The sequence below is a fragment of the Streptococcus porci DSM 23759 genome (assembly GCF_000423765.1).
In the GTDB taxonomy this organism is placed as follows: Bacteria; Bacillota; Bacilli; order Lactobacillales; family Streptococcaceae; genus Streptococcus; species Streptococcus porci.
In genome coordinates, this window is the sequence record NZ_AUIP01000011.1 from 51,085 (window position 1) to 102,340 (window position 51,256).

Here is a 51,256-nt window from a genome sequence, read left to right on the forward strand (position 1 = left end):
TCTTCGATAGACTTACCCAAAGTCTTCCGATTCGTCTTCGTGACTTTCTTAGAACGTTTTCTGATACTAACCATCTTAGGCAGATCGATTGGTTTAATAGCTAGCAGCCCCTCTTTGATATAACGATAAATCGTTTTGGTAGAGGGTATGACTTCTTCAGGATGGGTTGCTTTATAAGTCTGAACAAAACTATCTACGCTATGGAGACGGACGTTAGCCTTCAAGGCATCTCCTAATTGTTCAATGAACCTAGTGGAGCAGTCATTCAACTTGAGATAAGAACACTTTTGACGATTGGTTTCATAGACACCTTGTCCACTATCAGCGAAATAGGCGCTGAAATGGAGGAGGAAGACTATAGCAGGATTTTGGAGAGTGCAAAAGCCTACAATGCCACCCATCCTATCAACTGGAATGTCACAGATAAGGATAGAGAAGAGTATAATAAAGAACTGAATTTCAATAATGATGGCACCATGGGATATATTGAAATTCCTAAAATTAATGTAAAGCTTTCTATATTTCATGGCACAGATGAGTCGGTTTTACAGACTTCGATTGGACATTTGGAGGGGACTTCACTGCCTGTAGGAGGTTTAGGGACTCACAGCGTTTTGTCTGGGCACCGAGGTCTCCCTTCCGCTCGGCTTTTTTCTGATTTAGATCAGCTAAGAGAAGGGGATATCTTTACCATTCATGTCCTCAACGAGACCTTGACCTATGAGGTAGATCAAATCCGTGTCGTCCTACCAACGGACCTTTCTACCTTGACCATAGATTCAAAACAAGATTACCTGACCTTGGTGACTTGTACTCCTTATGGAATCAATACTCATCGCCTTTTGGTCAGGGGCATCGTATTGAAAATGTTGATGGTAATGCTTCCAATATCTCTGATGCGGCACAAATCAAACCTATTTTTACCGCACCATTTATTGCTGTTCCAATCTGCATCGTTCTTATTGCTTATATCCTAGTGGTGACTAGCCCTTCTTATCAGGAAAAACATAAAAATCTGGGTCAACGTTACCTAAAGGAACGTGGTTTGCCATTTTTAAGCAAAGAGGAAAAATCATATCAGGAAATCCTGAACGCTATCAAGACAATCCTTAAGAAATAATATAAGAGTCTGGGACAACCACGATGATTGCTACGCAATCACCTGTGGGAAAATGAAAACAAAGTAAGAAGCCCTCATTAGGAGCAGCATCCTAGTGAGGGCTTTTTCCTGGGAACAATGAACGTGGCGGTAAGTCCTGTTTTTCTCTTTACGTCATCTGACAGAACTGGTCAATAAAGAGAAATTATAGTTATTTGAATTAGCTTTGATACATCGACACTTTCGGCTTGCCGTACTCTAGTATTGCCTACACTTCAGCTCCTTGTCTGAAAGTTAATTCATTCGACTATAGCTACCTTGTCTTCAGTCAAAAACTCTCAAGTTTTCTTGAGAGTTTTAATGTTTATTTATGATGTGATACTATCGATAATATCAACCAGTTTATAGAGGTTAGGTTCGTTGATTTGATAAGGGGCTTGCTGGCGGACAACTGGCTTAGCACAGAATGCTACACCAATCCCGGCCTTATGTATCATGGGGAGGTCGTTTGCGCCATCTCCCATGGCAATGGTCTGATTTAAGTTAAGCTTGTTTTCAGCCGCCCATTTTTCTAGGCAAGCGACTTTAGTTTCTTTGGTGACGATAGGACCAGCTGTTCGCCCAGTTAGTCTTCCATTGGACACTTCTAGTCGATTGGCGCATGCGTAATCTAGGTTTAATTCATCAACCAACTTATCCACAATCTCATGAAAACCACCTGAGACCACCCCAATCTTATAGCCTCGTTTATGAAGTTCGGTAACTAATTCTTTAGCGCCGTCTGTGAAATGGATGGTTTTTCTAATGTTCTCGAAGATGGTGGTTGGCAGGTCTTTGAGAAGGCTGACGCGCTGTTCCAATGCCTGGGAAAAATCGAGTTCTCCACGCATGGCACGATCGGTAATCTCTGAAATTACCTGTCCCTGCCCTGCTTTCTCCCCTAAAAGGTCAATGACTTCTTCGCGAATCAAGGTGGAGTCTACATCCATAACCAAGAGTCCTTTTACTGTCATTTTTTGCCCTCGATTAAGCGTACTCTGACGATGTTGTCGTCAGCTTCAAATAATTTGACGAGACTGTCAATCTTGCTAGGGTCGCTTTCCTCTAAGTCAAGGAGAGTATAGGCGTAGTCACCTTTGGATCTGTTGATAATGTTGGCGATGTTTATCCCTAGTTCAGACACAGCTGTGGAAATCTTAGCTACCATATTTGGCACATTTTTATTAATGAGGGTGATGCGATAAGGGGCATCAAGGGTCTGGTGGACGTTAGGGAAGTTTACGGAGTTAGTGATTTCGCCTGTCTCCATAAAACGACGGATGGTTTGCCCAGCCATAATAGCACAATTCAGCTCTGCTTCTTCAGTAGAGCCACCCACATGTGGAAAAACGGTAATGCCCTTTTTATTGAGAAGCTCCTCGGTACCAAAATCGGTAATGTAGTTCCTAATGACTCCTGTCTCGATAGCATCAAACAGGGCGGAGTTATCCACAAGCTCAGCGCGGGCAAAGTTGATGAGGGTTGTTCCTTTTTTCATTTGGGCAAAAGCTGCGCTGTCAAAGGTGTTTTTAGTCTCGGCGTTTAGCGGGACATGTACGGTGATGTAATCAGCATTGGCGAAGATTTCTTTCAAATCGTTGACACGTTTAACGTGGCTGGAAATGCTCCAGGCAGTCTCAATAGAGACGTAAGGGTCGTATCCTAGCACTTTCATACCAAGCCTACGAGCGTCGTTTGCGATACGAGCTCCAATAGCTCCAAGCCCAATGACACCTAAGGTCTTGCCAGAGATTTCTGTACCGGCAAATTGAGCTTTTCCAGCTTCGATTTGTTTAGGGACATCATCTCCTGTCAAGGTGTTTGCCCAAGCTGTTGCCGATAAATAATCGCGAGCCGATAGCAGGATTGAGGTGATGACAGCCTCTTTTACGGCGTTAGCGTTAGCTCCGGGTGTGTTGAAAACGACAATCCCGGCCGCTGTCGCCTCGGGAATGGGGATATTGTTAGTCCCCGCACCTGCCCGAGCGATAGCTTTTAGATTGCTAGGGAAGCTTTCACCGTGCAGGTTCTGACTGCGGATGATATAGGCGTCTGGATTATCAGATTTGTCACCGTCGATTTGGCATTTATTGCCTAGTTCTTTGAGTCCGATTTGGTTAATGTTGTTGTAGGTTTTGACTGAAAAAACACTCATTTGTTTTCCTCCTCAAATTTTGCCATAAAGTCAATCAAATCAAGGACGCCTTGGCGTGGGAAGGCGTTGTAAAGGCTAGCGCGCATGCCACCCACAGAGCGGTGACCTTTGATATTTTTGAAGCCGGCAGCATCAGCTTTAGAATTGAATTTTTTGTCCAGCTCCTTACTTGGTGTGACAAAGGGGATGTTTGCCACAGAGCGGTCTTTAGGATTTTTGACTGGACTGGTGTAAAAGTCTGATTTCTCAATAAAGTCGTAAAGGAGCCCTGCTTTTTCACGGTTGAGTTCCTCCATTTTTTTAACGCCGCCGAGAGATTTGACGTGTTCAAAGACCAGTTTAGCCATGTAGATACCGAAAGTCGGAGGAGTGTTGTAGAGGGAGTCGTTGTCAGCTTGAATGCGATAATCTAACATAGAAGATAGGGCGGGTTCATCGTTGAGTAAATCTTCGCGAATGATAACGATAGTCACCCCCGCTGGGCCGATATTTTTCTGAGCGCCGGCATAGATGACCCCGAAATCCGCCACATTATAGTTGACGGCAAGGATATTTGAGGACATATCCGCCACGATTGGTACGCCGTTTGTCTCAGGGAGTTCGTAAATGGCAGTCCCTTCGATGGTATTGTTAGTCGTGATGTGGACGTAAGCGGCTTCTGGATCAATAGCAGAGCTGTCAATGCTTGGGATGTGGTCGTAGACAGTATTCTCAGATGAAGCTAGCAGGATTGGCTCAAATGGCAGAGTTTTTGACAATTTGACAGCCTCGGTATAGGCTTTTTTTCCCCAAGAACCAGCGACCACGTAGTAGGCTTTTTTATTAAGTGCCAAATTCAAGGGAAGCATTGAAAATTGAGTTGAAGCTCCGCCTTGCAAAAAGAGCACCTTATAATTATCAGGAATAGCCATCAGTTCACGTAGAAGACTTTCGGCGGACTTGATAATATCATCGAATTCTTTGGAGCGGTGGGACAGCTCCATAACGCTCATGCCGGAGTTGGAATAGTCCAAAAATTCAGCTTGAGCCTTCTTCAAGACTTCCTGTGGCAAAACTGCGGGTCCCGCAGAGAAATTATAGATTGTCATCGGTTTACCTCCAAATAAAAATTAGTTCATTATATCACAATTTTCTGAATTTTGGCAATGATTTGTGTGATTAAATAGTAATTAAGAGGAAAAGTTAAGATGGAAATTAAAAATACCGAACGTTTGGGAACTCCGACTCGCTATATTGATTAAAATAAGCTACAATGGAATTAACCGTTTTCAGATACTTCTGAGATCAAAAGATATATCGTTTTAGAAAGGTTGGTTATTACTAAAGCGGGTAGGAAGTTAAGCACTAAAAATTTTAATTTTGATTTTATTGCTGTCTTCTGGATACGCTTGATGATTCATAATATGCGAAAATTTTTACAGACAAGTCTATACGAAGTTTCTTTTTATGTTGAAATTTTGATTTCTCTTATCCTGATTTTGGTGCTTTTGGCACTTACGGGACGGCTCTTTGTGGAATTAACTTCCGTTTTTACTACCAGTGCTACTATTGGAGACTACCTGCAAAACTTTCTCAATCAGGCCATGTCCATTGCCATTGGGGTTGAGTTGATTAAAATGCTCAGCAAACATACTTCTGGAACAATTATTGAGGTCCTCTTGTTTGCGGTAGCTAGGGAGTTGGTAACTTCACATGCCACCCCACTCAACACTCTTTACAGTGTTCTTGCTATTGCAGTGCTATTTGCCACTAGAAAATACCTTTTTACCAGCTTTGACGACACTAGCAGTATCATCGTTCGTGGCAGTCAGAAAGTTCGTATGGTCAATGTGCTAGCGCGGATAAACCTAAAGCCACATGAACGAGGCGAGCTATTACGTGACTTTATGGAACGTTGCTTAGAAGCAGAAGAAAAGACAGCAACCATCGGTGCGTCGGTATATTTTAAGGATGTGGCACTACGAGTTGACAGTATGAAAGCAGGGCGAATCACTCGAGTACAAATAATTAAGTCTTTAGGGTGATAGAAACTTGAAAATTCTTTCACAAAAGAGTATCATAGTAAGAGATTATCTATGATTAGAGAATTAGAGGAGACAACAATGACACATATTACTTTTGATTATTCAAAAATTCTGGGAACTTTTGCTGAACAGCATGAAATTGATTATCTGCAAGGGCAAGTCACAGTAGCAGATAGCATGCTTCGTCAAGGGACAGGTCCAGGATCAGATTTCCTAGGTTGGCTTGACCTTCCAGAAAACTATGACAAGGAAGAATTTGCACGCATTTTAGCTGCAGCAGAGAAGATTAAATCTGATTCAGAAGTGCTTGTGGTTATTGGTATTGGAGGTTCATATCTCGGTGCCAAAGCGGCAATTGACTTCTTGAACAATCACTTTGCAAATCTTCAAACAGCTGAAGAACGCAAAGCACCACAAATTCTTTATGCAGGAAACTCCATTTCATCAACTTACCTTGCAGATCTTGTTGAGTATGTTGCGGATAAAGAATTCTCAGTAAACGTGATTTCAAAATCAGGGACAACTACTGAGCCTGCTATTGCTTTCCGCGTCTTTAAAGAACTTTTGGTTAAAAAATACGGTCAAGAAGAAGCAAACAAACGTATCTATGCAACGACCGATAAAGTCAAAGGTGCTGTTAAAGTTGAAGCTGACGCTAACAACTGGGAAACGTTTGTTGTTCCAGATAACGTTGGCGGACGTTTCTCAGTTCTTACTGCTGTAGGTCTTCTTCCTATCGCTGCTTCAGGTGCCAACATCACTGAATTGATGGAAGGTGCCAATGCTGCACGTAAAGACTTGTCATCAGATAAAATCTCAGAAAACATTGCCTACCAATACGCTGTAGTTCGTAACATTCTTTACCGCAAAGGTTATGTGACTGAAATCTTGGCAAACTATGAGCCATCACTTCAATACTTCGGTGAATGGTGGAAACAATTGGCTGGTGAATCAGAAGGTAAAGACCAAAAAGGTATCTACCCAACCTCAGCCAACTTCTCTACTGACCTTCACTCACTTGGACAATTCATCCAAGAAGGTTACCGCAATATCTTTGAAACAGTTGTTCGTGTTGATAAACCACGTAAAAATGTGATTATTCCTGAACTTACTGAAGACCTTGATGGACTTGGTTACCTCCAAGGTAAAGATGTTGACTTCGTCAATAAAAAAGCAACTGACGGTGTTCTTCTAGCTCACACTGACGGTGGTGTACCAAACATGTTCCTGACACTTCCAGAGCAAGATGCTTTCACGCTTGGGTACGCTATCTACTTCTTCGAATTGGCAATCGGTCTTTCAGGATACCTTAATGCTGTCAACCCATTTGACCAACCTGGTGTTGAAGCTTATAAGAAAAACATGTTTGCTCTTCTTGGGAAACCAGGATTTGAAGAACTTAGCGCAGAGCTTAATGCACGTCTATAATAACAACCAGTCTCTCCTTATCTAAGGAGAGATTTTTTGATGCCATTTTACGAAAAAACGTTCAAAAACACTTGACAATATATATATATATATACAATGGTTTTGTAAAATTTATGTATTTAAGGAGATAGAAATGAAGAAGGTTTCTTTAATAGGTCTTGCACTCTTATCGGTAGCAACATTGGTAGCTTGTTCAGGTGGTTCTACCAGTTCAAGCCAGCCTAAAAAAGTAGAAGAAACAACAGTGGCAACAGAAACGACCAAAGCTGAGGAAAAGACCTTTGCTGTTGGCGAAAAAATTATTTTTGAAGGTGTTGCAGAAGTCACTATTACCAAAGTTGAGTGGACAGATGAACGCAATCAATTTGAATCTACTTTTGTTAAAAACACCCCTGAAAAAGTTCTGAAAGTTACTTATGATGTTAATAATTTATCAGATAAGGATTATGTACTCGGTGGTGGTATGGATCTTTATGTTGCGGGCAAGAAGATGGAGACTTATCCAAATAGCAATACAATAGATACCGTATCAGCTGGACGTTCATTCGAAGGAGCTATTGAGCATTTTGGAGTGATAGGTTCTGGAGATATGGAGTTGGAGATTGAACCATCCTTTACGTTTGGAAATACCAAACCTGCTATTGTTAAACTTGACATCAAATAATGCCTAGACCTCAAAACGAGGTCTTTTTGATTTCCAAATTTTCTGAACATTTGATATAATAGACAAACATACGAGAAATAATTTGGAAGGAAGGGTGTTTGTAGGGAGATAGAATCCGAACTCAAAATGATGACTTCATTTGTTTGATTGCGGATTGCTCATTTCCTTTTACTTTTAGAGCACTCTAGGTATGGAAAACATGACTGCACAAAAAATGTCTGCACAGGAAATTATTGCTTTTATCGGAAACGCTGTTAAAAAGACCAATGTTAAGGTGACTTTTGAGGGAGAATTGGCGGGAGCTGTCCCTGCTGAGGTGACTAAACTTGGCAATGTCCTCTTTGGTGATTGGAAAGATATCGAGCCACTTCTTGCCAACTTAACTGAAAATAAAGATTATGTTGTCGAGCAAGATGGCCGCAATTCGGCTGTGCCATTGCTTGACAAGCGTAACCTCAACGCTCGTATCGAGCCGGGTGCTATTATCCGTGATCAAGTGACCATTGGTGATAATGCTGTTATCATGATGGGAGCTGTCATCAACATCGGTGCTGAAATTGGCGAGGGAACAATGATTGACATGGGTGCCATCCTTGGTGGCCGTGCAACAGTTGGTAAAAATAGCCACATCGGAGCGGGTGCGGTTCTTGCTGGAGTGATTGAACCAGCCTCAGCTGAGCCAGTACGTGTCGGTGACAATGTCTTGGTCGGTGCCAATGCTGTTGTTATCGAAGGCGTTCAAATCGGTTCTGGTTCAGTTGTAGCAGCTGGAGCTATCGTCACTCAAGATGTACCAGAAAATGTTGTTGTTGCTGGTGTTCCGGCTCGTATTATCAAAGAAATTGACGAGCAAACACAGCAAAAAACAGCACTTGAAGATGCTCTTAGAAATTTGTAAGACGATTAAGGTTGAGGTAGCTCAGCCTTTTCATCTAAGGAGACAATATGTTAGATTTAATTCAAACGAGACGTGATTTACACCAAATTCCTGAGATTGGTTTGGAAGAATATAAGACTCAAGCCTATTTATTGGAAAAAATTGCCGAGTTGACGGCTGGGAAAGCCTTCATTGAGCAAAGAACTTGGAAAACAGGGATTTTAGTTTTCTTACATGGATCAGCTCCGACCAAAACGATTGGGTGGCGGACGGATATTGACGGACTTCCCATCACTGAGGAAACCGGGCTTGATTTTGCTAGTACCCATGAAGGACGCATGCACGCCTGTGGCCACGATTTTCATATGACCATTGCCTTGGGGCTTTTGGAAAAAATGGCGGAGCGACAGCCTAAAGAAAACCTGCTCTTTCTTTTTCAGCCTGCCGAAGAAAATTTTGGTGGAGCTAAGCTCATGTATGAGGATGATGCTTTCAAAGATTGGTTGCCAGATGAATTTTATGGCCTTCACGTTCGACCTGATTTTAAGGTGGGAGATATTGCTACAAACCGTTCGACTCTTTTTGCGGGCACTTGTGAGGCTTACATCACGTTTAAAGGAAAAGGTGGACATGCGGCTTTTCCTCACCTGTCCAATGATGCATTGGTTGCAGCTGCTTATTTTGTTACCCAAGTTCAGACAGTGGTCAGCCGAAATGTTGACCCTATTGAGGGCGGTGTCGTGACCTTTGGTGCACTTCATGCAGGTGTAACGAGTAATATCATTTCTGAAACAGCCAGTCTTCGAGGCACCATCCGTGCCCTGACTCAGGACACGAGCTTGCTCATGCAGGATCGCGTCAAGACTATCGCTCAAGGTGTTGGGGCTAGTTTCAATATGGAAGTCGAGATGGAGTTCCGTCAGGGGGCTTGGCTACCGGTGGAAAATCAACCTGATTTGGCAGATGAGTTAATGGTTTTCTTTGGCAATAGCAAAGCTGTTAATCTAATTGATTGCCCGCCAGCTATGACGGGAGAAGATTTTGGTTATCTGCTCCAAAAAGTTCCTGGCGTTATGTTCTGGCTGGGAATTGATACCCCATATCCTTTGCATCATGCCAAAATGAGTCCAGATGAAAATGCTCTGCCTTTTGCTGTGGAAGAAATTTCAGCCTTTCTAGCATATAAGGTTCGGTAAAATAATTGACGACAAACAAATAACCTCCCGGCTCACACAGGTCAGGAGGTTTTAGATTTAAAAGACCCCATAGAAGGAACTAGGCTTGTTCATTGTGGCGTAATTTTTTAGTCAGAATGAGTGCGCTTGGAACGAGAATGATAACACTGCCTAACCAAGCGGCAGGACTTGCACTAGCGACTCCATAAAATCCAAAATAAATCATACCGATAATGGCAACCCCACCTCGCATAATCAATTCCATAATCCCAGCTAAGGTAGGAATAAAGCCTTTTCCAAGTCCTTGAACAAAGCTGCGGAGGATGAAAAGTACAGCTAAAATCCAATAGCAGGCACCATTGATAGTGTAATAAATGAGTGCTAATTCAAAGACATCTTTACTTCCATTAGACAGAAATAGTCCTGAGAAAAAGTCACTAAAGGTCACTAAGATAATCGCAAATACAATAGACCAGATGATGTTGATGATGAGTGATTGTTTTAAACCTTCCAAGATTCGGCGATACTGCCTAGCACCGTAATTTTGAGCGGTAAAGGTTGAAACAGCAAGCCCTAAATTCATCATTGGTAACATGGCAAGCTGATCGGTTTTTCCAGCTATAGCTTGAGCAGCGATAGCATTGGTTCCAAGTTTATTGAGAACGACTTGAAGGGTGATAGCTCCTAGAGCGATGATACTTGCTTGAAAGGCCATTGGAAAACCTAAGCGTGCATGTACTTTTAAATTGTTCTTATCCAGGTGCCAATCAGTTTTCTTAATATGAAGCTGGGGCACCGCTTTTTTAATATGAAGCAAGAGAAAGAGAACAGAGAAGGCTTGTGCAATAATGGTCGCAAGCCCTGCTCCAAAAACTCCCATGTGGAAGTTCAAAATAAAGGAGAAATCGAGGATGATGTTGATAATACAGGCAATAATCAAGGCGTATAGGGGTGTTTTTGAATCTCCTAAACTGCGTAAAATGCTTGATAGAAAGTTGAATAGGATCGTAAAAATCATGCCACCAAAGATGGCTGTCAGAAAGCTTTGAGAATGCTGTATCAGATTTTCAGGTGTTTGCATGAGGACAAGGAGTTGGCGCAAACCCAGTAAGGATAGAGTGCTGAGTATCAAACCAGTCAAGAGTGAGTAAAAAAGACCGTGAACAAAGCTCTGACGAATCCCAACTTCATCTTTAGCTCCAAACTTTTGAGCCGTTACAATGGCTAGACCGCTAGTTAGACCTTGAGCAAACCCCAAAATCAAAAAGGTGAGACTTCCTGTAGCCCCAACACTGGCAAAGGCATCTTTTCCAAGAGTATGTCCAACAATCATGCTATCGGCAAAATTATAGGCTAGCTGAAAAAAACTCCCAATTAGTAGTGGAATGGTAAATAATAAAATAACCTTAATAGGCTTTCCTTTAGTTAAATCTTGCATATCAGAGAGACATTTGTATCTTACGCTTAAACCGTTATCGTAAGCCTTTCTATAAAAAAATCGCTTCGGTCAGTATTCTACGTTTTTATGATAAGAATTGCAAGGGATAAGGAGCTCAAAAATATTTTATACAGGTCATTCAATTTTAAAGGCTAACAAGCTCTTGCAGTGTTTATTAGTTACCCGATAAAAGACTTTTTAAAAATGGTATTAAATATAAAAAGAAAACATGGGATTGAGACAAAAATTAGAAGACGGCTACTCCTTTTTATCGTATCTATTACCCAACTATTATTAGTTGAACTTGTATAAATGATTTTGTGGATAATATCAGTAAATATACCTATTTACAAAAAAGAGCAACTGTCTGAACTGTTCTACTAATGAAAGCTTTTTTGAACCTTCATTTTGATTTAGAAAAATAAAGCCAAGGTGCAATAATAGCAATGATTTCTATTGTCGTAATCTCCTTCATAAGTAGCAGGTGCTGTTGATTAATATATTTAATTTCTATGTTGTTATTATAAACTAAAAAACTGATAAATAAAGTATTTTGGATTGTAGAGGATGGTATTGGCAATGACTTTTCCATGAAAAAATCTGTAAATCATGGTATCATGTGAACATGGAAAAAAATCAACTTCGCAAAGAAATCTTAGACATTTTGAAATCTCAGGATAGGAAGATGAAGTCTGTTTATGATAAGGTGCTGAGTGAGCGCTTGGTCAGCTTGTCTATGTATCAAGAGGCAAAGACCATCGCCCTTTATCTAGCCTTTGATTTTGAATTTGATACCTCCTTGATTATCGAGCAGGCCTTGACCTATGGTAAAAGGATTGTTGTTCCTAAAACCTATCCGCAAGGTCGTATGATCTTTGTGGACTATGAACCAAATGGGCTAGAAAAAACGTTTTTTGGCCTTTTGGAGCCTCAGTCGGATGTGGAAGTTCCCAAGTCAGAGATTGATTTGATTGTAGTGCCTGGCGTGGTTTTTGACGAGTCGGGCTATCGCATAGGCTACGGGGGAGGCTACTACGATCGTTATTTGGCTGATTATCAAGGTCAAACAATCAGTCTAATTTATCCTAGCCAGCTCCGCCATTTTCAGCCAAGTGCTTATGATATTCCCGTGAAAGGATTACTTTATGAAAAAGATACGAGAGATTTTTAAGCAAAGTCCTGTGACCGCCACGCTTTTGACGGTGACCATAGTTTATTTTTTGGTGATTCAGCTGCTCTTTTGGGGGCGTTCGACGACTGCTTTGGCTATTTTTGAGGCTGGTGGTGTCAATGGTCATTATTTACGCTTTTATCCAGCAGAGCTATGGCGTGTAATCTCCCCTATCTTCATCCATATCGGCTGGGAGCACTTGATTATGAATGCTGTATCCCTTTATTTTGTGGGAGCAATGGCAGAGCAGTGGTGGGGCTCTTGGCGCTTTTTAATCCTTTACCTGTTTTCGGGTGTGATGGGAAATGTTTTTGTTGTCTTCTTTACGCCAGATGTGGTCTCAGCAGGGGCTTCGACCTCTATCTTTGGACTTTTTACTGCTATCTCAGTTATCGGCTACTTTGGTAGCAATCCCTACTTAAAACAAGTGGGACAAAGCTATCAGCTTTTACTGGTCATGAATCTGATATTTAACTTTTTTATGCCAAGTATCAGCCTTTCCGGTCATCTTGGTGGAGCAATAGGAGGAGGACTTCTTGCGGTTGTATTACTCACCCGTTTTGATAAATCCATTTTCAGTAAATCGCAGAGATTTTTAGCTCTCTTAGTTTATCTAGCTCTTTTGATTGCTCTGCTCGGCATTTCCTTCGTTAGACCAATATAAAAATGACCTTCACTCGGTAGTGGAGGCCATTTTCTTTTTAGAATGTTAAGACAGAGTACTTTTTCTTACCGCGGCGGATAACAGTAAGTTCGTCGTCTATTTTGTCTGAATCTGATAGTGTATAGTCTAGGTCTTGAATGCGGTCTCCATTGATGTAAATGGCACCGTTAGTCACATCCTCACGCGCCTGACGTTTTGAGGATACGACCCCTGCGGTCACTAGGAGTTCAACAAGCTTGAGGTCGTCATCAGCTTGTACAGCATAGTTTGGGACATTGCTGAGACCTTGTTTAAGATCTTTTGCTGAGAGAGCCTTGATGTTTCCAGCAAAGAGTTGTTCAGTAATGTTGAGAGCTTGCTGGTATGCCTCCTCACCATGAACTAGGGATACGACTTCACGCGCCAAAATCTTTTGTGCTAAACGCTCATGGCGGGCGTTGTCAAATCTTTTCTCAATGTCAGCAATCTCATCCAGCGATAAGAATGTGAAGATTTTGAGGAAACGCACAGCATCCTCATCCATGACGTTGAGCCAGAATTGGTACATTTCGTAGGGAGAAGTTTTGTCAGCATCAAGCCAAACAGCATTGCCTTCAGACTTACCAAATTTTTTACCGGTTGAGTCAGTAATGAGTGGAACAGTGATGACATGTCCGGTTTTATCAGCCTTGCGACGAAGGAGTTCTGTACCTGCGGTCATATTACCCCACTGGTCGGAACCTCCGATTTGTAGAGTTACACCGTATTGGCGATTGAGTTCGTAGAAATCAAATCCTTGCATGATTTGGTAGGCAAATTCGGTGTATGAGATACCAGTTTCGATACGTTTTTTCACGGACTCTTTGCTCATCATGTAGTTGACAGTGAAGTATTTACCCACGTCGCGCAAGAAGTCGATGAAGCTGATGGAACCAAACCAGTCATAGTTGTTGGTCATAACGGCCTTATTGTCACCATTTTCAAAGTCAAGGAAGTTTGATAGCTGTCCTTGGATTTTTGTCACCCAGCCATCAACCGTGTCTTTGGTTTGAAGGCTGCGCTCTGCATCTTTGAAAGATGGATCACCAATCAGACCGGTTGCCCCACCCACAAGAGGATAAGGTTTGTGCCCTGCTTTTTGCAAATGCCGGCATACCAAAATCGGTACCAAGTGTCCCAAGTGAAGACTGTCAGCCGTTGGGTCGTAACCAGAATAATAGGATACTTGCCCTTCTGTTAATGCTTTTACTAGGGCTTCTTCGTCGGTCGTTTGAAAGACCAGGCCACGTGCTTTGAGTTCTTCAAAAATATTCATGAGCTTTCTCCTTTTTTATGATACAAAGACTTTAAGGGTGTAATCTAGAGCCTCTGCTCGTTTTTAGTGACACAGTATCACTGATAAATGTCAGACTATTATACCAAAAAACAAAGAAAATAGGCAAGTTTTATAGAATTTTGCTATAATAGACAATGAGGTATTTTATGAACGATTGGAAAAAGAAGTTTGCCAATATCTGGCAAAGTTTACAAGATAAAAAATGGTTTAAAAAATCTTCAAAGTCAGCGAAACGTTCTAATAACTATAGTCTGAAAGACTATGGGCTTGTTTTTTTGAGAACGCTCAAATTTTTGGTTGATTTTGCCTATTTGATTTTTGCTCTATTAGCTTTGCTGGGTGCTGGGATTGGTCTGGGTTATTTGGCTAGTCAGATCGATGCTGTTGAAGTTCCAACTGCTGAGACCTTGACGGCTCAGGTCAGCAATTTGACGAAAATCTCTCAGTTGACTTATGCAGATGGACAGTTGATTTCAAAGATTGATACAGATTTGTTGAGAACGCCGGTAGAGAGCTCTGCGATTTCCGAAAATGTTAAAAACGCTATTGTGGCGACAGAGGATGAGAATTTTAAGTCCCATAAAGGGGTTGTGCCTAAGGCGATTTTTCGTGCGACTTTAGGTTCAGTTCTTGGGATTGGTGAGTCAAGTGGTGGTTCTACCTTGACTCAGCAGCTTATTAAGCAGCAGATTCTAGGAGATGATCCAACTTTTAAGCGTAAGGCTACTGAAATCATTTATGCCTTGGAACTTGAGCGTAATATGGACAAGGATACTATCCTGACCAATTACCTTAATGTGTCACCTTTCGGGCGTAATCATAAGGGGCAAAACATAGCAGGGATTGAAGAAGCAGCTCAGGGAATTTTTGGGGTGTCTGCTAAGGATTTGACTATCCCGCAAGCGGCTTTTCTAGCTGGTCTGCCACAGAGTCCGATTGTATATTCACCTTATTTGCCGACGGGTGCTTTTAAAACGGATGAGGATATGGCCTGGGGATTGAATCGTCAGAAAAATGTTCTTTATAATATGTACCGCGCAGGATTTTTGACAAAGGAAGATTATGAGAATTATCGGGCCTATGATTTGAAACAAGACTTCAGACAGCCAGAGGCGAGAACTTCGGATAGCCATGACTACCTTTACTATGCTGTCCTCAAAGAAGCGAAGGAAGTGATGTACGACTATCTGGTTAAGCGCGACAAGGTATCTGAACAGGATCTCAAAAATGATGCGACGAAGGAAGCTTATCAAGAACTCGCTTACCAAGAGTTGACTCAGGGTGGATACACTGTTAAGAGCACCATCAAGCCGAATATCTACAATGCCATGCAGTCGGCAGCCGCAAATTACGGTTATTTGCTTGACGATGGCACGGGTGAGGTGCAGATGGGAAATGTCTTACTCGACAATCGTACGGGAGCCATTCTAGGTTTTGTTGGTGGTCGTAATTATGCAACAAACCAAAACAACCACGCTCTAGATTCCCTCCGTTCACCAGGGTCAAGTATCAAGCCTCTGCTTCCGTATGCCATTGCGATTGACCAAGGCTTGATGGGTAGCGCTAGCGTGCTGTCCAACTATCCGACCACCTTCTCAAGTGGTGAACAGATTACCCACGGTAATGAGTTAGGAACGACCATGATTACTTTCAAGGAAGCCTTAGATGCCTCTTGGAATATCCCTGCCTTCTGGACCTATCAGATGTTGCGCGATCACGGTGTTGATGTCGAGTCCTACATGAAGAAGATGGGTTATGATATTGCTGAGTACGGCATCGAAAGCTTACCTTTGGGTGGTGGAATTGAGACTTCTGTTCTTCAGCAGACTAATGGTTATCAAACTCTGGCAAATGGCGGAGCTTATTTGAAACATTACATTGTTGAGTCGATAACAGCCAGCGATGGGACTGTCATTTACCAGCATGAAAGCAAACCAGACCAAGTCTTTTCGCCAGCTGCAGCTAGCATAATGAATATGATGTTACGTGGGCCAATCAATTCAGGCAAAACGACTACTTTCCAGTGGCGTCTAAGTAATTTGAACGGAAGTCTTGCAAATGCAGACTGGATAGGTAAGACAGGAACAACAAATACCACAGGGGATGTCTGGCTCATGTTAGCGACACCAAGTGTGACTTTGGGCTCTTGGGCGGGTCATGATGATAATCGTTCTATGGATGGATTGACTGGATATAATAACAATGCTAATTATGTGGCTAATTTAGTCAATGCTATTCATCAGGCGGATTCATCTGTTTTTGCAGTCAATGAGCGTTTTGAATTGGATTCGAGCGTGATTGCCTCTACTGTTCTGACATCGACTGGTCTGAGACCAGGAACAGTTCTAGTGAATGGACGCAGCATCAATGTTGGTGGTGCCACAACGACCAGCTATTGGGCTAAAAATGGAGCGCCAACGATGACTTACCGCTTTGCCATTGGTGGTACAGATAGCGACTATGCTAAAGCTTGGAGTAGCTTTATGCCTAAGGAACCTAGCAAGCAAAAATCGACTACCTCAAACCGAAGTAGCAGTAATGGTAACACTAATAGCAGATCAAGCACTACCACTACTTCAGAAAACACTTCAAGAGAATAAAAAACTTGTCTTTTTCGAGAAAATATGATAAAATGATATAAATTATTTGTCGTCTGTTTTCTTGAAATCTTGTCCAAGAAGACTTACAGCAGTTAAATCCAGCTTTTATAGTCAGATTTAGCTGCTCTTTTTGTGCCTATTTTTAGGAATCTTAGCTCTTGTCATCAAGATTTAAAGGTTCTGAAAATTACAAGAAGGACAGAGATGTTGCTGGTGTAAACTAGCAAGAACTGTGGCTTTAGCCACGTGTCAGATCATAAAAAGGAGAACAATCACTTGGCAGGACATGACGTTCAGTACGGGAAACATCGCACCCGTCGTAGTTTTTCAAGAATCAAAGAAGTTCTTGATTTACCAAATTTGATTGAAATTCAAACCGACTCATTTCAAGAGTTTTTGGACAATAGCTTGCGCGAGGTTTTTGAGGACGTACTTCCAGTATCAAACTTCACAGATACGATGGAGCTTGAGTTTGTTGGCTACGAATTAAAAGAACCTAAATACACTTTGGAAGAAGCGCGTGCGCATGATGCACACTATTCGGTGCCACTTTTTGTCACTTTCCGCTTGGTTAATAAAGAGACTGGCGAAATCAAAACGCAAGAAGTCTTCTTCGGAGATCTTCCATACATGACTGAGATGGGGACCTTTATCATCAACGGTGCAGAGCGCATCATCGTATCTCAGCTTGTGCGTTCACCAGGTGTCTATTTCAACGATAAAGTTGATAAAAACGGAAAAGTTGGTTACGGTTCAACGGTTATTCCTAATCGTGGAGCTTGGCTTGAACTTGAAACAGATTCAAAAGACCTTGCTTACACTCGCATTGACCGCACACGTAAGATTCCATTTACAACCCTTGTACGCGCTCTTGGTTTCTCTGGTGATGATGAAATCATTGACATCTTTGGTGATGGGGACTTGGTTCGTAATACCATTGAAAAGGACATTCACAAAAATCCAGCAGACTCACGTACTGATGAAGCTCTCAAAGAAATTTACGAGCGTCTTCGTCCAGGTGAACCAAAAACTGCCGATAGCTCACGTAGCCTTTTAGCGGCTCGTTTCTTTGATCCAAAACGTTACGATTTGGCTGCTGTCGGACGCTACAAAATTAATAAAAAGCTTAATGTTAAGACACGTCTTCTTAACCAAACTATTGCTGAAAACTTGGTAGACCCTGAAACAGGGGAAATCTTGGTTGAGGCTGGTACCGTTATGACGCGAGATGTCATTGATTCCATCGCTGAATATCTTGACGGTGATCTTAACAAGTTTGTTTATACCCCAAATGATTATGCTGTTGTGACAGAGCCAGTTGTCCTTCAAAAATTCAAAATCGTGGCACCGACTGATCCAGATCGCGTGGTTACTATCGTTGGTAATGCTAATCCTGGTGATAAGGTTCGTGCTCTGACAACAGCAGATATCTTGGCTGAAATGAGCTATTTCCTCAACCTTGCAGAAGGTCTTGGAAAAGTGGATGACATTGACCACCTCGGAAACCGCCGTATCCGTGCTGTTGGCGAATTGCTAGCCAACCAATTCCGTATCGGTCTTGCTCGTATGGAACGTAACGTTCGTGAGCGTATGTCTGTACAAGACAATGAAGTCTTGACACCGCAACAAATCATCAACATCCGCCCTGTCACAGCTGCGATTAAAGAATTCTTTGGTTCATCTCAGTTGTCACAGTTCATGGACCAACACAACCCACTGTCTGAGTTATCTCACAAACGCCGTCTATCTGCCCTTGGCCCTGGTGGTTTGACTCGTGACCGTGCTGGATATGAAGTGCGTGACGTTCACTACACTCACTATGGTCGTATGTGTCCGATTGAAACGCCTGAGGGACCAAACATCGGGTTGATTAACAACTTGTCATCTTATGGTCACCTTAATAAATATGGTTTCATTCAAACGCCATACCGCAAGGTTGACCGTGCGACAGGTGTTGTTACAAACGAAATTGTTTGGTTGACTGCTGATGAAGAGGATGAGTACACAGTTGCTCAGGCTAACTCACCATTGACCGAAGATGGTAAATTTGCCAATGAAATCGTTATGGGTCGTCATCAAGGGGTCAACCAAGAATATCCTGCCCACCTTGCAGATTTCATGGATGTTTCTCCGAAACAGGTAGTTGCCGTTGCGACAGCATGTATTCCTTTCTTGGAAAACGATGACTCCAACCGTGCTCTTATGGGTGCCAACATGCAACGTCAGGCTGTTCCATTGATTGACCCGAAAGCTCCTTATGTTGGTACTGGTATGGAGTACCAGGCTGCCCACGACTCAGGTGCTGCGGTTATCGCCCAGCACGATGGTAAAGTTATCTACTCTGACGCTGACAAGGTTGAAGTACGTCGTGAAGATGGTTCACTTGACGTCTATCATATTCAAAAATTCCGTCGTTCAAACTCAGGTACTGCTTATAACCAACGTACCCTTGTTAAAGTTGGCGATATTGTTGAAAAAGGTGACTTTATTGCAGATGGTCCTTCTATGGAAAGTGGGGAAATGGCGCTTGGGCAAAACCCAATCGTTGCCTACATGACATGGGAAGGTTACAACTTCGAGGATGCGGTTATCATGTCTGAGCGTCTAGTGAAAGAAGATGTCTACACCTCTGTTCACCTTGAAGAATACGAATCAGAAACCCGCGACACTAAGTTAGGCCCTGAAGAAATTACTCGCGAAATTCCAAACGTTGGTGAAGAAGCCCTCAAAGACCTTGACGAGATGGGGATTATCCGTATCGGTGCTGAGGTTAAAGAAGGTGACATCCTTGTTGGTAAAGTAACGCCTAAGGGTGAAAAAGATCTTTCTGCTGAAGAGCGTCTCTTGCATGCCATCTTTGGTGATAAGTCGCGTGAAGTACGTGATACATCGCTTCGTGTCCCACACGGTGGAGATGGTATCGTTCGTGACGTAAAAATCTTTACCCGAGCTAACGGCGATGAATTGCAATCAGGTGTCAACATGCTGGTTCGTGTTTACATCGCCCAAAAACGTAAGATCAAGGTCGGAGATAAGATGGCCGGTCGTCACGGTAACAAGGGTGTCGTGTCACGCATTGTACCAGTTGAGGATATGCCATATCTTCCAGACGGAACACCAGTTGACATCATGCTTAACCCACTTGGGGTGCCATCACGTATGAACATCGGTCAGGTTATGGAACTTCACTTGGGTATGGCAGCTCGTAACTTGGGTATCCATATTGCGACACCAGTTTTCGATGGTGCAAGTTCAGAAGACCTCTGGTCAACCGTTAAAGAAGCAGGTATGGATTCAGATGCCAAAACCATTCTTTACGATGGACGTACAGGTGAGCCATTTGACAACCGTGTATCTGTCGGTGTCATGTACATGATCAAGCTTCACCACATGGTTGATGATAAACTTCACGCCCGCTCAGTCGGACCATACTCACTCGTTACCCAACAGCCGCTCGGAGGTAAGGCTCAGTTTGGTGGTCAGCGTTTCGGTGAGATGGAGGTTTGGGCCCTTGAAGCCTACGGTGCTTCAAACGTCCTTCAAGAAATCTTGACTTACAAGTCCGATGATGTAAACGGACGTCTTAAGGCGTACGAAGCTATTACTAAAGGCAAACCAATTCCAAAACCAGGTGTCCCAGAATCCTTCCGCGTTCTCGTTAAAGAATTGCAGTCACTTGGTCTTGACATGCGTGTCTTGGATGATGAAAACAATGAAGTTGAACTTCGTGATCTTGATGAAGGTGAAGATGATGACGTGATGCATGTCGATGATCTTGAAAAACTTCGTCAAAAACAAGCTGAAGAAGAAGCGCGTTTGGCGGCAGAAGTTGCTGCAGAAAACGGTGAAAAATCAGCTAACGAAGATGCCGAATAGGGCATAATCACATTTTTAAAGAGAGGAAGAGCTTGTGAATAGAAATCTATTCGCAGCTCCTACGACCTCTACTTCTGTCTAATTGAACTTAGCTCTGCTTTGTTCAAGATAAAAAAGAAAGGTAATACTAGTGGTTGACGTAAATCGTTTTAAATCTATGCAAATCACATTAGCTTCACCAAGTAAGGTCCGTTCGTGGTCTTATGGTGAAGTTAAAAAACCTGAAACAATCAACTACCGTACGCTGAAACCAGAACGCGAAGGACTTTTTGATGAAGTCATCTTTGGTCCTACAAAAGACTGGGAATGTGCCTGCGGAAAATACAAACGTATCCGTTATAAAGGGATTGTCTGCGACCGTTGCGGTGTCGAGGTAACACGTGCTAAGGTGCGTCGTGAACGTATGGGTCACATCGAACTTAAAGCTCCAATCTCCCACATTTGGTACTTTAAAGGCATCCCATCACGTATGGGGCTAACTTTGGATATGAGTCCACGTGCTCTTGAGGAAGTCATCTATTTCGCAGCTTATGTGGTTATTGATCCTATGGACACACCACTTGAGCCCAAATCACTTTTGACTGAGCGCGAATACCGTGAAAAACTTCAAGAGTATGGCTACGGTTCTTTCGTTGCCAAAATGGGTGCAGAAGCGATTCAAGATCTTCTCAAACGCGTTGATTTGCCAAAAGAAATCGCAGAGCTGAAAGAAGAATTGAAGTCTGCAACTGGACAAAAACGTGTCAAGGCAGTTCGTCGTTTGGATGTTCTTGACGCCTTCTATAAATCTGGCAACAAGCCAGAATGGATGATTCTTAACATCCTTCCAGTTATTCCGCCAGATCTTCGTCCTATGGTTCAGTTGGATGGTGGCCGTTTTGCAGCTTCTGACCTTAATGACCTTTACCGTCGTGTTATCAACCGTAACAACCGTTTGGCTCGCCTTTTAGAGCTAAACGCTCCAGGAATTATCGTTCAAAACGAGAAACGGATGCTTCAAGAAGCGGTGGATGCCCTTATTGATAATGGTCGCCGTGGTCGTCCGATTACTGGACCAGGTAGCCGCCCGCTTAAATCTCTCAGTCACATGCTGAAAGGTAAGCAAGGACGTTTCCGTCAAAACCTGCTCGGTAAACGTGTAGACTTCTCCGGACGTTCCGTTATCGCCGTTGGTCCAACATTGAAAATGTACCAATGTGGTGTCCCACGGGAAATGGCTATTGAGCTCTTCAAGCCATTCGTTATGCGTGAAATCGTTGCTCGCGAGATGGCAGGTAACGTCAAAGCGGCTAAGCGCATGGTTGAGCGTGGAGACGAGCGTATTTGGGACCTTCTTGAAGAAGTCATCAAAGAACACCCAGTTCTCCTTAACCGCGCACCGACTCTTCACCGCTTGGGTATTCAAGCCTTTGAACCAGTTCTTATCGATGGTAAAGCTCTTCGTCTTCACCCACTTGTCTGTGAGGCCTACAATGCAGACTTTGACGGGGACCAAATGGCTATCCACGTCCCACTTTCTGAAGAAGCACAGGCTGAAGCTCGTCTTCTCATGCTTGCGGCTGAACACATCCTTAACCCTAAAGACGGTAAACCAGTCGTAACGCCTTCTCAGGACATGGTTCTTGGTAACTACTACTTGACCATGGAAGATGCTGGTCGTGAAGGTGAAGGTATGGTCTTCAAAGACCGTGATGAAGCTGTGATGGCTTACCGAAATGGTTACGTTCACTTGCACTCACGCGTTGGTATCGCTGTTGATAGCATGCCGAACAAACCTTGGAAGCCAAACCAACTTCACAAAATCATGGTGACAACTGTTGGTAAAATCCTCTTTAACGATGTGATTCCAGCAGAAATTCCTTACCTTCAAGAGCCTAACAATGCCAACTTGACAGAAGGGACACCTGACAAATACTTCCTTGAGCCAGGGCAAAATATCCAAGAAGTCATTAATTCATTGGAAATCAATGTTCCATTCAAGAAGAAAAATCTCGGAAACATTATCGCTGAAACCTTCAAACGTCTTCGTACAACCGAAACCTCAGCCTTCCTTGACCGTCTCAAAGACCTGGGTTACTACCATTCAACCCTTGCTGGCTTGACTGTGGGTATTGCCGATATCCCTGTTATTGATAACAAGGCTGAAATTATTGAAGCGGCCCATGAAAAAGTTGAACAAATTAACAAGGCTTTCCGTCGAGGTCTCATGACTGATGATGACCGCTATGTTGCTGTTACAACAACATGGCGTGAAGCTAAAGAAGCCCTTGAAAAACGCTTGATTGAAACACAAGATCCTAAGAACCCAATCGTTATGATGATGGACTCAGGAGCTCGTGGTAACATCTCTAACTTCTCACAACTTGCCGGTATGCGTGGTTTGATGGCAGCTCCTAATGGACGCATCATGGAACTTCCTATCCTATCTAATTTCCGTGAAGGTTTGAGCGTTTTGGAAATGTTCTTCTCAACCCACGGTGCGCGTAAAGGGATGACCGATACAGCCCTTAAGACAGCCGATTCAGGTTACCTTACCCGTCGTTTGGTTGATGTTGCCCAGGACGTTATCATCCGCGAAGATGATTGTGGAACTGACCGTGGGCTTCTTATCCGTGCCATTACTGATGGTAAAGAAGTGACTGAAACGCTTGAAGAACGTCTGATTGGTCGCTACACGAAGAAATCTGTTAAAGACCCAGAAACTGGAAAAGTGATTGTTGGTCCAGATACTTTGATTACAGAAGATATGGCAGCAACTATTGTCAAAGCTGGTGTTGAAGAAGTGACTATCCGTTCAGTCTTCACATGTAACACTCGTCATGGTGTCTGCCGTCACTGTTATGGTATCAACTTAGCAACAGGTGATGCGGTTGAGGTTGGTGAAGCAGTCGGAACCATCGCTGCTCAATCTATCGGTGAGCCTGGTACACAGCTTACCATGCGTACCTTCCACACGGGTGGTGTAGCCTCAAATACCGACATTACACAAGGTCTTCCACGTATCCAAGAAATCTTTGAAGCACGTAACCCTAAAGGGGAAGCTGTGATCACTGAAGTTAAGGGAACTGTCATCGAAATCGAAGAGGATGCTTCAACCCGTACCAAAAAAGTTTACGTTCAAGGAGAGACTGGTATGGGTGAATACGTGGTACCATTCACATCTCGCATGAAGGTTGAAGTTGGTGACGAAATCGCACGTGGTGCTGCTCTGACAGAAGGGTCAATTCAACCCAAACGCCTGCTTGAAGTACGTGACACCTTGTCAGTTGAGACCTACCTACTTGCTGAGGTACAAAAAGTTTACCGTAGCCAAGGGGTAGAAATCGGAGACAAACACGTTGAAGTAATGGTTCGCCAAATGCTTCGCAAAGTACGTGTTATGGATCCAGGAGACACAGACCTGCTCCCAGGTACTCTCATGGACATCGCTGACTTTACAGATGCCAACAAAGATATCGTTATCGCTGGTGGCATTCCTGCAACATCACGCCCAGTTCTTATGGGGATTACAAAAGCTTCGCTTGAAACCAACTCATTCTTGTCAGCAGCATCCTTCCAGGAAACAACTCGTGTCCTGACAGATGCCGCTATCCGTGGTAAGAAAGATCACCTTCTTGGTCTTAAAGAAAATGTTATCATTGGTAAGATCATTCCAGCTGGTACTGGTATGGCTCGTTACCGAAACATCGAACCACAAGCCATCAATGAAGTTGAAATCATTGAAGAACCTCAAACAGTTGAAGATCTCGTCACAACTGAAGAAGACTAAAACACGAAACAGTTCCGCAAGGAACTGTTTTTGTAAACCGAACGAAGAAATCCCTTTTGAGCATATTCTTTCACATTAGAGATAAAATGGTTTATAATAAGCGAGCGATTAGAGAAAAGGTGGAAAGGAAAGAGAGTATGCATTCTGTTCAGATTAGTTAGTCGTTGAAACTGAACTACAAGTATCAGAAAAGAGATTCGCTTTCTTAACGCTCTCGGTATCTTAATTATGTATCAGGTTATAAACATGTTTGGGGATTTTGAACCTTGGTGGTTTTTGGAAGATTGGAAGAATGACATCACGGAAACACGGGAGTTCAAAACTTTTGAAGAAGCTAAAGAGGATTATCTAGCCAAATGGCAGAGCATGAAAACGCAATTTTCTCATTTTGAAAGCCGTTCGGCCTATTTGGCGGCCTTCTGGGATGAAAAAGAATTGCGCTGGTGCGAAGAATGCGTAGAAGACCTGCAACAATACCATTCAATTTTATTACTCAGAGATTATGAACTCATCTCTGAAGATTATCATAATCCTGAGTTGCATTTGTCCAATGCGGTTCTTCGCCAGCCCTCAAGTTGTCGCTTGTCCATCTAAAAACACAGCCCACTCTGATGAGATGGGCTGTTTGTCTTAAAATAGGAAATGGGATATGAAGTTATTAAAGATTTGGAAATCGAGCAAATACTACAAAAATATCTCCTTTTCTGTTATAATAAGGTCAGTATTAGTCAAAAAATATAACGTTACAAAGTGACTAGAGACTAAGGAGAGGAGGAGCTATGGCATTAAAAAACACATCTGATTATATAGAAGAGCACATCAAGCAATTACTTGCTCAGACTGGCGTGGCTGAGATTCAACGTTCACAATTAGCTGAGGTGTTTCAAGTAGTTCCTAGTCAGATTAACTATGTGATTAAGACCCGATTTACAGAGAGTCGTGGCTATGTAGTAGAAAGCAAACGTGGTGGCGGAGGTTACATTCGCATCGTTAAGATTGCTTTCTCCGATCAGCACCATTTTTTAGGTGACTTACTCAGTAAACATTGCCAGAATCCTAGTGAGCAGGTATTTGCTGACTTGATGCAGCTCCTATATGATCAAGGGGTCATTACAGAACGAGAAGGTAACATGTTGCTGGTTGTGTCCAGCGATGAAATTTTAGGGGCGGATGCTAATCAAATTCGAGCAAGGCAACTCCGCAAAATTCTTCAAAGATTAGATAGAAAAGGTTAAGTATGGTTGAGTATTCGATAAAAATGCAGGAGGTTTTCCGTCTTGGACAGGAACAGGCTGCACGTTATGAGAGTTCCTATTTGGAAACCTGGCACCTGCTTTTAGCAATGGTATCGCTCCATGATTCAGTGGCGGGATTGACATTTTCTGAGTATGAGGATGAGGTGCCTTTAGAGGAGTATGAAGCAGCAGCTATTCTGGCTATGGGAAAAGCTCCGCAGGATAAGGTGACAAGAACAAATCTTTTGTGCCCATCATCTAAGGCATTGACAGAAGTTTTGGACTATGCGTCAGCTATTGCTAAAGTGATGGGAAACGATGAAGTCGGAACGGAACATGTCCTTTTTGCCATGTTGGTCAATGTTGATCTTCTGGCTACTCGAATTTTGGAATTGGCTGGTTTCAAAGTTAAAGATGACGGGAATTCCCTGCGTCTGATTGATTTGAGAAAGACCTTGGAGCGCCATGCCGGCATCACCAAGGAAAACTTGAAAGCCCTCCATGAGCTCAGAAAGCCGAAGAAATCTAAATCTGGCGGTAACTTTTCAGATATGATGAAACCACCTTCAACGGCAGGTGAGCTATCGGATTTTACCCGTGATTTGACGGCAATGGCAGAGCAGGGACTGTTGGATCCTGTTATCGGACGTGATAAGGAAGTTACTCGTATGATTCAGGTTCTCAGCCGTAAAACAAAAAATAATCCAGTCCTTGTCGGAGATGCAGGTGTTGGTAAAACTGCTCTGGCCTATGGTCTTGCCCAGCGCATTGCAACAGGTGAAATCCCTTATGAACTTCAAGGTATGAGGGTCTTGGAGCTGGACATGATGTCAGTTGTTGCAGGGACCCGCTTTCGTGGTGACTTTGAAGAACGTATGAATCAAATTATTGAGGATATTGAAGCAGATGGCAAAATTATTCTCTTCATCGATGAGCTTCACACCATTATGGGAACAGGAAGTGGTGTTGATGGGACTCTTGATGCAGCTAATATTTTAAAACCCGCTCTTTCACGTGGAACTCTCCACATGGTTGGAGCGACAACTCAGTCGGAGTATCAAAAACATCTAGAAAAAGATGCCGCACTTTCGCGTCGATTTGCTAAAATTATCATTGAAGAACCAAGTGTTACCGATGCGATTGACATTTTGAAGGGACTTCGTCCAAGCTATGAAATCTTTCATAATGTGACGATTTCAGATGCTGCTGTTACAACAGCGGTAAAAGTTGCGCACCGTTACCTGACTGGCAAACAGCTTCCAGATTCGGCTATTGATTTGCTGGATGAAGCTAGCGCCACTGTTCAAGTCATGACCAAAAAGGAGACTGTAGAAGCCTTAACGCCACTTGATCGAGCCCTTCTAGCAGGAGATTTAAAACTGGTTGGCAAACTATTGAAGTCAAGTAAGAAAGAAAAACAAAGTTCAGCTATTCCAGTTACAGAGGATCATATCCTAACAACTCTTAGTCGCCTTTCAGGTATTCCAGTTGAAAAATTGGGACAAACGGATAGTCAGAAATATTTGACCTTAGAAAAAGAGCTTCACAAGCGTGTTGTTGGACAAGATGCAGCGGTATCAGCTATCAGCCGTGCCATTCGTCGTAACCAATCAGGTATCCGCACAGGCAAACGTCCAATTGGCTCTTTCATGTTTTTAGGACCGACAGGTGTTGGTAAGACTGAACTTGCTAAGGCACTGGCAGAAGTCCTCTTTGATGATGAGTCAGCTCTCATTCGCTTTGACATGTCTGAGTATATGGAAAAATTCGCGGCAAGTCGCCTCAATGGTGCTCCTCCAGGCTATGTTGGTTATGATGAGGGGGGTGAGTTGACGGAGAAGGTTCGTAACAAACCTTATTCAGTTCTTCTCTTTGACGAAGTGGAAAAGGCTCATCCAGATATTTTCAATGTTCTTTTACAAGTTTTGGATGATGGTGTCCTCACGGATTCACGTGGTCGTAAGGTTGATTTTTCAAATACCATTATCATCATGACCTCAAATCTAGGAGCGACAGCTTTACGTGATGATAAGACCGTTGGTTTTGGTGCGCCAGCTTTGTCCCAAGACCATAAAGCGATGGAGAAGCGCATCCTAGAAGAACTCAAGAAATCTTATCGTCCAGAGTTTATCAACCGTATTGATGAGAAGGTGGTCTTTCACAGTCTTGATCAGAAACATATGCAGGAAATTGTTAAGATTATGGTGCAGCCTGTAATCAAGGCATTGGCGGAAAAAGGCGTGGATTTGAAAATCCAGCCCGCTGCTCTTAAGCATCTTGCTCAAGATGGATACGATGTGGAAATGGGTGCCCGTCCACTACGTAGAACTCTGCAAACCCAAGTCGAAGACAAGCTGTCAGAATTAATTCTCGCAGGAGATTTGTCAGCGGGTCAAACCCTAAAAATCGGCCTGTCTAAAGGGAAATTAAAGTTTGAGATAGTCTAAAAAAACCTCACGTCTATTTGGCGTGAGGCTTTCTTCTTTAATTTCGAGTGAATGGGTGTTTATCTGCATCCTCAGATTGTCCAATGAGAATACGGTCTGCCTGAGTAGTGTCTCCAAAGTGAGGATTTGGAATGCCAGCAGGAATGACGATAAAAGCAGCTCCCCCAACGAGTTGGTTTGGATCCCCAATACCTGCTGAGAAAATATTATCGTGCGTTTCTCCGTAAACAATTTTATGGGGAACTGTACGCTCAGTGCTTGTGACTTGTCCATCTGCAGCAATAGTGATGGTTTCACCAAGGTCGTTTGACCAAGAGCCGGCGATGCTACTGAAGTCGTTATTGACTAGAGCTGTGATATCGATGCTTGAATTTGCTTGAGGAGCGGTCTGTTCATCAGTCTGGTTTTCAGTTACTAGACTAGCAACAGAAGTGGTTTCTGCTTGAAGGGATGTTGTCTCAGTCTCAGAGAGACTGGTTGTTGATTCTGATGTATTAGCTTTTGCTTTGGCGACCTTACTGCTCTTCACACTGGTGTTGCTACTGGTGTCTTTATTTTCTTTTTTGCCACAAGCTCCTAAAAGAAAGAGAGAGCTAAGGAGAACGACAGCTGTTATTTTTTGGTTTGTTTTCATAATAGGCAACCTCTTTGTTTTATTGTTTCTATTTGGTTACATTATATTACAAAAATATTTCAAAGTCAACAGTATAATTCATTTTGTGTACTGAAAAACAACTACCTTATAGATAGTTGTTAAGATGTTATCTCAATACATCAAAATGTTCTTGAACTTCCTCGAAAGTTTCGGCTTTAGCAACAGCAGAGCGAACTTTAGCAGCGCCAGAAGTACCACGGAGATAGTAAGGAGCTAGGCCACGGAATTCACGGACAGCAATTTTTTCTCCCTTGAGATCAACCAAGCGACGCAGGTGTTCTTCTGCAATGTCCAGCTTTTTGACAAAGGGAAGATCAGGTAATTCTTCGCCAGTTTCAAAGAAATGATTAATCTGGGTAAAGAGGTAGGGGTTGTTAAGAGCTGCGCGGCCAATCATAACGGCATCTACACCGACTTCTTCAATCATGTACTTGGCGTCATGGACGCTACGCACATCACCATTTCCGATGAATGGAATTTTTGTAATTGCTTTTGACACACGGGCTAGGGTCTCGTGGTCGCAGTGCCCTGTGTACATTTGCTCACGGGTACGCCCGTGCATGGCAAGGGCAGAAACACCGCCAGACTCAGCAGCTAGGGCATTTTCAACGGCTAGATTACTATCAGACCAGCCCGTGCGCATCTTAACGGTTAGGGGAATATCAAGGACTGAAGTTACTTCCTTGACGATATGGTAGATCTTGTCTGGATCCTTGAGCCATTTAGCGCCAGCTTCGTTTTTGACCACCTTGTTGACAGGGCAACCCATGTTGATATCTACGATATCAGCCTTGGTGTTACTTTGGATGAAATCAGCAGCACGTTTCAGGCCTTCAGCATCGCCTCCGAAGAGCTGGATAGACATTGGGTGCTCGTTTTCATCAATGTGGAGCATGTGGAGGGTCTTTTCATTATTGTAAAGAAGTCCTTTTTCAGAAATCATTTCCATGACCACAAGGCCAGCACCAAATTCCTTGGCAATGGTTCGAAAGGCAGAGTTGGTGACACCAGCCATAGGTGCTAAAACTGTACGGTGTGGAATTTCAACAGTCCCAATCATGAAGGAAGAGCTGAGCTTAGTCATTGATCAAGCCCTCCAAATCATGCTCGGTAAAGGTATAGGTCTTGCCACAGAACTGACAAGTAATTTCAGCACCGTGGTCTTCTTCTGCCATAGCTTTCAGCTCTGCTTTTCCAAGAGTAATCAAAGCACCTTCAAAACGTTCACGTGAGCAATCACAGGCAAATCCAATCTCTTCTTCAGAGAGAATCTTGTAGCTGTCCTCACCGTAGATGGCAGACAATAGAGCATTGATATGATTGTCTGACTCTAGTAGAGTTGAAATAGCAGGCATTTCTTGGAGACGCTTTTCATAACGAGCGATTTCTTCTTCAGAAGCTCCAGGCAAGACCTGAACCATAAAGCCACCCGCAACCTTGACCTTATCCTCTGCATCTAAGAGAACGTTGAGGCCGACGGCTGATGGGGTTTGCTCTGATTCGGTCAAATAGTAGGCAAAGTCTTCACCGATTTCTCCAGAAATAAGAGGAGTTGTGGAAGTATATGGGTTTCCAGTTCCATAATCAATAATGGTAACAAAGTGGCCATTTCCCATAAAAGGACCAACTAAAACTTCGCCAGTAGCTGTCTTTTTAATATCGACACCAGTGTTTTGAATATAGCCTTTGACATGTCCTTTGGTATCGGCAACTGAAATGATGTGACCAAATGAGCTGTCGCCAATGACTTTAACCGTGATTTTGCTGTCCCCTTTTTGGTTGGCAGCTAAGATTTGATTGGCAATAAGAGTCCGACCGAGTGCAACCGTAGAGGATGATAGGGTCTTGTGTTTTTCTTGAGCGGTTCTAACTGTTTCTGTGCTGTCAAGCACGTAGGCCCGGAAAGAACCTGATGTTGAAATTGATTTTATAAGTTTATCCATAGTGTTTCCATTATAACATAAAGGGAAGAAAAACGAGGTCTGCTTGAGCCTCGTTTTTCTCTTTTAAGCGTTTACTTCATCAGGTGTGACATCGTGAATATCACGTTGCACCTGTTTTCCTTCATTGAGGAGGGCTTGGACAATTTTTTCATCGCGGAGTTTGACAGAATCGTTGATGGTCTCCGCAGATTTGATAATGGCGCTTTCTAGTTGAGCACGTTGTTTGCGTCCATTTTCGATAGCGGCGATAATGCCATTGTTTTGAGTGACAAGGCTTTCCGCCAGAGCTGTGACAGATTGGATAGAGATTGTTGGACTCTGAGCTGCCCGTTCGATAGCTGGTATCGCTTCTTTACTTGTTGCAGCCAGAAGTTCCAGCGCAGCATTATTGGCCTTGACAATCGCATCCGCAGTTGCTCCAGATTTGATGGATTGTTGGAGCATACCGAGTTGGGCGATGGACAGTTTCATGGTTGGGATGGTGTTGCGGCGTAGCATACCTAATTTTTGGCGCATGTCTGAAGAAACTTTGACGAGGTTGCGCATCTGTGGTGTTGTTGCCCAAGCCACATAGAGGCGACTGACATACTCGGTGTGTTGTTGCTCAAGGGTATTGATAACCTCGGTCATACGAGCCAAATCGTTGCTCTTGACTTGATAATCTGGTGTGGTGCTATCAAGCTGAGCGATTTCTTTTTGGAGAAGGCTGGCGCGGTTTGTTGACTCGGTCTGAGTGGCTTCGATAAAGGCGATGACACCAACCAAGTTTTCGATAGATTTGGTATTATCTTCAATTAATTTTTCAGCGGAAACGATATTGCGAGCAAGGGTATCTTCTTGTTTGACGACGGTCACAGCCATGCCGTCCAATTTGTCTTCAATGGATTTGGCATCAAAGTAGAAGTCTTGAAGTGTTGTTTTGCTCTGCTTGAGCCACTTGCTGAAGAAGTTCTCCTTTTTCTCCAAATCAGCTGGCTTGGCATCTTTGTACTTAGCGACAAAGCCATTGAGTTCACGGTTAGCGTTCAAGAGGAGTTCGTCAACTTGTGGGATTTCTAATTTTTTCTGTTCGAGCAAAATGTGGTTGACAGTGGTGTTGACTCCTTCGACAGCAGATGTTCCGAAATCAAGCAGGGCGTTTTGGTCAGTTACAAAACTATCGACCAGTGCTGGTGCTTTGGCTTGGATAGCGTCTTGTTGTTCGGGCGTCAGCTTTTCTAAAAAAGCCATTTGTCCTGTTGTACCTGTTGATGTTTCGATGATTTGTGTTGTTTTGTCGCTTTTAGTCAGAGCGTTGTTAGCGATAGCGTCAATGTCAATGTTAAATGTATCTGTCATGGGAAGTCCTTTCTGTTGTGGGGCTAGTAGATATCAGAGGCATCTGAAAGTGGGTCGGCGTTCGTTTTTTGCTCCATCATGCGCAGGCTGATTTCAAAATCGCTGAGCTGACTTTCATTAAGTTCACGGAGAGTTTCGTCAAGATCTTTATCAAATTTTTCCAGTGCCGATTTAGCTTGCTCCAGTCGTTGGTCGGAGTTATAGTAATTCTTAGGGTTTTCTCTGATTTTTAGATAGCCATCTAGAATATCCTCAAAGCGTTTCATGTTGATGTCGTGGAGGGCACGGAGCTCGGCTGCATTTTCAGCACTCTGGAGTTTTTCGAGAATTTCCATGTGGTCACGCTGGATATTTTGATAGGTTCCTGCGATCTCAGGTGCGCGTGTCAAGATGTCTTTTTCTTGGTCTGAAAGGGGTGAGGAAGTTGCTGATATATTAAGGGCTTGCAACTGTGTTTTGATATTATTTTCTTCGTTGCTAGCTCTTTTCATGACTCGTTTATAAATGTCGCGATCCATGTTATTTTTTAAAGCGTCAGCTTCATTTTTAATAGTAGAAAGTTGCGGTAAAACCTGACGTGCTAATATGCTGTATTGGGTAACATTTTTATCATCCAAGTAACTTTCGAGTAATTTAATCTGGCGGTCGCACTGGGAAATCAATTCTTTCAAATCCTGTAAACGTAGTGCGGTGTTCTTCTTTTCCAAAGCCGACTTATGAGTGGTTAAATAGTAGACACCATAACCGGCACCTAGAAAAAGTAATAATGGAATCAGATATTCGGAAAATAGAGCGATAACAAACAAGATACCGATGATTTTTCCAAAGCTAAAGGGCTTTTTAGAGTATCTTTGAGACATAGATGATCCTTTCTTTACGGGAATAGCTCTCCATCATTTTATCTCAACATCAATAGAAATAGCAAGTGTTTGTATAGATTTTTAAAAAGAAAGTGATGATTGGACAAGAAATTTGAACAGATTTTTTATGCTATAATAATAGACAAAGGGAGATACTGATGACCAAAAATAGACCAAGTGGTGATAACTTTCAACAGTTAGAAAGAGATCTGGAAAAATACCTAGAGCGTCAACAAATTGAGGAAAAAGAGGGGAAACCATGGTGGATTTATGCTCTAGCTTTAGGTCTTGTAATGGTTTCAGGCTTACTAGTTTACCGCTACTTCTGGGGAAGTACAGAAAGGGTAAATTATACTGATTTTGATAGCTTCGCTCAATATTTACAGTCAGACGAGATAGAAAGTAAGGCCTTTTCTTGGACTTATGAAGACTATGAAACCTTGGACTGGAACACCTCAGGCATGTCCAAAACGACACTTCAAGATGTTATCAAAACGTATGGAAAACCTGCGAAAATAGAGTCTAGCACTTTAGCTGGAGAGCGAGATTCTATTTATGTAACCTATCAAGCAGTAGGGGAAGCAGAAAATACCTATAGCTCTGTCACACTCTTGTTTGCTGACTATGATAGTAGTTTTACCTTGAATTCTAAGACCAGTATTGGGTTATCGGGTGTACCCTATGAAGAAGAAGTGGGAGAGGCGAAGCATGATTGGAAAACTGAAGATTTTCAGTCCTTAGTTGTCGGAGATTCGACAGGTAAGGGAGGCGCTTCACTAAAAAATGTTTTGGCAACCTATGGGCCCGCCCATCACATCTGGGGAGTCGCTGTTAATAATGATTTAACACTTGGTGTACAATATCTTAGCAGTTCCTATGGTGACAACATTACCCTTTATTTCAAAAAGGATGCCTCAGGCGACTTTTTGCTTTATCAAAAATCAGGAACAGTAACCGACTAGGAGTAATGATGACAAAAAACCAGATACAGTTGAAATTGAAGATGCTCTGAATGAAGCCTCGGGGAAGGTTCAGAGGGCTTCAATAAATACGAAAATGCTGAAAAAGTTTGCCCTATTCTCCCCCCCTCATCCTGCTGGTTGCAACAGGCCTTTATCTCTCTTTTACTCCTAAAGGAAGCAGTGATGAAGCGGAGATAAAACCTCACGAGGAAACTGCTAAAGAGGCCTCCTACCTTTCTGAGTTAAAAAATGTAACAGAAGTGAAAGATTTTAATTGGACAGTTGATAGCTACGATGCTATCGTCGTCTCCGATATAGAGTCTCAATCGCCAAGTTTAAAGGATATTTCAGAAAAGTATGGTCGGGCAGATACCTACAAAGAATTGGAAAAAGTGAGCGATGGAAGGTCAGTAGTAGTCGCTACTTACTATAGTGAGGATTATGTTCAAAATGTGACTTTCAGATTTATTTACTCAGATGGTATCTATCGTCTTTATAGCAAAAATTTTGCCTTTTTGCCAGATGACACCTATCCCGTAGCTACAGATGAGAATTTCAATTTTAATTGGAATCAAGAAAAAGTGGATACCTTGGCTCTAGGACAAAAGCCAGATGAAATTGTCGCTGACTATGGACTTCCAACTGACGCCAGTCAAGTGGCTTTTGATTCTTTTCGTCAACTCATTTTTGTATATCAAGAAGATAACGACCCAACTTCAACGGTCAATTCTGTCCAATTAAATTTTACGCAGGACGAGTTTGGAGAATTTGTTTTAACCAGTAAAGAAGGAGTATTCAGAGATTAATGGCAAAAAAGATAATTAAAGAAGAGGAAAGTTTTCAAGAGCTTGAATATCTTGTTCAGGAAGAATTTGAACGTCAGTATCAAGAGTCATTAAAAAAGAGAAGGGCTTCTCTTTTTAGTCTTTTAGGTTTATTAGCAGTTGTTTTGACGGGGATAGCTGTTTGGGTGGTCGCCAACCGTCCTATGGAAAAAGTGGCTAACTATAAGCCTGACAAGCAGTTGAGAACAACAACTGAGACAACGGAATCAGAGAACACCAATGCTTTTACACGCAGTCTTGTGACAGATAAAGAAAATTTTTCTTTTAACTGGAGGATGGCTGATTATGATAAGCTGGAAACTGGCACACAGGTGGATGCCTCAGGGGATAGCTTAACCGATATTATAAAGGCTCACGGCAAAGGTTCTTCAGCTCGATTATCTAGGTTTGGAGAGGAGTACTTGAGCCTTGATTACGCTTCAGGGGACTTTCAATTATACGATGACCAAAGAAGATTGAGCCTTCAGTTCTATAAAAATGGAGACGAATACTATCTCTCATCTAAGACAATCTATAATCTACCAGATGAACAGTTTCCTACTGAGGAGGTAGGAAGTAGTGCATTCAAGTGGACAGAAGAAAAATTCGCACAAATTACTGTAGGTGATGTTAATCATGGAAAAGGAGGTGCTACATATGAAGAAGTGATTGCCCTTGGAGGTCTTCCACACGAAGCTTATATCAATGCTTGGGGAGATGCGATGACAAAGAACTCAAAGGAGCTGTTAATTTTTTACCAAAAAGGTTCAGCTAGTCGCTTTACGACATTGGATATTAGCTTCAAAGAACAAGAAGACGGTACCTATCGTGTCTATGCCAAAAATGCCACATTTAACAAGAATCTTTTAGAAGATTGAGGCTAGTAATAAGTGATTGATAGAAAGAAAAGTGACTTTCAAAATCGAAAGTCATTTTTTTATTTAAACTGTAAGATAGTCTATAAAGCATATTTAAAAACGCAAAAACCCTTGTTATACTACGTATACCAAGGGTTGACTTACCAGTCAACCCTTAACCTTGATAGTATAGAAATTGGAGATTATTATGATACAAAGACTTTCGATTATTATACCTTGCTACAATGAAGAAAGTGCGATTAGACCGTTTATGGAAGCAATGCGGAAAGAGGAGTTAAAACTAGTTTCAAAACTAAAGTTTGAATACTATTTTATTGATGATGGATCTAAAGATGAGACTTTATCCGAATTACGACAAATTTCAATTGAAAAAGAAAATATAAATTATATATCATTATCAAGAAATTTTGGGAAGGAAGCGGCTCTATTGGCTGGATTAGAAGCCTGTACTGGAGATTTTGTAGCAGTTATGGATGTCGACTTGCAAGACCCTCCTGAACTGATTTCTCAGATGTTCGAAAAAATTCAAGAAGGATTTGATGTAGTCGGGACTCGTCGTGCAAATCGTAAAGGAGAGCCATTAATTCGCTCTATATTTGCAAAGGGATTTTATTGGTTAATAAATAAGATATCCGAAACTGAGATTGTTGACGGGGTTAGAGATTTTAGATTGATGACCCGTCAAGTTGTTGAAAGTATTTTGGAATTACAAGAAGTAAATAGATTCTCGAAAGGGCTATTTTCTTGGGTTGGTTATAGGGTGACCTATATTAGCTTTGAAAATAGAGAGAGGACGAAAGGTACGAGCTCTTGGTCATTTTGGACATTATTAAAATATTCATTTGAAGGAATTATAAACTTTTCAGATGTCTTGCTAGGAGTGGCAACTTGGAGCGGAGTCTGTTCTTTTCAGATGTCAATGATAGGTGCATTATTCATAATCGTTAGAAAGTTAACGGTTGGAGGTAGTATAGAGGGATGGGCAAGTCTAGTGACAATTATTTTATTTATTGGAGGGATTCAGCTTCTTTCAATAGGTGTTTTAGGGAAATATGTCTCGAAAATTTTTCTTGAAACTAAGAAAAGACCTCATTATATTGTAAAGGAGAAAAGTAATGCTAGAAATCACTAATTTTATAAATTACATTAGAAATAATATTTTCAAAGTTTTACTTATTTTAGGACTTTATCAAATCGTTGAAATTTTTCTTGGGACAATAAACTATCCGTACATTGATGATATTAGTCGTAGGGTGAATGGAGCAACAAACTTTGGTCTTCACTATGCGAGATATTTAAGTGAGGTAGGATCTTGGATTGTTCAAGGAAGTCGCCATCTCACAGATTTAGGTTTGACAACATATATAATGTCTGGAATAATTCTCACTTTAACAAGTGTTTTAGTAACTTATCTCTTTTCTGATGGGGTTAGAATGACTTGGACATCTGCAATTGCCTCCGTATTTATCGGGCTCAATCCATGGTGTTTAGAGCTATTAAGCTTTAGGTTTGATTCCCCGTATATGGTGATTTCAATATTTTTATCGATATTACCATTTTTATGGTTTAGAACAAACAATTTTTTATTTGTCTTCAGTTCAGTAATTTGTATTTTTTTGATGTTTAACTCATATCAAGGCTCGTCAGGTATTTATATGTTTCTAGTTGTCCTTTTCTGGTTGCAGTTAGTTTTAGAAAGAGTCTCGATTCAAAAGTGGTTTATTTTTCTTTTAAATAGCGTGTTTAGTTTCGGAATAGCTACTATTTTTTACTTATTTGAGATGAAGTTCAATCCACAACTTGAAGAGAGGGGAGATTTAACAAAACTTGCTGAATTGTCGGATTTACCTATGACGATTTGGAACAACTTAATTACCTACTTTACAGTCTATCGAGAAGGTCTACCAAGTTTATGGAAATATTTATTGATAATAATCATTGGAATCATGGTTACTAAAATAGTTTTTCAAAGTAATAAGCTTAAACTTTTAAACATGGTTGTTGTTTTGGTGGGTTTAGTCATTTCGGCTATCTTATCACTTGGTATTTATATTGCTTGTGTGGCTCCGGTTGCTGATGTCAGACCGCGTTATGCATATGGCTTAGCAATACTTTTAGCTTTTATAATGATTATACTATCCCAAAAATTATCAAAAAATTTTTTGAGTAACTTAGGAAGAGTTGCAATTGTATTGTTGGTTTATTATAGTTATACATTTTCTTTGGGGTATATAAGTGCTTTAGATAATCAGAAAACAGACTTTGAGGCTCAAAGTATTGTATTGGCAAGTAGCTTAAATCATTATGTTTTAAAAGAAGGGCAGAAAGTATATATAAATCATTTTTTTGATGATTCGACTGCATTTTTAAATGCTAAACAAAATTATAATATCCTTGCAAAATTAGTACCAAGTAACAAGAGTCTCTATTGGCCCAATCTAATGTGGTATAATGAATTAACTCATTCTAAAATTGAATTCATTCAAAAAGATTTTACTAATTTGAATGTCAATGAACTTATTCTACTTGAAAAGACTTCTAGATTTACTATTTATTCACATGGTGAAGATTTATTTGTAATTATGAAATAATTGAATGAATTAAATTTATATTTTGAAAACATGTCAAATGGAATTAATTATTTTATTAGTGATTTATCAAAATAATTCTAAATCACGCAACGATAAGCTGGGTTCTGTATATACAGACTTATTTAGTATAATAGCGTTCAATCTCAGTTTCTGCAATATCTAGTAATCTTGCTTCTTCGCAGAGGATTAGCATTTGTTTTCCTTGCTCAATTAATGAAGAATTACATTGACAGATACCTAACCTTACTTTTGCAAAAGCTACCCCGTCGTATCTTTTCATTTCTTTGCAGAGTTCCAATAATTTTAGCAGAATTGTTTCGCATTGAGACTGATAACCTTCTTTTAGGTAGATTGTTGCTAAGTTTTCTAGTATGGTTTTTTGATCATTCTTGATATTGCGATAGTTTTTATATTTTTCTAAATTTTTAAAAATATACGATGATAGTTTTTCAAGAGTTTCTACTGGAAAGTAATGTAAAATAGCATTCAATAGTCTAATATCGCTAATATACCATTCATCTCTTTCTTGAAGGGGCAACCATATTTTATGAACAAGATCTTGATATCGAAGATTGTCTCGTTGGATACCGTTAGTTCTAATAAACAAAAACAACTCCAAAACATCTTTAAGGTTTTTGATAGGGACATCATCATTCAATTCCAGATAGGTACTACATCTCGTAATCAACACTTTTAATTGTTCGGTTGTGGGAGTTACTAATAAGTTATTGGCTTCAATCAAAAGGCTCTGCCTCTCAGAGGGATGATAAAGATTGCAGATATACATAAACTCATCGACTGTCATATCAATTTGATCTAGTAAAAACATCATATGAGTTATATTTGGAATAGCTTTAGAGTTTTCTATTTTTGAGAGGGCAACACGAGATATTTCTTCTCCGCATATTTCCTGTTGGCTAAGATTTTTCGATTTTCTAATTTCTTTATATGTTTGTCCAAAATTCCATTTCATCATCAATACCCAAATTATTCGTAACTAAAGTTTACAAAAAAAGTAACCACTTAAATTAATTGATATAATTTTATCACAAATAGAGATTAAAAGGAGAAGAGAGTGAAAAAACATCTTTACTTAATTATCTCAATGCTAACAAACCCGAACACAACAGTTATCTATAAGAATGCGAGGTAGAATATGCTCAGAAAGCTCACGACTATTCTAGGAACTTGCTTAATTGTTATAGTGGGATTATGCTATTTCTTTTTATACAATTCTACGGAAAGCAAAATCAAACTCAATGATAAAGCTAATGTCTATTTCCTCACCTCCGAAGGAATATATACTTTGGTTACCGAAGATAATAAAATAAACCTTTTAGAAAAGAGTGAGCAAAAACTTGCTGAGTTTGTCTATTATTACTATCCTAGAGCTAGTTTCGATAATCGTTATTTATTATTTTCTAAAGGGTGGGATATTCCAAGTTATCCTATGGGAATCGTCAGTATTGATTTTCAAACTGGAAAAATTCATACAGAAAAAACTGAAAATATTGCTGATGGTGGAAGTGGATCCTCTGCTAATTTCTTCTATACATGGACGAATTTCACTACCGAAAGTCGCTTGACTCAATTTGATAAAAACGGACGTGAAATTCAAAGTAAAATTTTCAATGAGACACTTATCCTTGTTCCGGGGCAGTCTGATTTAGAATCAAATTTGCAGCTGATTGCTACCAAAGATTTAGGTGAAGAAAAGTATGAAGATTATCTCATTACGATTAACGAAAACGATTTATCTATTATTTCTGAAGAGCCTGTTTATCATGTCGATGATAAGCACTATCGTTTTGTTAATAGTGCAACTATTGATAATACGCTTTATGCTCCCCTGCATTCAATCAGAGATAATATAACAAAAGAATTGACTTTGGATAGTCGCCTTCTTATCAAAGACTTAACAACTGGACAATCGGAGTTCCTAGAATTGCCTGAGCCTTTTCCTATGAGAATGACTTATCATAAACACTATATTTTTATAGAGCATAATGCCATTGAATTGGGTAAAGCAGTGGTTACAGTTTTTAATATAGATACACAAGAAATACAGATAATTGATTTAAGCCAGTTAGGAATAGTTGAGGATGTCAACTCGACGTTTGTCGATTTCTTCGCTTTGGATAAGACAGGAAATTTACTCTTTACTGTAAAAAATAAGTTAGTGTATTATAACCTCGAAACGCAGTCAGTACTTGATGTCTTTGATTTTAAAAAAGACGAAACTCCCTATTATATTTGGGCTGTGAATTAAAAAATAGAGTGATAAAACCCAGCTTATCGTCGTGATAAGCTGGGTTCTTTTATAGGTCTAATTTTAAATCCTGGTCACTAAAGAGTCCTTTTTTCTGGAAAAGCTCTGCGATGAACCATGTGAGGACAGCAGGAAGGATAAATGAGATGAGGATTAGACCTGTCCAATCCATGGCGGTAATGGCAGATTTGTCCCCAGAAGCCATGTCAGCAACCCATCCTGAGTAGACACCGAGTTGTCCCACAAGTCCGCTAGTACCCATGCCAGAGGAAATGGCTGCGCCATTCATTTCGAGCTTGAAAATGAGGGTGGCGATTGGTCCTATGATAGCTGATGTGATGATGGTTGGTAGCCAGATGATAGGTTTTTTGACGATATTGCCCATTTGAAGCATACTGGTGCCTAACCCTTGCGCCACTAGCCCACCGATTCCGTTTGCACGGTAGCTCATGACTGCAAACCCGACCATTTGGGCGCAACAGCCTGCCAGAGCGGCCCCACCAGCCAATCCAGTCAAGCCCAGCGCAGCACAAATCGCTGCGGAGCTGATAGGCAAGGTGAGGGCAATTCCCATGATAACTGCGACAAGCATGCCCATGAATAGCGGCTGCAACTCGGTCGCCCACATGATAAGACTACCAAGTGAGATGGCAGCACGTCCAATGTGACCTGCGACAGCCATTGCCACCAAAACACCAGAAAAAATCGCGACAGCAGGGGTGACGAGAATATCTAGCTTGGTCTCTTTACTGACAAGTTTCCCCAGTTCGCAAGAAACTAAAGCGACTAGATAAACGGCTAAGGGACCGCCAGCCCCACCTAGACTGTCCGCGGCTTGCCCAACGGCGAGTAGGGAAAAGAGCACCAATGGTGGAGCTTGCAAGGCGTAGCCGATAGCGACAGCCATGGCAGGTCCTTTGATGCTAGAGGCGAAGGTTCCGATTTCGGTAAAAAGGCTGAGCCCGCTTTGCTGACCGATAGTTGAGAAGATAGTCCCAATTAGAAGCGAGGCAAAAAGTCCCTGTGCCATAGCAGCTAGCGCTTCAATGGCGTAACGTTGCCCTGTGATGATAATATTTTTACGAATAAGAAAGGTTTTGAAAGAGGCCTTCATGGCAAACTCCTTTTGTTTTTTGTGATATATTACACAAATTATATTTTATATAAAAAATGGTGAAAAGCCAAGAGTTTAAAACGAAAGTTCGGAATTTATACTAAAGTTTTGAAAATAATTGACAAGTATCGCTAAAATCCGAATTTATGCTTGTAAAAAATTCTAAATTTTTGCTATAATAAATTGTAATGTAGACTTGCAGGTGAGATTCCTGCCATAGGTTTATCAGAAAGTAAGGAAGATAATTATGACTTCAGTAGTAGTTGTTGGTACCCAGTGGGGAGATGAAGGTAAGGGGAAGATTACAGATTTCCTTTCAGCAGATGCAGAAGTGATTGCACGTTACCAAGGTGGTGACAATGCAGGGCACACGATTGTAATTGATGGTAAGAAGTTTAAACTTCACTTGATTCCGTCAGGGATTTTCTTCCCAGAAAAAATTTCCGTCATCGGTAATGGCGTGGTTGTCAATCCAAAATCTTTGGTTAAAGAGATTAATTATCTCCACGAAGAAGGTGTGACTACTGATAACTTGCGCATTTCTGACCGTGCTCATGTCATCTTGCCTTACCATATCAAACTTGATCAGCTGCAAGAAGATGCTAAGGGTGATAACAAGATTGGTACAACCATCAAAGGTATTGGTCCAGCTTATATGGACAAAGCTGCGCGTGTCGGTATCCGTATTGCCGACCTTCTGGACAAAGAGATTTTTGCTGAGCGCTTGAAAATCAACTTGGCAGAGAAAAACCGTCTCTTTGAAAAAATGTACGACAGCACACCACTTAATTTCGATGACATTTTTGAAGAATACTACGCATACGGTCAACAAATCAAGCAATATGTGACGGATACTTCTGTTATCCTCAACGATGCCCTTGATAATGGCAAACGTGTTCTTTTTGAAGGAGCACAAGGTGTTATGCTTGATATTGACCAAGGGACTTACCCATTTGTAACCTCATCAAATCCAGTAGCTGGTGGTGTGACTATTGGTTCAGGTGTAGGTCCATCTAAAATTAACAAGGTTGTAGGTGTATGTAAAGCCTATACTAGTCGTGTCGGTGACGGACCATTCCCAACAGAGCTTCACGATGAAATCGGTGAACGTATCCGTGAAGTTGGTCATGAGTACGGGACAACAACAGGTCGTCCGCGTCGTGTGGGGTGGTTTGACTCTGTAGTCATGCGCCACAGTCGCCGTGTGTCTGGTATTACAAATCTTTCCCTTAACTCAATTGACGTCCTCTCAGGTCTTGATACGGTTAAAATCTGTGTCGCTTATGATCTTGATGGAGAGCGTATTGATCACTACCCAGCAAGTCTCGAGCAACTCAAACGTTGTAAGCCAATCTACGAAGAACTTCCAGGTTGGTCTGAAGACATCACAGGAGTCCGTAGCCTAGATGAACTCCCTGAAAATGCCCGTAATTATGTCCGCCGTGTCGGAGAATTGGTCGGTGTCCGTATCTCTACCTTCTCAGTAGGTCCAGGACGTGAGCAGACAAACATTTTAGAATCTGTTTGGGCAAATATTTAAACGACAACCTAGAAGCACTTCCTCGGAAGTGCTTCTAGGTTGTTTTTACTCTTTTAAAATCAAAGTGACAGAATCATCGAAAGACCGAACAGTCGACAAAAAAGTTGACTGTTTTTCTTGTAAAATCATGTCAGAAGCTCAGCTATTTCCCTAAAAATGTGATAAAATATAGGGGATACTGAGTTTTATGCAAAGACGGGTTCATGACCTATCACGAGTCAGTCTTTGTAGAAAACAGAGTATCAAATTCAAAATTAGGAGTTTTTCATGTCAAAACAAGTTTTTGAAACAGTTTTTGCTGGCAAGAAATTGGTCGTAGAAGTCGGCCAGGTAGCAAAACAAGCAAATGGCGCAGTAGTGGTCCGCTATGGTGACTCAACAGTCCTTACTGCTGCGGTCATGTCTAAGAAAATGTCAACAGGTGACTTTTTCCCACTTCAAGTCAATTATGAAGAGAAGATGTATGCAGCTGGGAAGTTCCCAGGTGGTTGGATGAAGCGTGAAGGGCGTCCTTCAACAGATGCGACCCTGACTGCCCGTCTCATCGACCGCCCAATTCGCCCAATGTTTGCAGAGGGTTTCCGCAACGAGGTTCAGGTCATCAATACTGTCCTGTCCTATGATGAAAATGCTAGCGCTCCAATGGCAGCCATGTTTGGGTCATCACTTGCTCTTTCCATCTCAGACATTCCTTTCAACGGCCCAATTGCAGGGGTGCAAGTTGGCTATGTGGACGGGGAATTTATCATCAACCCTGACAAGGCGCAGGCAGCCAAATCAGCTTTGGAACTAACCGTAGCAGGTACCAAAGAAGCCATCAACATGGTAGAATCTGGTGCTAAGGAATTGTCTGAAGACATCATGTTGGAAGCTCTGCTCATTGGTCACAAAGCTATACAAGAGCTCATTGCTCTCCAAGAAGAAATTGTCGTAGCTGTCGGTAAAGAAAAAGCAGACGTTGAATTGCTCCAGGTAGATGCCGACCTTCAAACTGAAATTATTGCTAAATACAACGCGGATCTTCAAAAAGCCGTCCAAGTTGAGGAAAAGAAAGCGCGTGAAGTGGCAACTGAGGCGGTCAAGGAACGTGTCACGGCTGAATATGAAGAACGCTACGCAGAAGATGAAAGCTATGCTACCATCATGCGTGACGTGGCTGAGATTCTCGAACAAATGGAGCACGCAGAAGTTCGCCGTCTTATTACAGAAGATAAGATCCGTCCTGACGGCCGTAAGGTAGATGAAATTCGTCCACTGGACGCCGAAATTGACTTCTTGCCACAAGTTCACGGTTCAGGTCTTTTCACGCGCGGACAAACTCAGGCTCTATCTGTCTTGACTCTAGCACCGATGGGAGATACTCAAATCATTGATGGACTTGATGAGGAGTATAAAAAACGATTCTTGCACCACTATAATTTCCCACAATATTCTGTGGGTGAAACGGGACGTTATGGAGCAGCAGGTCGTCGCGAAATCGGTCATGGTGCTTTAGGAGAACGCGCCCTTGAACAAGTTCTTCCAAGCTTAGAAGAATTTCCATACGCTATCCGCCTAGTAGCAGAGGTTCTTGAATCAAATGGGTCTTCCTCACAGGCTTCTATCTGTGCAGGAACTCTTGCCCTTATGGCGGGTGGTGTGCCAATCAAAGCACCAGTAGCAGGTATTGCTATGGGCCTTATCTCAGATGGGACTAATTATACGGTCTTGACGGATATCCAAGGTTTGGAAGATCACTTCGGTGACATGGACTTCAAGGTTGCTGGTACGCGTGAAGGAATCACAGCCCTTCAAATGGATATCAAGATTGAGGGAATCACACCTCAGATTTTAGAAGAAGCCTTGGCACAAGCTAAGAAAGCCCGCTTTGAAATCCTAGACTTGATTGAAGCGACCATACCTGAACCACGTCCAGAATTGGCACCAACTGCGCCGAAAATTGATACGATTACTATCGATGTTGATAAAATCAAAATTGTCATCGGTAAAGGTGGCGAAACTATTGACAAGATTATTGCTGAGACTGGGGTTAAGATTGACATTGATGAAGAAGGATTGGTTTCTATCTTCTCACCTGATCAAGCAGCCATTGACCGTACCAAAGAAATCATTGCAAATCTTGTTCGTGAAGCTAAGGTTGGTGAAGTTTACAAGGCTAAAGTGGTTCGCATTGAGAAATTTGGTGCCTTTGTCAACCTTTTTGAGAAAACGGATGCCTTGGTACATATTTCAGAAATGGCTTGGACACGCACTAATAATGTTGAAGATTTGGTTGAAATCGGAGATGAAGTGGATGTTAAGATTATCAAGATTGATGACAAAGGCCGTATTGATGCCTCTATGAAAGTCCTGCTTCCTAAGCCTGAAGGCTTGACAGAAGAAAAGGTAGAGCGCCCACGCCATCGTGATAATAATGGTACAAGCGACCGCCGTCATGACCGCAAAAACCACCATAACGGTGGTCTAGGTGGACATTTCCGTGAACCTAAACAACGACCAACAGAAAGTCGGGCTGATTAAGATGACAGGACTTGAAAGACTGGATCAGCAACTCCGTGATTTTCTCGCTGATCCTGAAGATTTTCTGGCAATCATGTCCTTTGTCATGGGACTTCATGGGCAGGCGGTGATAGCTAGCGATAAGCCCTATGCGCTTGAAATTGATGGCAAAAAGGTAACGCCTGTTTTTACCGATTTGTCCGATCTTGAGATTTTTAAAGGAAAACAAGCTAGCGCTGCTCAACAACATTGGGTGGAACGAAAGACGCTGGAAGTCCTAGAAGAAGTTATTGTCAAGCAACTATCAGGATTGGTTTTCAACCTCAAGACTGGTAGTGATAAGAGAAATTCTGGGCTCTTCCTATCTAGTGAATTGATTAGCTTTGTCAATCATTACACGACTATCCTTAATCAGATTATGGGTGATAGCAATCTTGAGGCTGGGTGGTTGGATAAGAACTATCTGGTTCCTCTCTTTGTTTACCCTAATGAAGATGGTAGTAGTGACCGCCTTTTTCCTAGTCTATCAGACCAAGAAGGCAGAAGCTTTGTCCCAGTCTTCTCTAATATGGCCAGTTTCGCCAAATGGTATCGGGAGGAGAACTTTGGCGGTCGTTTCAAAGAAGCTAAAGGAGTCGTGGTGGCTTGGACGCTTAAAGATCTTAAAAGTCCGGTAGATGGTGAAAACGACCTGGCGGATACTTTGGGAGTCGTTATCGACCCATTTGACCAAAAACATGTACAAATCATGTGGCAAGATATCCTGTCTCAGTAGGCTAGCAAGCTAGCTGGCTTAAGCTGGGGCAAGTCACCAGATAAAAATTATTAGACGGAGGTGCCTATGGGGTGGTGGAAAAAATCCATTGATATTGTTAAGGAATTAGACCCTGCAGCACGTTCGACTGTGGAGGTCTTGCTAACCTATCCGGGTCTCAAAGCCTTAGCGGCGCACCGCTTATCTCACTGGCTTTGGCAAAAGGGTTTCAAATTGTTGGCTCGCATGCATAGTCAGTTTTGGCGTTTTTGGACCAATATTGAGATTCATCCTGGGGCCGAGATTGCTCCTGGGGTGTTCATTGACCACGGGGCTGGTCTGGTGATTGGAGAGACAGCTGTGATAGAAGAAGGAGTTATGCTCTACCATGGGGTCACTCTTGGTGGTACGGGAAAAGATGTCGGCAAACGTCACCCAACAGTACGTAGGGGGGCTCTGGTCTCAGCCCACGCTCAGGTCATTGGTCCTATTGAAATTGGTGAGAATGCCAAGGTAGGGGCAGCTGCCGTTGTTCTTGCAGATGTGCCAGCCGATGTGACTGTTGTCGGTATGCCTGCCAAAATTGTTCGCGTTCATGGCAAAAAAGACGACCAAGTTATTCATGATTTGGAAGATCACCGCGAACATTATCTGCGGAAGTTAGAAGATTTACGTGAGGCCAGTCATCGGTCGTCGCATCTATAGCAGTGAGAGTCAGTCTGAAAAATTATCAGATTGACTTTTCTTTCTCTCTATTTTTGTTATAATAGTTGAAATACTTTTGAGGAGGTGCTTATGCTATTAACCGAATTTGAACCTGCCCGTGCAGTTATTAATCCTGAAGATATTTTTGCGGTAAAGGGGGAAATGGAGGCAGAAGAAGTCTGTGACACCATCATTATGCCCTTTTCTGAATCACTTTTTGAAATGGTCAAGGAGCTGGACGGTATCTCTTATGGTGGTTACAAATCCAATATCAATGGTAAACAGCCTTGGTACATCTACGACAGGGAGGATCATAAGGTAGCAGTGATGAAAGCTCTTCTGGGAGGACCTGCTTTAGTTGGAACCTTGGAAGAACTCAAAGTAGCTGGTTTTAAAAACTTCATCATTTTCGGAACCTGCGGGGTTTTAGATGGTAATTTGGAGAGCAATAAATTGATTGTGCCGACCTCAAGCCTGCGTGATGAGGGGATGTCCTATCACTACGCGCCAGCTTCTGATGAGATTGGTTATTCTAAGGAACATCTAGCTCATTTTACGGGACTTCTGGACAAGCTGGGCATTCATCACGTTTCGTGCAAGGCATGGACGACTGACGCTTTTTATCGGGAAACACCAGATAAGGTGGCACGGCGAAAAGCAGCAGGAGCTCAGGTTGTGGACATGGAATGGTCATCGGTTGCCGCTTGGGCACAATTTAGAGATGCCAGCGTTTACCACTTTTTCTACACTTCGGATTTTGTTGATCATGAAGGTGGCTGGGATGTTCGCGAAGGTCATGAAGAGGAAGACTTGCTCCGCTTTTTTGACATTGCTCTGAAGATTGCAGTGGAACTGGATAAAGTCTAAATTATGAGGAGGTGCTTTATGCTATTAACGGAATTTGAACCAGGACGAGCGGTTATTGAGCCTGAATTAAAAAAGGTGGAATCAGGCTTGTTTGAGGTGTGTGACACGCTTATTTATTCTTTTAATGGCAAGATTGTTGATACGGTAAGTCAGATGGAGCATGTTCGCCAAGGTGGCTACATTTCAGACCTTAATGGCAAACATCCTTGGTATATCTACGAAAAAGATGGATTGAAAGTTGCTGTCATGATGGCTATTATTGGTGCAGCCTCTGCGGTGGGCAATCTTGAGGAGCTAAGGGCAGACGGTTTCAAAAACATTATCGTTCTTGGCTCCTGTGGGGTTTTGGATAAGAGAATAGAGGCGGATAAGATTCTCATTCCAAGCGTAGCTCTACGTGATGAGGGGACAAGTTACCACTACGCCCCAGCTAGCGATGAAATCTCTTATAATGAAGCTCTGCTATTGACCATGGAAAAGGCTTTTAATAATGCTGGAATAGAGTATGTCAGAACCAAGACTTGGACAACTGATGCCTTTTTCCGAGAAACAGCTGATAAAGTTAAACGTCGTATGGCAGTTGGTGCAGAGGTCGTTGATATGGAAGCTTCAGCTCTCATGGCATGGGCACAATTTCGACAGGCCAATGTTTATCAATTTTTTTACACGGCTGATTACGTTGACCACCATAACGAAGAATGGGATAAGCGACATGAGGAGCGCACAACCGATGTCATGACATTTTTCGAGGTGGCATTAGTAATTGCAAAGGAATTATAATCTAGCTTGCTGAAAAAGGTCGGTGCTTAGTGAAAAATTTGAAAGGAGTTTCATTGGTAGCTCGATATTTCTATGCTTGCATGACTTTAGATGACCATTTAGCAGAGAGTCGGCATATGATTGATTGGTGTCTCAGCACGAGTGACGAAGATTTTATGACCAGATGACGGTTACTATAGTGGGGAAGTGTACTTTTGAGGCGATTCAAATTTGCCTGATGCGGTAACTTTAAAGACAAGACGGTAGACTTTGTGTTTATCCAGCAAGACAAGCACCCATTGAACCATTATCACCCTATCGTGACAAATGTTGTGGACTTTGTACGGCAGGTGGCTACAACTATTATAGGTGGTAATCCTTTCGTGGCACCACTTTTAGGTGAAAATCTAGTTGATGTTCTGATTATCCATGATGTCTCACTCTTTACTCAGAAAGAAGCCTTGCATTTTTATCGGTTAGAACAGCTAAGGCGGTTTAACTCTTTTGCGGAGATAATCTATGATAAAAATGAGAGAATTAGCCTAAAGGATTATTAAGGAAGGTCGGCTCCATCTCCTATGGGGCTGATTTATGTTATAATGGAAATCAAGATCACCAGAAAGAGAGTGCTATGACAATTAAAATTTATGATACCATGACCCGCAGTCTGCGTGAATTTGTACCGATTCATGATAATACGGTCAATATGTATGTCTGCGGACCAACGGTTTATAACTATATTCACATTGGGAATGCCCGTAGCGTCGTGGCTTTTGACACCATTCGCCGCTACTTTGAATACCGGGGCTACAAGGTGAATTATATTTCCAATTTTACAGATGTTGACGATAAAATCATCAAAGGTGCGGCTGAAGCTGGCATGGACACCAAGTCTTTCTCAGACAAGTTCATTGCAGCTTTTATGGAAGATGTTAAGCAGCTTGGTGTCAAGCCTGCAACTAAAAATCCACGTGTTATTGATTATATGGATGAAATCATTGATTTTGTGCAGGTTTTGGTGGACAAAGGCTTCGCTTATGAAGCAGACGGTGATGTTTATTTCCGTGTGGCTAAGTCCAGCAATTATGCCAAGTTAGCCAATAAAACTCTAGCCGATCTTGAAGTGGGTGCTAGCGGTCGTGTGGACGGCGAAGGCGACATCAAGGAAAATCCGCTTGATTTTGCTCTCTGGAAATCTGCTAAGTCAGGCGAAGTCTCTTGGTCAAGTCCTTGGGGTCAAGGACGTCCTGGCTGGCATATTGAATGTTCGGTTATGGCGACGGAAATCCTCGGTGATACCATTGACATTCACGGTGGTGGAGCAGACTTGGAATTTCCACACCACACCAATGAAATTGCACAGTCGGAAGCCAAGACAGGCAAGACTTTTGCCAATTACTGGATGCACAACGGTTTCGTCAATGTGGACAATGAAAAAATGTCCAAGTCCCTTGGAAACTTCGTGACTGTTCACGATATGCTGAAAACTGTTGACGGGCAAGTGCTTCGTTTCTTCCTAGCCACTCAACAATACCGCAAGCCAGTGAATTTTACGGAAAAAGCGGTGCACGATGCAGAAGTCAATCTCAAGTATTTGAAAAATACCTATACCTTACCAGTGGGAGAAGTTGCTGACGCTGACCAACTGGCTCGGTTTGTCGCTGACTTTGAGGCGGCTATGGATGATGATTTCAATACCGCTAACGGTATCACAGTCATTTTTGATCTAGCCAAGTGGATTAATTCTGGCAACTATAATCAGACCGTTAAGGACACCTTTGCCAAACTTTTAGCCGTCTTTGGTATTGTCTTTGAAGAGGAAGTGCTAGACGCAGATATTGAAGCCTTGATTGAAGAACGTCAGCTAGCTAGAGCCGCGCGTGATTTTGCAACCGCAGATGCTATTCGTGACCAATTAGCTGCGCAAGGCATCAAGCTTCTTGATACCAAGGATGGTGTGAGGTGGACACGTGACTAAGGTGGTTGATGTTAATTTGATTAATGGAATTGCCCTTGCCTTTGAAGGTGATGCTATTTATTCCACTTATATTCGTAAATACTTGATTTTTCAGGGACTGACCAAGCCCAACCAGCTGCACCGCAAAGCGACGCATTATGTATCTGCTAAGGCGCAGGCTATGCTCATCTCTAAAATGTTAGAAGCGCAGCTATTGACCGAAAAAGAAGAAGATATTTACCGTCGCGGTCGTAATGCCAACAGCCATACCAAGGCTAAAAATACTGATGTCGTCACCTACAAGATGTCAACGGGCTTTGAGGCGGTCATGGGCTATCTTCACATGACTAATCAAGTTGAGCGCTTAGAAGAGTTGATTGATTGGTGTATTGAGGTAGTCGAGAATAGTTAAAAACAGTTTTCATCGAAAACTGTTCAGACTGAAGACAAAGTCCTTAGAATTGATTTTCTAAGGGCTTTTCTTCGTATTTAGGAGTATAATATAAGAAAAAGGACTTATGAGGTTCTCCTATGCTACACAAAGAAAAACCTGACTATAACCGCAATCAGTACGGTTTCTATACCCTTGACCAGCTTGTGCCTGCAGATCATTTCCTGCGCCAAGTGGAAGCTGTGATTGACTTCGACTTCATTTATGACCTAGTAGAAGATACCTATTCGTCTGATAATGGTCGTCCTAGTCTTGACCCTGTCATGTTAGTTAAAATTCCTCTGATTCAGTGCTTTTATGGTATTCGTTCCATG

The 51,256-nt window shown here is 42.0% G+C and carries 40 protein-coding genes and 3 pseudogenes; 30 read left to right on the forward strand and 13 right to left on the reverse strand.

The genetic code is table 11. The annotated features are described in order from the left end of the window. A pseudogene (locus G576_RS14130) lies at positions 1-347 on the reverse strand (transposase family protein); the annotation flags it as partial. On the opposite strand from G576_RS14130, the pseudogene G576_RS12325 reads away from it, so the two are divergent. After that, a pseudogene (locus G576_RS12325) lies at positions 336-1,120 on the forward strand (class C sortase); the annotation flags it as partial. The pseudogenes G576_RS14130 and G576_RS12325 overlap by 12 nt on opposite strands. A 347-nt stretch (positions 1,121-1,467) precedes the next feature. Here the strand turns inward: G576_RS12325 and serB are convergent. The 3 genes from serB to serC are packed head-to-tail and all read right to left on the reverse strand — an operon-like array spanning position 1,468 to position 4,381. Beyond that, the gene (serB, locus tag G576_RS0105050) at positions 1,468-2,112 is read right to left on the reverse strand and encodes a phosphoserine phosphatase SerB (RefSeq protein ID WP_027973680.1); all 645 of its coding nucleotides are present in this window, start codon (positions 2,110-2,112) and stop codon (positions 1,468-1,470) included. Next, positions 2,109-3,293 (reverse strand): phosphoglycerate dehydrogenase, encoded by a 1,185-nt coding sequence (locus G576_RS0105055; protein WP_027973681.1) that lies wholly within the window; start codon positions 3,291-3,293, stop codon positions 2,109-2,111. Before G576_RS0105055 ends, serB begins: the two co-directional genes overlap by 4 nt. Continuing rightward, a complete protein-coding gene (gene serC / locus G576_RS0105060; RefSeq protein WP_027973682.1) occupies positions 3,290-4,381 on the reverse strand; it encodes a 3-phosphoserine/phosphohydroxythreonine transaminase in 1,092 nt (363 codons plus the stop codon). The genes G576_RS0105055 and serC overlap by 4 nt, the downstream gene beginning before the upstream one ends. Before the next feature lie 315 nt (positions 4,382-4,696). Between serC and G576_RS0105065 the strand changes: the two genes are divergently transcribed. From G576_RS0105065 to G576_RS0105085, 5 genes are all read left to right on the forward strand, one after another. Continuing rightward, the gene (locus G576_RS0105065) at positions 4,697-5,317 is read left to right on the forward strand and encodes a hypothetical protein (RefSeq protein ID WP_027973683.1); all 621 of its coding nucleotides are present in this window, start codon (positions 4,697-4,699) and stop codon (positions 5,315-5,317) included. Between the two features lie 78 nt (positions 5,318-5,395). After that, complete coding sequence (locus tag G576_RS0105070) at positions 5,396-6,745, forward strand: glucose-6-phosphate isomerase (protein ID WP_027973684.1); 1,350 nt, start codon at positions 5,396-5,398, stop codon at positions 6,743-6,745. Between the two features lie 133 nt (positions 6,746-6,878). Beyond that, the gene (locus G576_RS0105075; RefSeq protein ID WP_027973685.1) at positions 6,879-7,409 is read left to right on the forward strand and encodes a hypothetical protein; all 531 of its coding nucleotides are present in this window, start codon (positions 6,879-6,881) and stop codon (positions 7,407-7,409) included. 199 nt (positions 7,410-7,608) lie between these two features. Continuing rightward, positions 7,609-8,307, forward strand: coding sequence for a 2,3,4,5-tetrahydropyridine-2,6-dicarboxylate N-acetyltransferase (gene dapD, locus G576_RS0105080; RefSeq protein WP_027973686.1), 699 nt, complete (start codon positions 7,609-7,611; stop codon positions 8,305-8,307). A gap of 47 nt (positions 8,308-8,354) precedes the next feature. Further along, positions 8,355-9,482, forward strand: coding sequence for an N-acetyldiaminopimelate deacetylase (locus G576_RS0105085; protein WP_027973687.1), 1,128 nt, complete (start codon positions 8,355-8,357; stop codon positions 9,480-9,482). A gap of 79 nt (positions 9,483-9,561) precedes the next feature. Here the strand turns inward: G576_RS0105085 and G576_RS0105090 are convergent, their stop codons facing one another. Then, positions 9,562-10,899, reverse strand: a complete 1,338-nt coding sequence (locus G576_RS0105090) for an MATE family efflux transporter (RefSeq protein WP_027973688.1) — start codon at positions 10,897-10,899, stop codon at positions 9,562-9,564. A 625-nt stretch (positions 10,900-11,524) separates the two neighbouring features. Here G576_RS0105090 and G576_RS0105095 point away from each other — a divergent pair. Both G576_RS0105095 and G576_RS0105100 read left to right on the forward strand, forming a co-directional pair. After that, complete coding sequence (locus G576_RS0105095) at positions 11,525-12,070, forward strand: 5-formyltetrahydrofolate cyclo-ligase (protein WP_027973689.1); 546 nt, start codon at positions 11,525-11,527, stop codon at positions 12,068-12,070. Beyond that, positions 12,045-12,734, forward strand: coding sequence for a rhomboid family intramembrane serine protease (locus G576_RS0105100; protein ID WP_037618527.1), 690 nt, complete (start codon positions 12,045-12,047; stop codon positions 12,732-12,734). Before G576_RS0105095 ends, G576_RS0105100 begins: the two co-directional genes overlap by 26 nt. Before the next feature lie 37 nt (positions 12,735-12,771). Here the strand turns inward: G576_RS0105100 and tyrS are convergent, their stop codons facing one another. Further along, positions 12,772-14,028 (reverse strand): tyrosine--tRNA ligase, encoded by a 1,257-nt coding sequence (gene tyrS, locus G576_RS0105105; protein ID WP_027973691.1) that lies wholly within the window; start codon positions 14,026-14,028, stop codon positions 12,772-12,774. Between the two features lie 167 nt (positions 14,029-14,195). Between tyrS and pbp1b the strand changes: the two genes are divergently transcribed. The 6 genes from pbp1b (at position 14,196) to G576_RS0105135 (ending at position 27,976) form a co-directional block, all read left to right on the forward strand. Further along, the gene (pbp1b, locus tag G576_RS12330) at positions 14,196-16,649 is read left to right on the forward strand and encodes a penicillin-binding protein PBP1B (protein ID WP_051178001.1); all 2,454 of its coding nucleotides are present in this window, start codon (positions 14,196-14,198) and stop codon (positions 16,647-16,649) included. Positions 16,650-16,925: 276 nt separating this feature from the next. Then, positions 16,926-20,525 carry a DNA-directed RNA polymerase subunit beta gene (rpoB, locus tag G576_RS0105115; protein WP_027973692.1) on the forward strand — a complete coding sequence of 1,200 codons (3,600 nt, stop codon included), beginning with the start codon at positions 16,926-16,928 and terminating at the stop codon, positions 20,523-20,525. A 130-nt stretch (positions 20,526-20,655) separates the two neighbouring features. After that, entirely contained in the window at positions 20,656-24,294 is a 3,639-nt protein-coding gene (gene rpoC / locus G576_RS0105120) for a DNA-directed RNA polymerase subunit beta' (RefSeq protein ID WP_027973693.1), read from the forward strand. A gap of 228 nt (positions 24,295-24,522) precedes the next feature. Beyond that, a complete protein-coding gene (locus tag G576_RS0105125; protein WP_027973694.1) occupies positions 24,523-24,888 on the forward strand; it encodes a DUF1033 family protein in 366 nt (121 codons plus the stop codon). 185 nt (positions 24,889-25,073) lie between these two features. Next, positions 25,074-25,529: a CtsR family transcriptional regulator gene (locus G576_RS0105130; RefSeq protein ID WP_027973695.1), complete on the forward strand. Its 456-nt coding sequence runs from the start codon at positions 25,074-25,076 to the stop codon at positions 25,527-25,529. A gap of 2 nt (positions 25,530-25,531) precedes the next feature. Next, a complete protein-coding gene (locus G576_RS0105135; RefSeq protein ID WP_027973696.1) occupies positions 25,532-27,976 on the forward strand; it encodes an ATP-dependent Clp protease ATP-binding subunit in 2,445 nt (814 codons plus the stop codon). Positions 27,977-28,013: 37 nt separating this feature from the next. Here the strand turns inward: G576_RS0105135 and G576_RS0105140 are convergent, their stop codons facing one another. The 5 genes from G576_RS0105140 to G576_RS0105160 all read right to left on the reverse strand — a co-directional run bounded on the left by G576_RS0105140 (position 28,014) and on the right by G576_RS0105160 (position 32,772). Continuing rightward, positions 28,014-28,610: a DUF6287 domain-containing protein gene (locus G576_RS0105140; RefSeq protein ID WP_027973697.1), complete on the reverse strand. Its 597-nt coding sequence runs from the start codon at positions 28,608-28,610 to the stop codon at positions 28,014-28,016. 127 nt (positions 28,611-28,737) lie between these two features. Further along, complete coding sequence (dusB, locus tag G576_RS0105145) at positions 28,738-29,715, reverse strand: tRNA dihydrouridine synthase DusB (protein ID WP_027973698.1); 978 nt, start codon at positions 29,713-29,715, stop codon at positions 28,738-28,740. Further along, entirely contained in the window at positions 29,708-30,574 is an 867-nt protein-coding gene (hslO, locus tag G576_RS0105150; RefSeq protein ID WP_027973699.1) for an Hsp33 family molecular chaperone HslO, read from the reverse strand. The genes dusB and hslO overlap by 8 nt, the downstream gene beginning before the upstream one ends. 63 nt (positions 30,575-30,637) lie before the next feature. Beyond that, a complete protein-coding gene (locus tag G576_RS0105155) occupies positions 30,638-31,912 on the reverse strand; it encodes a toxic anion resistance protein (protein ID WP_027973700.1) in 1,275 nt (424 codons plus the stop codon). A gap of 23 nt (positions 31,913-31,935) precedes the next feature. Continuing rightward, a complete protein-coding gene (locus G576_RS0105160; protein ID WP_027973701.1) occupies positions 31,936-32,772 on the reverse strand; it encodes a hypothetical protein in 837 nt (278 codons plus the stop codon). 158 nt (positions 32,773-32,930) lie between these two features. Between G576_RS0105160 and G576_RS0105165 the strand changes: the two genes are divergently transcribed. The 5 genes from G576_RS0105165 to G576_RS0105185 all read left to right on the forward strand — a co-directional run bounded on the left by G576_RS0105165 (position 32,931) and on the right by G576_RS0105185 (position 38,027). Continuing rightward, a complete protein-coding gene (locus tag G576_RS0105165; RefSeq protein ID WP_027973702.1) occupies positions 32,931-33,734 on the forward strand; it encodes a hypothetical protein in 804 nt (267 codons plus the stop codon). 107 nt (positions 33,735-33,841) lie between these two features. Further along, positions 33,842-34,540, forward strand: coding sequence for a hypothetical protein (locus G576_RS0105170; RefSeq protein ID WP_027973703.1), 699 nt, complete (start codon positions 33,842-33,844; stop codon positions 34,538-34,540). Next, positions 34,540-35,436 (forward strand): hypothetical protein, encoded by an 897-nt coding sequence (locus tag G576_RS0105175; RefSeq protein ID WP_027973704.1) that lies wholly within the window; start codon positions 34,540-34,542, stop codon positions 35,434-35,436. Before G576_RS0105170 ends, G576_RS0105175 begins: the two co-directional genes overlap by 1 nt. Before the next feature lie 190 nt (positions 35,437-35,626). Then, on the forward strand, positions 35,627-36,568 hold the full coding sequence (locus G576_RS0105180; RefSeq protein WP_027973705.1) for a glycosyltransferase family 2 protein: 942 nt from the start codon (positions 35,627-35,629) through the stop codon (positions 36,566-36,568). Continuing rightward, positions 36,552-38,027, forward strand: a complete 1,476-nt coding sequence (locus G576_RS0105185) for a glucosyltransferase domain-containing protein (protein WP_051178003.1) — start codon at positions 36,552-36,554, stop codon at positions 38,025-38,027. The genes G576_RS0105180 and G576_RS0105185 overlap by 17 nt, the downstream gene beginning before the upstream one ends. A gap of 118 nt (positions 38,028-38,145) precedes the next feature. Here the strand turns inward: G576_RS0105185 and G576_RS0105190 are convergent, their stop codons facing one another. Further along, a complete protein-coding gene (locus G576_RS0105190; RefSeq protein WP_027973707.1) occupies positions 38,146-39,000 on the reverse strand; it encodes a helix-turn-helix domain-containing protein in 855 nt (284 codons plus the stop codon). A 333-nt stretch (positions 39,001-39,333) separates the two neighbouring features. On the opposite strand from G576_RS0105190, the gene G576_RS0105195 reads away from it, so the two are divergent. Continuing rightward, positions 39,334-40,296, forward strand: a complete 963-nt coding sequence (locus G576_RS0105195; protein ID WP_027973708.1) for a hypothetical protein — start codon at positions 39,334-39,336, stop codon at positions 40,294-40,296. 49 nt (positions 40,297-40,345) lie between these two features. On the opposite strand, the gene G576_RS0105200 is transcribed toward G576_RS0105195, so the two are convergent. After that, a complete protein-coding gene (locus G576_RS0105200) occupies positions 40,346-41,410 on the reverse strand; it encodes a PTS sugar transporter subunit IIC (RefSeq protein WP_027973709.1) in 1,065 nt (354 codons plus the stop codon). Between the two features lie 247 nt (positions 41,411-41,657). On the opposite strand from G576_RS0105200, the gene G576_RS0105205 reads away from it, so the two are divergent. The 10 genes and pseudogenes from G576_RS0105205 to G576_RS0105250 form a co-directional block, all read left to right on the forward strand. Continuing rightward, on the forward strand, positions 41,658-42,950 hold the full coding sequence (locus G576_RS0105205; RefSeq protein ID WP_027973710.1) for an adenylosuccinate synthase: 1,293 nt from the start codon (positions 41,658-41,660) through the stop codon (positions 42,948-42,950). Positions 42,951-43,217: 267 nt separating this feature from the next. Further along, positions 43,218-45,314: pseudogene (gene pnp / locus G576_RS0105210) on the forward strand (polyribonucleotide nucleotidyltransferase); the annotation flags it as partial. 157 nt (positions 45,315-45,471) lie between these two features. Continuing rightward, entirely contained in the window at positions 45,472-46,224 is a 753-nt protein-coding gene (locus tag G576_RS0105215; RefSeq protein WP_027973712.1) for an SseB family protein, read from the forward strand. Positions 46,225-46,290: 66 nt separating this feature from the next. Continuing rightward, on the forward strand, positions 46,291-46,908 hold the full coding sequence (cysE, locus tag G576_RS0105220; RefSeq protein WP_027973713.1) for a serine O-acetyltransferase: 618 nt from the start codon (positions 46,291-46,293) through the stop codon (positions 46,906-46,908). A gap of 90 nt (positions 46,909-46,998) precedes the next feature. Further along, the gene (locus tag G576_RS0105225; protein ID WP_027973714.1) at positions 46,999-47,775 is read left to right on the forward strand and encodes a nucleoside phosphorylase; all 777 of its coding nucleotides are present in this window, start codon (positions 46,999-47,001) and stop codon (positions 47,773-47,775) included. Between the two features lie 18 nt (positions 47,776-47,793). Further along, the gene (locus G576_RS0105230; protein ID WP_027973715.1) at positions 47,794-48,555 is read left to right on the forward strand and encodes a nucleoside phosphorylase; all 762 of its coding nucleotides are present in this window, start codon (positions 47,794-47,796) and stop codon (positions 48,553-48,555) included. Positions 48,556-48,806: 251 nt separating this feature from the next. Further along, entirely contained in the window at positions 48,807-49,091 is a 285-nt protein-coding gene (locus G576_RS12985) for a hypothetical protein (protein WP_051178005.1), read from the forward strand. 74 nt (positions 49,092-49,165) lie between these two features. Further along, the gene (cysS, locus tag G576_RS0105240) at positions 49,166-50,512 is read left to right on the forward strand and encodes a cysteine--tRNA ligase (protein ID WP_027973716.1); all 1,347 of its coding nucleotides are present in this window, start codon (positions 49,166-49,168) and stop codon (positions 50,510-50,512) included. Further along, positions 50,505-50,903 (forward strand): Mini-ribonuclease 3, encoded by a 399-nt coding sequence (locus tag G576_RS0105245; protein WP_027973717.1) that lies wholly within the window; start codon positions 50,505-50,507, stop codon positions 50,901-50,903. Before cysS ends, G576_RS0105245 begins: the two co-directional genes overlap by 8 nt. Positions 50,904-51,022: 119 nt before the next feature. Beyond that, positions 51,023-51,256, forward strand: a 234-nt coding sequence (locus G576_RS0105250) for a transposase (protein ID WP_027973718.1), incomplete at its 3' end; no start/stop codon positions are given.

What these genes read in the sequence shown, in the direction of transcription:
- serB (WP_027973680.1), bottom strand. Translation starts at nt 2,112, where the DNA reads ATGACAGTAAAAGGACTCTTGGTTATGGATGTAGACTCCACCTTGATT.
- G576_RS0105055 (WP_027973681.1), bottom strand. Translation starts at nt 3,293, where the DNA reads ATGAGTGTTTTTTCAGTCAAAACCTACAACAACATTAACCAAATCGGA.
- serC (WP_027973682.1), bottom strand. Translation starts at nt 4,381, where the DNA reads ATGACAATCTATAATTTCTCTGCGGGACCCGCAGTTTTGCCACAGGAA.
- G576_RS0105065 (WP_027973683.1), top strand. Translation starts at nt 4,697, where the DNA reads ATGCGAAAATTTTTACAGACAAGTCTATACGAAGTTTCTTTTTATGTT.
- G576_RS0105070 (WP_027973684.1), top strand. Translation starts at nt 5,396, where the DNA reads ATGACACATATTACTTTTGATTATTCAAAAATTCTGGGAACTTTTGCT.
- G576_RS0105075 (WP_027973685.1), top strand. Translation starts at nt 6,879, where the DNA reads ATGAAGAAGGTTTCTTTAATAGGTCTTGCACTCTTATCGGTAGCAACA.
- dapD (WP_027973686.1), top strand. Translation starts at nt 7,609, where the DNA reads ATGACTGCACAAAAAATGTCTGCACAGGAAATTATTGCTTTTATCGGA.
- G576_RS0105085 (WP_027973687.1), top strand. Translation starts at nt 8,355, where the DNA reads ATGTTAGATTTAATTCAAACGAGACGTGATTTACACCAAATTCCTGAG.
- G576_RS0105090 (WP_027973688.1), bottom strand. Translation starts at nt 10,899, where the DNA reads ATGCAAGATTTAACTAAAGGAAAGCCTATTAAGGTTATTTTATTATTT.
- G576_RS0105095 (WP_027973689.1), top strand. Translation starts at nt 11,525, where the DNA reads ATGGAAAAAAATCAACTTCGCAAAGAAATCTTAGACATTTTGAAATCT.
- G576_RS0105100 (WP_037618527.1), top strand. Translation starts at nt 12,045, where the DNA reads ATGAAAAAGATACGAGAGATTTTTAAGCAAAGTCCTGTGACCGCCACG.
- tyrS (WP_027973691.1), bottom strand. Translation starts at nt 14,028, where the DNA reads ATGAATATTTTTGAAGAACTCAAAGCACGTGGCCTGGTCTTTCAAACG.
- pbp1b (WP_051178001.1), top strand. Translation starts at nt 14,196, where the DNA reads ATGAACGATTGGAAAAAGAAGTTTGCCAATATCTGGCAAAGTTTACAA.
- G576_RS0105125 (WP_027973694.1), top strand. Translation starts at nt 24,523, where the DNA reads ATGTATCAGGTTATAAACATGTTTGGGGATTTTGAACCTTGGTGGTTT.
- G576_RS0105130 (WP_027973695.1), top strand. Translation starts at nt 25,074, where the DNA reads ATGGCATTAAAAAACACATCTGATTATATAGAAGAGCACATCAAGCAA.
- G576_RS0105135 (WP_027973696.1), top strand. Translation starts at nt 25,532, where the DNA reads ATGGTTGAGTATTCGATAAAAATGCAGGAGGTTTTCCGTCTTGGACAG.
- G576_RS0105140 (WP_027973697.1), bottom strand. Translation starts at nt 28,610, where the DNA reads ATGAAAACAAACCAAAAAATAACAGCTGTCGTTCTCCTTAGCTCTCTC.
- dusB (WP_027973698.1), bottom strand. Translation starts at nt 29,715, where the DNA reads ATGACTAAGCTCAGCTCTTCCTTCATGATTGGGACTGTTGAAATTCCA.
- hslO (WP_027973699.1), bottom strand. Translation starts at nt 30,574, where the DNA reads ATGGATAAACTTATAAAATCAATTTCAACATCAGGTTCTTTCCGGGCC.
- G576_RS0105155 (WP_027973700.1), bottom strand. Translation starts at nt 31,912, where the DNA reads ATGACAGATACATTTAACATTGACATTGACGCTATCGCTAACAACGCT.
- G576_RS0105160 (WP_027973701.1), bottom strand. Translation starts at nt 32,772, where the DNA reads ATGTCTCAAAGATACTCTAAAAAGCCCTTTAGCTTTGGAAAAATCATC.
- G576_RS0105165 (WP_027973702.1), top strand. Translation starts at nt 32,931, where the DNA reads ATGACCAAAAATAGACCAAGTGGTGATAACTTTCAACAGTTAGAAAGA.
- G576_RS0105175 (WP_027973704.1), top strand. Translation starts at nt 34,540, where the DNA reads ATGGCAAAAAAGATAATTAAAGAAGAGGAAAGTTTTCAAGAGCTTGAA.
- G576_RS0105185 (WP_051178003.1), top strand. Translation starts at nt 36,552, where the DNA reads ATGCTAGAAATCACTAATTTTATAAATTACATTAGAAATAATATTTTC.
- G576_RS0105190 (WP_027973707.1), bottom strand. Translation starts at nt 39,000, where the DNA reads ATGAAATGGAATTTTGGACAAACATATAAAGAAATTAGAAAATCGAAA.
- G576_RS0105200 (WP_027973709.1), bottom strand. Translation starts at nt 41,410, where the DNA reads ATGAAGGCCTCTTTCAAAACCTTTCTTATTCGTAAAAATATTATCATC.
- G576_RS0105205 (WP_027973710.1), top strand. Translation starts at nt 41,658, where the DNA reads ATGACTTCAGTAGTAGTTGTTGGTACCCAGTGGGGAGATGAAGGTAAG.
- G576_RS0105215 (WP_027973712.1), top strand. Translation starts at nt 45,472, where the DNA reads ATGACAGGACTTGAAAGACTGGATCAGCAACTCCGTGATTTTCTCGCT.
- cysE (WP_027973713.1), top strand. Translation starts at nt 46,291, where the DNA reads ATGGGGTGGTGGAAAAAATCCATTGATATTGTTAAGGAATTAGACCCT.
- G576_RS0105225 (WP_027973714.1), top strand. Translation starts at nt 46,999, where the DNA reads ATGCTATTAACCGAATTTGAACCTGCCCGTGCAGTTATTAATCCTGAA.
- G576_RS0105230 (WP_027973715.1), top strand. Translation starts at nt 47,794, where the DNA reads ATGCTATTAACGGAATTTGAACCAGGACGAGCGGTTATTGAGCCTGAA.
- cysS (WP_027973716.1), top strand. Translation starts at nt 49,166, where the DNA reads ATGACAATTAAAATTTATGATACCATGACCCGCAGTCTGCGTGAATTT.